57 protein-coding genes and 1 tRNA gene (2 of these 58 running past the window's edge) are annotated in these 54,847 nt (G+C 64.4%); 16 read left to right on the top strand and 42 right to left on the bottom strand.

Annotated elements, in window-relative coordinates:
* The 6 genes from MU558_RS14770 to trmB form a co-directional block, all read right to left on the bottom strand.
* A protein-coding gene (locus MU558_RS14770) for an ABC transporter ATP-binding protein (RefSeq protein WP_246967778.1) crosses the window boundary here: on the bottom strand, positions 1–294 show its 5' end (the start). The gene continues 888 nt to the left of window position 1, outside the view; only the first 294 of its 1,182 coding nucleotides appear in the window; its start codon is at positions 292–294; its stop codon lies beyond the left edge, outside the window.
* 4 nt (positions 295–298) lie between these two features.
* On the bottom strand, positions 299–1,357 hold the full coding sequence (locus MU558_RS14765; protein WP_246967746.1) for a carbohydrate ABC transporter permease: 1,059 nt from the start codon (positions 1,355–1,357) through the stop codon (positions 299–301).
* The gene (locus MU558_RS14760) at positions 1,357–2,433 is read right to left on the bottom strand and encodes a carbohydrate ABC transporter permease (RefSeq protein ID WP_246967743.1); all 1,077 of its coding nucleotides are present in this window, start codon (positions 2,431–2,433) and stop codon (positions 1,357–1,359) included. The genes MU558_RS14765 and MU558_RS14760 overlap by 1 nt, the downstream gene beginning before the upstream one ends.
* Positions 2,423–3,892, bottom strand: coding sequence for an extracellular solute-binding protein (locus MU558_RS14755; RefSeq protein WP_246967741.1), 1,470 nt, complete (start codon positions 3,890–3,892; stop codon positions 2,423–2,425). The genes MU558_RS14760 and MU558_RS14755 overlap by 11 nt, the downstream gene beginning before the upstream one ends.
* A 364-nt stretch (positions 3,893–4,256) precedes the next feature.
* The gene (locus MU558_RS14750; RefSeq protein ID WP_246967738.1) at positions 4,257–4,469 is read right to left on the bottom strand and encodes a hypothetical protein; all 213 of its coding nucleotides are present in this window, start codon (positions 4,467–4,469) and stop codon (positions 4,257–4,259) included.
* A 387-nt stretch (positions 4,470–4,856) separates the two neighbouring features.
* Positions 4,857–5,918, bottom strand: coding sequence for an HTH-type sugar sensing transcriptional regulator TrmB (gene trmB, locus MU558_RS14745; RefSeq protein ID WP_246967737.1), 1,062 nt, complete (start codon positions 5,916–5,918; stop codon positions 4,857–4,859).
* Between the two features lie 132 nt (positions 5,919–6,050).
* Between trmB and MU558_RS14740 the strand changes: the two genes are divergently transcribed.
* Positions 6,051–7,052 carry a mechanosensitive ion channel family protein gene (locus MU558_RS14740; protein ID WP_246967734.1) on the top strand — a complete coding sequence of 334 codons (1,002 nt, stop codon included), beginning with the start codon at positions 6,051–6,053 and terminating at the stop codon, positions 7,050–7,052.
* A 64-nt stretch (positions 7,053–7,116) separates the two neighbouring features.
* On the opposite strand, the gene MU558_RS14735 is transcribed toward MU558_RS14740, so the two are convergent.
* Positions 7,117–7,527, bottom strand: coding sequence for a universal stress protein (locus MU558_RS14735; protein WP_246967731.1), 411 nt, complete (start codon positions 7,525–7,527; stop codon positions 7,117–7,119).
* A gap of 186 nt (positions 7,528–7,713) precedes the next feature.
* On the opposite strand from MU558_RS14735, the gene MU558_RS14730 reads away from it, so the two are divergent.
* Both MU558_RS14730 and MU558_RS14725 read left to right on the top strand, forming a co-directional pair.
* Positions 7,714–7,953: a DUF5816 domain-containing protein gene (locus MU558_RS14730; protein WP_246967729.1), complete on the top strand. Its 240-nt coding sequence runs from the start codon at positions 7,714–7,716 to the stop codon at positions 7,951–7,953.
* A 171-nt stretch (positions 7,954–8,124) separates the two neighbouring features.
* Complete coding sequence (locus MU558_RS14725; protein ID WP_246975010.1) at positions 8,125–8,430, top strand: DUF7116 family protein; 306 nt, start codon at positions 8,125–8,127, stop codon at positions 8,428–8,430.
* On the opposite strand, the gene MU558_RS14720 is transcribed toward MU558_RS14725, so the two are convergent.
* Genes MU558_RS14720 through MU558_RS14705 form a run of 4 tightly spaced genes read right to left on the bottom strand, consistent with a single transcriptional unit; the run spans position 8,422 to position 13,148 of the window.
* Entirely contained in the window at positions 8,422–9,615 is a 1,194-nt protein-coding gene (locus MU558_RS14720; RefSeq protein WP_246967726.1) for a pyridoxal-phosphate-dependent aminotransferase family protein, read from the bottom strand. The two genes, MU558_RS14725 and MU558_RS14720, sit on opposite strands and share 9 nt — an antisense overlap.
* A gap of 20 nt (positions 9,616–9,635) precedes the next feature.
* Positions 9,636–10,970: an ABC transporter ATP-binding protein gene (locus MU558_RS14715; RefSeq protein ID WP_246967723.1), complete on the bottom strand. Its 1,335-nt coding sequence runs from the start codon at positions 10,968–10,970 to the stop codon at positions 9,636–9,638.
* Positions 10,960–11,973: an ABC transporter ATP-binding protein gene (locus MU558_RS14710; RefSeq protein ID WP_246967720.1), complete on the bottom strand. Its 1,014-nt coding sequence runs from the start codon at positions 11,971–11,973 to the stop codon at positions 10,960–10,962. The genes MU558_RS14715 and MU558_RS14710 overlap by 11 nt, the downstream gene beginning before the upstream one ends.
* The gene (locus MU558_RS14705) at positions 11,970–13,148 is read right to left on the bottom strand and encodes an ABC transporter permease (RefSeq protein WP_246967717.1); all 1,179 of its coding nucleotides are present in this window, start codon (positions 13,146–13,148) and stop codon (positions 11,970–11,972) included. Before MU558_RS14705 ends, MU558_RS14710 begins: the two co-directional genes overlap by 4 nt.
* A gap of 116 nt (positions 13,149–13,264) precedes the next feature.
* Between MU558_RS14705 and MU558_RS14700 the strand changes: the two genes are divergently transcribed.
* Positions 13,265–14,239 (top strand): ABC transporter permease, encoded by a 975-nt coding sequence (locus MU558_RS14700; protein ID WP_246967714.1) that lies wholly within the window; start codon positions 13,265–13,267, stop codon positions 14,237–14,239.
* Positions 14,240–14,304: 65 nt separating this feature from the next.
* On the opposite strand, the gene MU558_RS14695 is transcribed toward MU558_RS14700, so the two are convergent.
* Positions 14,305–15,555 (bottom strand): hypothetical protein, encoded by a 1,251-nt coding sequence (locus MU558_RS14695; RefSeq protein WP_246967711.1) that lies wholly within the window; start codon positions 15,553–15,555, stop codon positions 14,305–14,307.
* 114 nt (positions 15,556–15,669) lie between these two features.
* Here MU558_RS14695 and MU558_RS14690 point away from each other — a divergent pair, with 114 nt between their 5' ends.
* Positions 15,670–15,870, top strand: coding sequence for a dodecin (locus MU558_RS14690; protein WP_246967708.1), 201 nt, complete (start codon positions 15,670–15,672; stop codon positions 15,868–15,870).
* On the opposite strand, the gene MU558_RS14685 is transcribed toward MU558_RS14690, so the two are convergent.
* The 3 genes from MU558_RS14685 to MU558_RS14675 form a co-directional block, all read right to left on the bottom strand.
* Positions 15,871–16,239 carry a HesB/IscA family protein gene (locus tag MU558_RS14685; protein ID WP_246967705.1) on the bottom strand — a complete coding sequence of 123 codons (369 nt, stop codon included), beginning with the start codon at positions 16,237–16,239 and terminating at the stop codon, positions 15,871–15,873.
* Between the two features lie 59 nt (positions 16,240–16,298).
* Complete coding sequence (gene hisD / locus MU558_RS14680) at positions 16,299–17,582, bottom strand: histidinol dehydrogenase (RefSeq protein WP_246967702.1); 1,284 nt, start codon at positions 17,580–17,582, stop codon at positions 16,299–16,301.
* A 142-nt stretch (positions 17,583–17,724) separates the two neighbouring features.
* Positions 17,725–18,447: a bacteriorhodopsin gene (locus MU558_RS14675; RefSeq protein WP_265781355.1), complete on the bottom strand. Its 723-nt coding sequence runs from the start codon at positions 18,445–18,447 to the stop codon at positions 17,725–17,727.
* Positions 18,448–18,609: 162 nt separating this feature from the next.
* Between MU558_RS14675 and MU558_RS14670 the strand changes: the two genes are divergently transcribed.
* On the top strand, positions 18,610–19,218 hold the full coding sequence (locus MU558_RS14670; protein WP_246967696.1) for a hypothetical protein: 609 nt from the start codon (positions 18,610–18,612) through the stop codon (positions 19,216–19,218).
* Between the two features lie 59 nt (positions 19,219–19,277).
* Here the strand turns inward: MU558_RS14670 and MU558_RS14665 are convergent, their stop codons facing one another.
* The gene (locus MU558_RS14665) at positions 19,278–19,493 is read right to left on the bottom strand and encodes a hypothetical protein (RefSeq protein ID WP_246967693.1); all 216 of its coding nucleotides are present in this window, start codon (positions 19,491–19,493) and stop codon (positions 19,278–19,280) included.
* A gap of 74 nt (positions 19,494–19,567) precedes the next feature.
* The gene (locus MU558_RS14660) at positions 19,568–20,935 is read right to left on the bottom strand and encodes a nicotinate phosphoribosyltransferase (protein ID WP_246967674.1); all 1,368 of its coding nucleotides are present in this window, start codon (positions 20,933–20,935) and stop codon (positions 19,568–19,570) included.
* 347 nt (positions 20,936–21,282) lie between these two features.
* On the opposite strand from MU558_RS14660, the gene MU558_RS14655 reads away from it, so the two are divergent.
* The gene (locus MU558_RS14655; RefSeq protein ID WP_246967660.1) at positions 21,283–21,489 is read left to right on the top strand and encodes a hypothetical protein; all 207 of its coding nucleotides are present in this window, start codon (positions 21,283–21,285) and stop codon (positions 21,487–21,489) included.
* A 388-nt stretch (positions 21,490–21,877) separates the two neighbouring features.
* Here the strand turns inward: MU558_RS14655 and coxB are convergent, their stop codons facing one another.
* Positions 21,878–22,642: a cytochrome c oxidase subunit II gene (coxB, locus tag MU558_RS14650; protein WP_246967657.1), complete on the bottom strand. Its 765-nt coding sequence runs from the start codon at positions 22,640–22,642 to the stop codon at positions 21,878–21,880.
* A 167-nt stretch (positions 22,643–22,809) separates the two neighbouring features.
* On the opposite strand from coxB, the gene MU558_RS14645 reads away from it, so the two are divergent.
* Positions 22,810–25,095 (top strand): DUF6789 family protein, encoded by a 2,286-nt coding sequence (locus MU558_RS14645; RefSeq protein ID WP_246967654.1) that lies wholly within the window; start codon positions 22,810–22,812, stop codon positions 25,093–25,095.
* Complete coding sequence (locus MU558_RS14640; RefSeq protein WP_246967651.1) at positions 25,082–25,624, top strand: DUF7979 domain-containing protein; 543 nt, start codon at positions 25,082–25,084, stop codon at positions 25,622–25,624. The genes MU558_RS14645 and MU558_RS14640 overlap by 14 nt, the downstream gene beginning before the upstream one ends.
* Positions 25,625–25,660: 36 nt before the next feature.
* Here the strand turns inward: MU558_RS14640 and MU558_RS14635 are convergent, their stop codons facing one another.
* Together MU558_RS14635 and MU558_RS14630 are read right to left on the bottom strand one after the other, a co-directional pair.
* The gene (locus MU558_RS14635; protein WP_246967648.1) at positions 25,661–26,557 is read right to left on the bottom strand and encodes a cytochrome c oxidase subunit 3; all 897 of its coding nucleotides are present in this window, start codon (positions 26,555–26,557) and stop codon (positions 25,661–25,663) included.
* A 52-nt stretch (positions 26,558–26,609) separates the two neighbouring features.
* Positions 26,610–27,980: an NAD(P)/FAD-dependent oxidoreductase gene (locus MU558_RS14630; RefSeq protein ID WP_246967645.1), complete on the bottom strand. Its 1,371-nt coding sequence runs from the start codon at positions 27,978–27,980 to the stop codon at positions 26,610–26,612.
* 192 nt (positions 27,981–28,172) lie between these two features.
* On the opposite strand from MU558_RS14630, the gene MU558_RS14625 reads away from it, so the two are divergent.
* Positions 28,173–28,961, top strand: a complete 789-nt coding sequence (locus tag MU558_RS14625; protein ID WP_246967642.1) for an enoyl-CoA hydratase/isomerase family protein — start codon at positions 28,173–28,175, stop codon at positions 28,959–28,961.
* Positions 28,962–28,965: 4 nt separating this feature from the next.
* On the opposite strand, the gene MU558_RS14620 is transcribed toward MU558_RS14625, so the two are convergent.
* The 6 genes from MU558_RS14620 to MU558_RS14595 all read right to left on the bottom strand — a co-directional run bounded on the left by MU558_RS14620 (position 28,966) and on the right by MU558_RS14595 (position 34,504).
* The gene (locus MU558_RS14620) at positions 28,966–29,352 is read right to left on the bottom strand and encodes a DUF302 domain-containing protein (RefSeq protein ID WP_246967638.1); all 387 of its coding nucleotides are present in this window, start codon (positions 29,350–29,352) and stop codon (positions 28,966–28,968) included.
* Between the two features lie 724 nt (positions 29,353–30,076).
* Positions 30,077–30,292: a DUF8073 family membrane protein gene (locus MU558_RS14615; RefSeq protein ID WP_246967635.1), complete on the bottom strand. Its 216-nt coding sequence runs from the start codon at positions 30,290–30,292 to the stop codon at positions 30,077–30,079.
* 150 nt (positions 30,293–30,442) lie between these two features.
* Entirely contained in the window at positions 30,443–31,453 is a 1,011-nt protein-coding gene (locus MU558_RS14610) for a site-specific integrase (RefSeq protein WP_246967632.1), read from the bottom strand.
* Positions 31,454–31,909: 456 nt separating this feature from the next.
* A tRNA-Glu gene (locus tag MU558_RS14605) sits at positions 31,910–31,984 on the bottom strand.
* A 92-nt stretch (positions 31,985–32,076) separates the two neighbouring features.
* Positions 32,077–33,288, bottom strand: coding sequence for a helix-turn-helix transcriptional regulator (locus MU558_RS14600; protein WP_246967629.1), 1,212 nt, complete (start codon positions 33,286–33,288; stop codon positions 32,077–32,079).
* Positions 33,289–33,343: 55 nt separating this feature from the next.
* A complete protein-coding gene (locus tag MU558_RS14595) occupies positions 33,344–34,504 on the bottom strand; it encodes a metal-dependent hydrolase family protein (protein WP_246967612.1) in 1,161 nt (386 codons plus the stop codon).
* Between the two features lie 141 nt (positions 34,505–34,645).
* Between MU558_RS14595 and MU558_RS14590 the strand changes: the two genes are divergently transcribed.
* On the top strand, positions 34,646–35,224 hold the full coding sequence (locus tag MU558_RS14590) for an MBL fold metallo-hydrolase (RefSeq protein ID WP_246967597.1): 579 nt from the start codon (positions 34,646–34,648) through the stop codon (positions 35,222–35,224).
* Here the strand turns inward: MU558_RS14590 and MU558_RS14585 are convergent, their stop codons facing one another.
* The 10 genes from MU558_RS14585 to MU558_RS14540 all read right to left on the bottom strand — a co-directional run bounded on the left by MU558_RS14585 (position 35,225) and on the right by MU558_RS14540 (position 43,478).
* Complete coding sequence (locus tag MU558_RS14585; protein ID WP_246967594.1) at positions 35,225–36,055, bottom strand: ATPase; 831 nt, start codon at positions 36,053–36,055, stop codon at positions 35,225–35,227.
* Positions 36,052–36,318 (bottom strand): DUF5827 family protein, encoded by a 267-nt coding sequence (locus tag MU558_RS14580; RefSeq protein WP_246967591.1) that lies wholly within the window; start codon positions 36,316–36,318, stop codon positions 36,052–36,054. The genes MU558_RS14585 and MU558_RS14580 overlap by 4 nt, the downstream gene beginning before the upstream one ends.
* A gap of 82 nt (positions 36,319–36,400) precedes the next feature.
* Positions 36,401–39,376 carry an FAD-binding and (Fe-S)-binding domain-containing protein gene (locus tag MU558_RS14575; protein WP_246967588.1) on the bottom strand — a complete coding sequence of 992 codons (2,976 nt, stop codon included), beginning with the start codon at positions 39,374–39,376 and terminating at the stop codon, positions 36,401–36,403.
* A gap of 160 nt (positions 39,377–39,536) precedes the next feature.
* Complete coding sequence (sod, locus tag MU558_RS14570; protein ID WP_246967578.1) at positions 39,537–40,139, bottom strand: superoxide dismutase; 603 nt, start codon at positions 40,137–40,139, stop codon at positions 39,537–39,539.
* A gap of 147 nt (positions 40,140–40,286) precedes the next feature.
* Positions 40,287–40,649 carry a DUF7344 domain-containing protein gene (locus tag MU558_RS14565; protein ID WP_246967576.1) on the bottom strand — a complete coding sequence of 121 codons (363 nt, stop codon included), beginning with the start codon at positions 40,647–40,649 and terminating at the stop codon, positions 40,287–40,289.
* Positions 40,650–40,917: 268 nt separating this feature from the next.
* A complete protein-coding gene (ndk, locus tag MU558_RS14560) occupies positions 40,918–41,382 on the bottom strand; it encodes a nucleoside-diphosphate kinase (RefSeq protein WP_246967573.1) in 465 nt (154 codons plus the stop codon).
* A complete protein-coding gene (locus MU558_RS14555; protein ID WP_246967570.1) occupies positions 41,379–41,768 on the bottom strand; it encodes a 50S ribosomal protein L24e in 390 nt (129 codons plus the stop codon). The genes ndk and MU558_RS14555 overlap by 4 nt, the downstream gene beginning before the upstream one ends.
* A 1-nt stretch (position 41,769) precedes the next feature.
* Positions 41,770–41,994 (bottom strand): 30S ribosomal protein S28e, encoded by a 225-nt coding sequence (locus MU558_RS14550; RefSeq protein ID WP_246967567.1) that lies wholly within the window; start codon positions 41,992–41,994, stop codon positions 41,770–41,772.
* Positions 41,995–42,005: 11 nt separating this feature from the next.
* The gene (gene rpl7ae / locus MU558_RS14545) at positions 42,006–42,368 is read right to left on the bottom strand and encodes a 50S ribosomal protein L7Ae (protein ID WP_246967564.1); all 363 of its coding nucleotides are present in this window, start codon (positions 42,366–42,368) and stop codon (positions 42,006–42,008) included.
* 246 nt (positions 42,369–42,614) lie between these two features.
* Complete coding sequence (locus MU558_RS14540; RefSeq protein ID WP_246967561.1) at positions 42,615–43,478, bottom strand: DUF6159 family protein; 864 nt, start codon at positions 43,476–43,478, stop codon at positions 42,615–42,617.
* 99 nt (positions 43,479–43,577) lie between these two features.
* Between MU558_RS14540 and tmcA the strand changes: the two genes are divergently transcribed.
* Both tmcA and MU558_RS14530 read left to right on the top strand, forming a co-directional pair.
* A complete protein-coding gene (gene tmcA, locus MU558_RS14535; RefSeq protein WP_246967558.1) occupies positions 43,578–45,812 on the top strand; it encodes a tRNA(Met) cytidine acetyltransferase TmcA in 2,235 nt (744 codons plus the stop codon).
* 67 nt (positions 45,813–45,879) lie between these two features.
* Positions 45,880–46,266 carry a DUF7522 family protein gene (locus tag MU558_RS14530; protein WP_246967555.1) on the top strand — a complete coding sequence of 129 codons (387 nt, stop codon included), beginning with the start codon at positions 45,880–45,882 and terminating at the stop codon, positions 46,264–46,266.
* Here MU558_RS14530 and MU558_RS14525 read toward each other — a convergent pair whose 3' ends face one another.
* Together MU558_RS14525 and MU558_RS14520 are read right to left on the bottom strand one after the other, a co-directional pair.
* Positions 46,267–46,986 carry an SDR family NAD(P)-dependent oxidoreductase gene (locus MU558_RS14525; protein WP_246967552.1) on the bottom strand — a complete coding sequence of 240 codons (720 nt, stop codon included), beginning with the start codon at positions 46,984–46,986 and terminating at the stop codon, positions 46,267–46,269. It lies immediately after the preceding gene.
* 63 nt (positions 46,987–47,049) lie between these two features.
* A complete protein-coding gene (locus MU558_RS14520; RefSeq protein WP_246967549.1) occupies positions 47,050–47,469 on the bottom strand; it encodes a universal stress protein in 420 nt (139 codons plus the stop codon).
* 205 nt (positions 47,470–47,674) lie between these two features.
* On the opposite strand from MU558_RS14520, the gene MU558_RS14515 reads away from it, so the two are divergent.
* Complete coding sequence (locus MU558_RS14515) at positions 47,675–48,160, top strand: DUF456 domain-containing protein (protein ID WP_246967546.1); 486 nt, start codon at positions 47,675–47,677, stop codon at positions 48,158–48,160.
* A gap of 69 nt (positions 48,161–48,229) precedes the next feature.
* Positions 48,230–48,394, top strand: coding sequence for a DUF8014 family protein (locus MU558_RS14510; protein WP_246967544.1), 165 nt, complete (start codon positions 48,230–48,232; stop codon positions 48,392–48,394).
* A gap of 63 nt (positions 48,395–48,457) precedes the next feature.
* On the opposite strand, the gene MU558_RS14505 is transcribed toward MU558_RS14510, so the two are convergent.
* From MU558_RS14505 to MU558_RS14490, 4 genes are all read right to left on the bottom strand, one after another.
* Complete coding sequence (locus MU558_RS14505) at positions 48,458–48,709, bottom strand: hypothetical protein (protein ID WP_246967541.1); 252 nt, start codon at positions 48,707–48,709, stop codon at positions 48,458–48,460.
* A gap of 195 nt (positions 48,710–48,904) precedes the next feature.
* On the bottom strand, positions 48,905–50,623 hold the full coding sequence (locus MU558_RS14500) for a glutamate--tRNA ligase (protein ID WP_246967538.1): 1,719 nt from the start codon (positions 50,621–50,623) through the stop codon (positions 48,905–48,907).
* Between the two features lie 201 nt (positions 50,624–50,824).
* The gene (gene idsA3, locus MU558_RS14495) at positions 50,825–51,874 is read right to left on the bottom strand and encodes a geranylfarnesyl diphosphate synthase (protein ID WP_246967535.1); all 1,050 of its coding nucleotides are present in this window, start codon (positions 51,872–51,874) and stop codon (positions 50,825–50,827) included.
* 1 nt (position 51,875) lies between these two features.
* Positions 51,876–53,225, bottom strand: coding sequence for a ribonuclease J (locus MU558_RS14490; RefSeq protein WP_246967532.1), 1,350 nt, complete (start codon positions 53,223–53,225; stop codon positions 51,876–51,878).
* Between the two features lie 484 nt (positions 53,226–53,709).
* Here MU558_RS14490 and trkA point away from each other — a divergent pair, with 484 nt between their 5' ends.
* A protein-coding gene (gene trkA, locus MU558_RS14485) for a Trk system potassium transporter TrkA (protein ID WP_246967529.1) crosses the window boundary here: on the top strand, positions 53,710–54,847 show its 5' portion. The gene runs 197 nt beyond the window's last position; 1,138 of the gene's 1,335 nt are visible here — the first part of the coding sequence; it begins with the start codon at positions 53,710–53,712; its stop codon lies off the right edge, out of view.

Raw genomic sequence — 54,847 nt, 5'->3', positions numbered from 1 at the left:
GAAGGAGATGTTCTCGTAGACGTCCATGTGCGGGAACAGCGCGATGTTCTGGAAGACCATCGCCACGCCGCGATCTTTGGGTGCGAGGTCCGTGACGTCGTCGTCGCCGATGTACACCTTCCCCTCGGTCGGCCTGGTGAGTCCGGCGACTGCCTCCATCGTCGTCGACTTTCCACAGCCGGAAGGGCCGACGAAGGTGATGAACTCGCCGTCTTCGATCTCCATGCTCACGTCGTCGACTGCGGTGACGTCGTCGTAGCGTTTCGTGATGTGTTCGAGTCGTACTCGTGCCATTGTTTTACTCTTTGAGTGCTCCTGCGGTGAGTCCGCTGACGATCTTTTCCTGGGCGATCACCACGAGAATCGCGACGGGGATCACCCCGAGGATACTCGCGGCGGCCATGAGGTTGTACAACACCTGATACTGCCCCTGATAGGCGAGGATGCCGTCGAGGATCGGCGCCCAGTTTTCGGGTTGGCCGTCGGTCATCAGGAACGAGAAGAAGAACTCGTTGTAGACGGCGATGAACGTCAACACGCCAGCAGTCGCGACGCCGGGTGCCGACAGCGGAATAATGACCCGGAACAGCGCGCCCAGCCGGGTCGTTCCCTCGACGCGTGCGGCGTCCTCGAGGCCGTCCGGAATCTGCGAGTAGAACGTCGTGAGAATGAAGATCGCCAGTGGCATGAAGATCGCCGACAGCGGCGTCACCAGCGCGAAGGGCGTGTTGTAGAGGGTGCCGTCGCCGGTGACCGGCCTGAGGATCGCGAACGACGTGTTGAAGAGGTCGTTCAGCGGGATGAAGAACGCCGCCGGTGGGAAAAACGAGATGACCAACACCAGCAGCATCAGCGGCGTCCGGCCGGGGAACTCGAGGCGGCCGAACGCGTAGCCGGCGAGGCTGGCGATTATCAACACGAGGATCGTCGATCCCAGCGCGATCACGAAGCTGTTGAACATGTACACGTGGAACGGGATCACCTGGAAGACCTCGACGAACGCGCTGGGGTTGAAGCCGTTCGGCGTAAAGACGATGTCCTGAAGCTGACCTTCGGGCGTCAGTGCGACCATTAGCAGCCAGTAGAACGGGAATAGCGTCGTGAACAGGAAGAAAATCGCCGCGACGTAGAACATCGCCCGGTAGACCCGCTCCGGGTTGGAGATGGAGTTGGCGACCCACCGCTGGAACGGCCCGCGGTCGAGTTCGGCGTCGCGCTCGTCCGTGAGGACCGTGCCGCCGTCGGGTCGGCGAAGCGCCGGATCTCGTGATAGGTCATCCCTGCCACTGCCGGTACGGCTGGTGTCGCTCGACTCGGTGGAGTTCGTTGGGTCAGTGGAGTCGTTCGGATCAGTCATCAGTACATCCCTCCTTCGGTGTCGCGAAAGAGCAGTACGTACACGCCGATGATCAGGCCGATGACCAGCGCCGTCGCGAAGGCCACGGCGGCGGCCGTCGCGTAGATGCGCGTGCCGCCGAACATCGCCTCGACGACGAGACAGCTCAGCGACGGCACGGTCGTACAGCCTGCGGTCGACTCGATCAGGCCGTACACCCGCATCGCGTCCATGGTTCGGAACAACATTGCGACCAACAGGGCCGGCATTACGAGCGGGAGCGTGATCAGTTTGAATCGCTGCCACGGCGAGGCTCCGGCGACGCGAGCGACGTCGTACAGACTCCGGTCGACGCTCTGGAGCCCCGCAAGGATCAGCAGGGCCATAAACGCCGAGGACTTCCAGATGTCGGCCACGAGGATGATGATGAAGGCGTCCTGGCTGTTGGCCAGCGGCGTCCCACTGAAGATACCGAGACTCTGCATGAGGTCGGAGCCGAACCCGACCGTCGGCTGGAACAGCAGGAAGAAGATCATCCCCTGGATGACGATCGGCACCGCCCACGGGAGGATGATCGCCACGCGAACCCAGCGCCGCCCTCTGAAGTCCTGATCGAGCACGTAGGCCTGCCCGAACCCGATCACCGTCTCGAAGATGACGCTGATCACCGCGAACGCGAGCGTGACGAACAGCGCCTGCTGGAAGAACGGGGTGCCAAGTTCGATAAAGGGAAACGACGACGTCAGCCCGACGTCGAGGAACTGTCGGGCAAGTCGCGCATTCCCGGTGAGAATGTCGACGTAGTTCTCGACGCCGACGAAGCCACCCAGCTGCTCCAGTCCCCGCGTTTGATTTGCGCGCAGCGACATGACGAACGTCCGAACCATCGGATAGAACGCGATCAGCGTCAGCAACGCGAACGCTGGCAGCAACAGCAGATACGCGTATGCCGCTTCGCTCAGATTCTCCATCCAGTTGACGACGGCGTTGCCCGTCCGCTCTCGTTCGTGACTCGTTCCCCGTTCGCCGCCGGTCACCGTCCCGCCGTCGGCCACCGTTCTGTCGTCTGTCCCCGCTCTATCGGTGTCAGTTACCATTCGTTTGCACCTCCGATTCGCTCTGTTCGAGTTCGTTCGCGAGGTCGCTCATCGCCGACTCGGGCGTTTTCGTGCCGCGGTACGCCGCATTCACTTCCTGATATATCAGCGCCGACTGTTCGGGCCAGAGGTCCGTCGCCGGTCGCGCGATCGCGTTCTCGCTGGCCGACTGGACAACGTCGCCGTAGCGAGCGACGGGACCGACGTCGCTTGGATCGGCCTCCGCGACTAAATCGAGGTTCGGCGGGAGGAATCCCCCGAGTTCGAAGACCGTGAGCATCACGTTCCTGTTGGCGAACGCCTCGAGGACCTGTAGCGCCTCCTCCTGGCGGTCCGAATACGGGCTCACGGCCAGGTTCCAGCCGCCAAGCGCCGCGGTGGTACCACCGGTCCCCTGGTACTCGGCCTCCTCCTGGGAGACCGCGTACGGTCTCGTCATGACTCCGAGGTTCTCGCCGAAGGCGTCCTCCGTCCCCGTCTCCGCGATGGCGTACGACCAGTTGCGGTTCGAGACGGCTTCGCCGTTCGAGAACGGGCTGAGCGACTCTTGTTCCGTCCACTGGACGATCGGCGACGGACAGATCTGCGCGTACTTATCGAGTGTGTTGCCCTCCTGTCCTTCGATGAACGAGCGCATCATCCGAATCGCGTCGATAACCGGCTGCTCGTTGACGGTGATCGGTCGCTCTCCGGCGGTAAACAGGTTGTTCGCCCCGCCGTAGTACGCTCCGCCCCACGAGGTCATCACCTCGTTGAACGTACAGCAAGACAGTCCTTCGTAGGCAGCCGCCTGCGTCGTATACCCGTAGTTGAGGTCGGCTTGATCCCTCGCGTCGCGGACCGCAGTCGCGAACTCCTCCCAGGACGGTGGATCCGTTCCCCAGTTGCTGGTATCGTGTCCGGCGTCCTCGATCAGGTCTTTCCGGTACAGCGTGAACCCCAGGTCCGGGAACATGGGTAGCGCGTAGAGCTCTCCGGACTGGGGATGCCGTGCTGTCTCGAGGCTCGCCTCGAGGTAGTTGTCGTTGACGTACTGCAGCGTCTCGCCCGGGAGCCGCTCGCTCAGGTTGACCGTCTGGTTCCGAAGGATGAACGGAACCGTCCAGCCGCTGTCCATCATGTGGATGTCCGGTGGGGCGCGACCTGCCTCGAGCGCCGACTGGGCGGTCTGCATCCGCGATGCGGAATCGCTGACGACGGTCTGTATTTCGACGCGGATGTTCTCGTCGAGGCCGGCGTCCCACAGGGCCTGCTGAATCGAGGGGTCGTTGCCCTCGCTGTGCATGATCCCCGCGACGTCCGAGGCAGCGGTCATCACTACAGACCCCGGCTCACGGCCTCGACTGAGGCATCCGGCGACCGTTACCCCGGCGGCCGCTGCCGAGGTCGTCGCCGCTCCGAGGAACCGACGACGGGACAGTCCCTGCTGATCTTCACGACCTGTGCTATCTTGGCCCATCCTTCATAAGCAAAACTGCTTCTTGGCACATTAATTGTTAGCTTGCACGAATGTAATAAATGGTGACGGTCACGAGTATATACTGGTATAATCGTCGATTACGACGGCAGGAATCCGCCGACGAATCAATTCGACGACCCGTTGACGTCGCTCGTCGCGACGGGTCAAGTGATTGGCGCTATCGTGACAATTCAACTGGGTCACACGCTGCTCGCAGTGGCGCGGCCAGTACTGGCCGCCGAGTCGCAAGCAGGTGTGCAATGACGTTCAGCGGCTACTATCAGTAGTTGGTAATATAATTTATTATTTAGAATGCAGTCAAAAATTAGCTCGGAAACTTCGCTAAGTACAAGAGAAGGGCTACTCAGAGTTTGACTCCGTACTGAGCTTCGTAGACTCTCTTCAGTATGACGTAGGCAGCGAGACTTCCGAAGACCGCCATCATCAGTGCAGCCGTCTGCACGATTCCCTCAAGGAAGGACAGTCCAACGTAGGCCGTCACAACACCATATATCAGTGGCCCGCCGTACAGGATTGCCTGCAACTGGGTTCGGGGAACGTCTACCGTATCTTCCATAGAGACGAGAGATACTTGTCCGCTGGCACCTATATCATCTTGGGTTGAATATTTCAGTCACTAATATTCTATTGCCGACAACAACATAACGTATCCATTACTGACCGACGAGTTGACTCAGTAACGCCGCACCCCGACACACACAAACTGGAGTGCGATTAACTTACAGAGGGTGAACGGGTATTTCGGACTCTTTTCTGAATAATGAATCCGTATTACCGACTACTGCTATAGCTATCCGATCACCGGCTGCGCTCTGTCGTCTCGACGGTGCCGGGATTGCTCCGATCGTCACGGTACGGACAGCCAACAGCCCGTATCGGCAGAGACCGTCGTTCGGAGAACGCAACTGTTAGCTCGACGAGCAGAACGACAGACAGCAGACGGTTATTCCTCTATCGTCGGCGGTTCGTTCCGGCCGATGCGAATAATGTGCGCCTCGACGTCCTCGAGTGCAGCGACGCGGCCACCGACGGTGACTTCGCCCTCGGCGGTCTCGAGCGTGAGGGAGGCGACTTCCTCGGTCATCTCGAAAGAGATGTCGACGACCTGTCCTCGGACGACCCGTGGACTGCCGGTCTCGACGTCGCGTCCTTCGATCGTCGCGTAGAACTCCCCGCCTGCGTCGAGGAGGTCTTTTACGCATCGACGGATCGACGCGTACTGGCGCGGGTACGGTCGGCCGTCGCCGTCTTCAGCCAGCGTCTCGTCGGCGGTCGTCCAGAGGACGGTTCCAAAGAAGCCCGACACGAGGAATCCGAGCGCGGATCGGTTGAAGATGACGCCGTACCGGTCCTGATCGTCCCGGAGCGCGTCCTGGGTCGCGTAGATCGAGTACTCGCCGTCGGCGACGGCGACGACGGGCGTCGTGATACCACGGCGGGCGCGGGCGGTCGTCGCCACGTCGCGATAGTCGAAGTGGTCGGGATCCGGTGCCTCGGCCGCAGGCGTGACGATCAGGTCGACGCTCACCCCGTCGCCCGTGGCTCGAGAGAGTTCCGACTCGAACCGGGACAGCAGATCGGGCGTCAGCGAAAGCGCGAGTTCGTACTCCGCGGCGTCGATCACTTCCTCGAGGTACCGCAGGATCGTCGATCGCGACTTGACGAGCGAGACCGCCTCGGTGTCCCGCGCGGGCGCGGTGTAGCGCGCCTCGAGTTCGTCGATCATCGCCTCGAGGGAGGTCTGGACGTCGTCGAAGGCCTCGCCAGGATCGATCGCGACGATCTTCATCGGCCGCGACTCGCGGAGTTCGACGAGTCCGCGGTCGCTCAGGCTGCGAACGGTGTCGTAGACGCGGGGCTGTGGGATGTCGGTCCGATCGGCGATCTCGCTCGCTGTGAGCTGGCCGTGCTCTAAGACGGTGAGGTAGGCGTCGATCTCGTACTCGCCGAGGTTGAACCGATCCCCGACGCGCTCGACGGTCGAGCGGAGTTCGTCCTGGGACATACTCGTATCCACGCACTCTAGCGGTAAAACATTTATTATGTATTGAGTAGCACTGTATTTCGAAATCGGGTTGTCAGACAGCGATCGGGCGGCGTCAGAACCCTTAACCAACGCGGTCATGAGTGTGCGTTCATGCGCGGGGTCCTCTTACAGCAGGTCAACGAGACCACGGACGAGGCGGTCAACGAGACCACGGACGTGGTCGACAGGCACCTGCCGTTTTTCCCCGAGTGGGCCATTGAGCCGCTGCTCGCGCTGATCGTCTTCGTCGTCGGCTGGTACGCCTCGAAGTTCGTCGTCAGATTCGTGGGTCGGACCGTGGCCCGCCACGTCGAACGACCGAGCGTAACGCGGGCGATCTTGCGTGCCGTTCGTATGAGCGTCCTGCTGCTCGCCGCGGCGGCCGCGGCGAGCATCCTCGGCGTTGGCAGTTCCGAAATCTTGCTCTCGGTCGGGGTCATCTCCGCCGTGGTTGCGGTCGTCCTCGCGCCGCTGATCGGGAGCCTGATAAACGGTGTCTTCGTCCTCGCCGATCGCTCCTACGAGATCGGGGATATGATCGAGGTGGTCGACCAGGGCTACCGCGGGTTCGTCGAAGACATCACGATCCGGTACACGAAGATCTTCACGCTCGACAACACGTTCATCGTCATCCCGAACTCCGAGATCCACACGCGAGACGTCATCAACTACTCTGCAGAAGACGAGCGAACGCGCATCTCGGTCCAGTTCGAGGTCACCTACGAGAGTGACGTCGACGAGGCACGTCGTCTCGCCGAGCGCGCAGCGCGTGACGTCGACACCGTGATCTCCGGCGGGCCGGACATCCGGGTCGGCAGCGCACGCTACTCGGCCGCACCGACGTGTCTCATCGAGGAGTACGCAGACAGCGGCGTCTTGCTCACGCTTCGCCTGTGGGTGAAACACCCGTACAAGCTGCTCGTCGTCAAGTCGGCCGTCCAGGAGCGCATCCGAGACCGATTCGCCGACGCGAACGTCGAGTTCGCCTACCCCCACAGACACCACGTGTTCGACGGCACGAGCGGGCAGGCACGCGTCGCGGTCGGTTCGCCGCTCGAGGCCGACGGCGATCCCTCGCGCCGGTCGTTCGATTCCGACGAGCGAGACCGGTAGCGTCCCCCCGCCGTCGACCGAGGTCGGTCGGATACGATCCTCGGCTGTCGACTCGAGACGGACACTAGGCCGTCGTCCCCTCGACGGTGATAATCTCGCAATCGAGGTGGTTCCGGAGGTACGCCTCGATGTCCGGATTGTCCGTCAACCGCTGGAAGAGACGCCGCCACCGGCTCGCCTGCTTGTGGCCGACGACGACGACGTCGGCTTCCTCCGCTGCGACCTCCTCGAGGATGCTCTCCTCGACGAGAAATCCCGTCCGGACCACGTATCGCGCGTTCTCGAGTCGGCCGACCGCTCGTTCGACCTCCTCTTTCAGGTCCATCCGCGTCACTTTCCGGCCGTTCTGGTAGAGGTTCACGTGCAGGATCGTCAGCGCGGCGTCGCGCTCGCGGGCCACCTCGATCGCCTTCCGCAAGGTGCGTTTCGAGCGAGCCGACAGCGGATACCGGACCGGAACCACGACCAGCGTCATCACGAAAGCGAACGTGACCGGACCGGGTAAACCTTTCAGTTATCGCGTCTGATCTGCGAATCGACAGACGCTGTGCCGATCACTCTCGAACGTGGATAGCCACCGCTGGACACCGGGACGTCGGAGCCAAGACTCGCTTCTTTACGGAAAGACAGTCATTTATCGGGTGCAGACGTAGCCGCGTGCATGGAAGCGAGGTCGACCGACGACGGCGAAACGCTCTACGTCTCGCGGACGGAAGGTGATCGAGGATCCAAGGGGCCGTTTCTCGTCGCCTACCGATCACCCGAGGGGACGGAGCGATACGGCTGGTTCTGTACGAACTGCGCGAGCTTCGACGTTGCGATGGACGCGATGGGACGTGTCCAGTGTAATCAGTGTGGAAACTTTCGAAAACCGACCGAGTGGGACGCAGCCCACGAGTGATTCCCTCCCGAGTACCGTTTTTGCGGATCGTTCGACCGATCTCCCCGCAATAACTTCAACTGGTTCGTCGAACTCCCAGACTTTCGTCCAGGATTATCGGCATTATCTTGCCACGCAACAAGACTTATGTCGTCGCCCCGTGTATCATCCCACTGAATGGGTCCTGTTAACATGCGACTCGTCGAGCAGGCCAGGTCGATTTTCGCAGAACTCGGCTACACCGTCGAGGGCAACGGCCCCGAATTCAGAGCAGAACGCGCGTGGAAAGTCGTCTACGTGAATACGGTAAGCGATACGCGAGAGATTCCGTCTGGATCCGGTGAATTCCGCTGTTTCGTCGCACAACCGGAAGACGCAGACGGCCTCGAGCGGCGACTTCGCGAGACCGATCCCGACTACGAGTGGGCCGTCATCGTCGTCGACGGAGAAGAGTATCAGGTCGAACGCGCTCCACCAGGACCGAGAGTATCAGCGTAGGTGGCGTCGCGCCGCTGCGACGCCCGCCTCGGCGTCGACGTCCGCGCCCATCGACTCGAGGACGTCACCCAGCGCGGTCACGACGAACAGCACGTTCTCCGGCCGTGCGGAGTGGCCCATACAGCCGATTCTGAAGATCTCGCCAGAGAGGTCGCCGAGTCCGCCGGCGATCTCCAGGTCGTAGCGCTCGAGCAGCTCGGCACAGACCTCGCCGTCGTCGACGCCCTCGGGGACGCGGACGGCGTTCAGGCTCGGCAGCCAGTACTCGTCGGGGGCGTTCATCTCGAGCCCCATTGCCTCGACGCCCGCCTTCAGCGCACCGGCCATGCGTTCGTGGCGGTCCCAGCGCTCCTCGATTCCCTCCTCGGCGACCAGCCGCAGCGCCTCGCGGATCGCGTAGACGTTCGTGATCGGGGCGGTGTGGTGGTAGGCCCGCTCGTCACCCCAGTAGCCCTCGAGCAGGGAGAGGTCGAGGTACCACGACCGGGGATCCTCCTCACGGGAGAGCACCTTCTCCATCGCCTCGTCCGAGAGCGTCAGCGGGCTCGCACCCGGCGGACAGGAGAGACACTTCTGTGGGCCCGAGTAGGCCACGTCGATGTCCCACTCGTCGACGCGGAGTTCGACGCCGCCCAGCGAGGTGACGGTGTCGGCGATCACGAGCGCGCCGTGGTCGTGGGCCGCTTCGGTGAGCGCCGGCACGTCGGGCTGGCGGACGCCCGTGCTCGTCTCCGCGTGGACGAAGCCGAAGACGTCGGGTTCGTGTTCGGCGAGTGCGGCCTCGACGTCGGCGGGATCGAGCGGTTCGCCCCAGGGTGCGTCGACTTCGACGACCTCGCCGCCGGCGCGGCGGGCCATCGAGGCCATGCGACCGCCGAAGTAGCCGTTCGTCGGGACGAGCATCGTATCGCCCGGTTCGACCAGATTCCCGATGGCCGTCTCCATCGACGCAGAGCCGGTGCCGGAGACGGGAATCGTCCACTCGTTGTCCGTCCGGAAGGTGTACCGCAGGAGTTCCTGGACCTCGTCCATGATCTCGACGAACGAGGGATCGAGGTGTCCCACCAGCGGCGTGCTCATCGCGCGCAGCACGCGCGGATTGACGTCGCTCGGGCCAGGACCCATCAGCGTTCGTTCCGGTGGTGTCAGCTCTCCTACTCGTGGCGCGTCGTCGCTGTCTGCCATGCGGTCACGTGGTACCGGCATCACCAAAAGCCTTCACGACTCGGCGACCGTTTCGGGGACGACACTCTTCGCACGGGACGACAGCCGCTCGAGCGCGAACGACGCTGACTCGAGGTTGCACGTTCCGATCGAGGGGAGTCAGTCGACGTGCTGATGGCAGGTAATCGGTCGGCCGTCGACGTCTCCCTCCGGGGGTTTTTCTCCTTGCAAATCGTCGTGAACTCCTCGGAAAGCTGGCGAGCACCGCGCTCGACCGTGCCGTCTGCGACGTCAGCGAGCGCTCGCTCGAGGACCGCCTCGGCGTCGGGATCGGACAGGGGCGCGGGAACGCCGTGGTCCTCCCGGAGCGATCGATCGCCCGTCCGAAGGTCTTCGTCCGCGTCGGCTGCGTCGGCGACCGCAAACCGGAGGTCGAGCAGCGCGCGCCACTCCTCCCGTGGGAGGTCGTACTCGGGCGACGGTATCACCGCCGGACAGCGCGGGTGGAACCGACAGCCGGTCGGCGGATCGGCCGGATCGCCGACCTCTCCGGTCAGCGTCACCAGCTCTCCCCGGTCCCCGGGATCGAGTGCCGGCACCGAACCCAGCAGCGCCCGAGTGTACGGGTGGGCCGGCTCCTCGAATACCGTCTCGACGGGGCCGCGCTCGACCAGTTCGCCGAGGTACATGACGGCGACGCGGTCGCAGAACGACCGGACGACGTCGACGTCGTGGCTGATGAACAGGATCGAGAGGTCGAACCGTTCCTGGAGGTCCGCCATCAGGTCGAGGACGTCGTCCTGCACGCGTTTGTCGAGTGCGCTGACCGGTTCGTCCGCGACGACGACCTCGGGATCGAGGACGAGGGCACGGGCGAGCGCGAGCCGCTGTTTTTGTCCGCCGGAGAACTCGTGTGGGTATCGATCGTAGTGCGCCTCGGACAGCCCGACGAGCTCGAGCAGTTCGGTGACGATGGCGCGCTCTCGCTGCTCGTCGCGCATGCCGTGGATTCGAAGCGGCTCGCCGACCGCCTCGCCGACCGGCATTCGTGGGTTGAAACTCGAGTCCGGGTCCTGAAACACCATCCCGACGCGCCGACGGAAGTCGGTCGCTGCCCGGCCGTCGGCGGTCGTCACGTCGGTTCCGTCGAACCGGACCGTCCCCCCGGTTGGGTCCTCGAGTCCGACGAGGGTTCGAGCGGCCGTCGACTTTCCGCAGCCGGATTCGCCCACGAGCGCGAGCGTCTCGCCCCGTTCGAGGTCGAACGAGATGCCGTCGACCGCGCGAACGCGACCGACCTCGCGCCGGAACAGTCCCCGGGTTACCGAGTAGTGTCGTTCGAGGTCGTGAACCGAGAAGATCGCCTCACCGGTCATCGCTCGTCACCTCCCGCTCGAGTCGGCGACCGCGTACGACCGATGAATCGTGGCGCTCGTCGTAGTAGACGCAGGCGGCCCGTTGCCCGGTTCCCGTCGGACGTAACGGCGGCTGATCGCCGCGGCGGCAGTCGGGAATCGCGTGCGGGCACTCGCGGTGGAACCGACAGCCGACCGTCGGCGCTGTATCGTCGGCGTCGTCGACCCGTCGATCGGCCACGTCCTCACCACCGAACAGCGCCTGCGTGTACGGGTGTGCCGGCCCGTCGAACACGTCCCCGACGGAGCCACGCTCCATCACCTTGCCGTCGTACATCACGACGACGCGGTCGGCGAGCTCGGCGACCACGCGGAAGTCGTGCGTGACGAGGATCACCGCGAGTTCGAGTGTCTCCTGGAGGTCGGTGAGGAGTTCGAGCAGCTGGGCCTGGACGGTCACGTCGAGCGCCGTCGTCGGTTCGTCGGCGACGAGCAGGTCCGGTTCGGCCGCGAGCGCGATCGCGATGGCGACCCGCTGGCGCATGCCGCCGGAGAACTGGTGTGGATACTCGTCGACGCGAACCGACGGCCGCGGAATGCCGACGCGGTCGAGCAGGCCGACCGCTCGCTCGCGCGCCGCCGTCCCGGACGCGACGTCGTGGATCGCCATCGCCTCGACGAGTTGCTCGCCGACGGTGTACACCGGCGACAGCGACCGCTGTGGGTTCTGGAAGACGTGTGCGATGCGGTTTCCGCGAATCTCTCGGAGTGTGGCCTCCGGGAGCGTCGTCAGGTCGACCCCGTCGAACACCACCTCGCCGTCGACGAGTTCGGCCGGCGGCTCCTCAAGCAGACGGGTAATCGACTCGCAGGCGACGGTCTTTCCCGACCCGCTCTCGCCGACGATCGCCAGCGTCTCGCCGCGGAAGACGTCGAAGTCGACGCCGTCGACCGCTCGCACCGTCTCCCGGTCGGTTCGGAACTGCGTCCGCAGGTTCGACACCGACAGCAACGGTTCGGTCATCGGTCACCCCGCGGGTCGAGCGCGTCCCGCAGCCCATCGCCGGCGAGTTTGAACGCCGCGACGGTCGTCGTCAGGAAGACGGCGGGGACAAGCGACACCCACCACTGGTCCAGCGGATCGGCCCACGTCGCGTCGAGGCCGTGGGCGACCGTCATCCCCCACGAGTTGAGCTCCGTCTCGCCGAATCCGAGGAAGGCGATTCCGGCCTCCGTGAGGACGAGCACCGGAATCAGGTGTGCAACGGCGGGAACGACCGTACTCGAGACGTTCGGCAGGAGGTGCTTCCGGACGACGTACAGCCTGCTCGCCCCGGCGCTGCGGGCCGCGAGCACGTACCCCTCTTCGCGCCGCTGGAGCGTCTCGCTGCGGACCAGTCTGGCGATCCCACCCCAGCTTAGCAGGCCGAACGCGACGACGAGCAGGAACAGCGACCGGCCGAAGTACACCTTGAACAGCAAGTAGAGAAGGATCGCCGGCACGAACTGCTGGACGTCGACGTACGCCATCGCCAGGTCGTCGACCCAGCCGCCGACGTATCCCGCGACCACGCCGACGCCGAGCGCGATCGGGACGACGATCGTCGCCGTGATCATCGAGACGTAGAGGGCGACGCGGGCCCCGAGGACTGAGAGCGCGAGCACGTCGTACCCGCGGACGTCCGTCCCGAGTGGGTACTGCAGGGACCAGCCACAGCGTCCGTCGGCGGCGGTCCCGAGACAGTCGTGGACCAGAGACGCGTCCGACGTGAATCCGATCGGCGGCTGGAACTGGTGTTCGAACCGGATCCGAACGTCGCCCGTGACTAGCAGCCCGACGAGGCCGACGAGTACGAATACAGCGACGTACGCGCTGGCGATCAGCGCCGGACGATCCCGGCGGAGCCGTCGCCAGTAGCCGAGGACCCGCTTGCGGTTTCGCGCCGCAGGCACGAGGACGTACGAGACGAACACTGCCAGCGAGAGCAAGAACAGCCAGTCCAGAAGCGAGACCTTCCACTCGCCGACGAGGTAGACGTGAGCGTAGTTCCTGTCGTACAGGTAGAGCCCACCGAGGCCGACGAGTGAGCACAGGAAAAGAACCGTTCGAAGCCGCGGCCGGTGCCACCGATTCTCGAGGTCGTCCCAGTCGACGCGTTGAAACGCGGCGGTCTCTGGAGGGTCTTCTGGAGCGGGCATCGAGACTCTACGTTCACACTCTAGCGTTTCTCACAAATACTTATGTGATTTGTCAACAAGGGAGAGCCGATGCCCTCCCGACACCAGCTACGCGCCGGTTCCGGCGGTGAAACGCCGTGAGCCTGTACAGACGAATCGGTCGCCGAATAGCGCTCGGAGCCGTGGCCGGCTGGGCCGTGCTGACGATCGTCTTCCTCCTGCTCACCCAGACCCGGGACACCAACCTCGGTGGCCTGATCGGCGGGGCGATGATCGGCGCCGCCTTCGCAGGCAAGTCGCCGGAGGAGATGGCGACACAACGCGACGAGATCCGACGACAGTATCTCGCCGAACGTAACCTCGACGGCCCCTTCCTCGAGAACTACGTGCACTGGATGGTCGACATGGTCACCCTCCGGTGGGGACACTCCATCGAAACCGGCGACCTCGTGACGTCGCTCGTCTTCGAGTCGGTACTGCGGACCGCCGCGTACGTGCTGCCCGCGATGGTGCTTGCGGTCACGATCGGAATCACGCTCGGCGTCTACGCGGCGCTCCGACGCGGCTCCCGCGGGGAAACGGCGGGCCGCCTCACGACGTACCTGCTCTTCGGTCTCCCGAACTTCTGGATCGGCTCTCTCGTTCTCGTCCTGCTCGGGATCCCGGTCTCGGTCGGCGACGGCTCGGTGCTCAGCGAGCACCTCCTGCCCGTCGCGTTACTGACGACGACGCTCCTCGCCGGTCAGGTGAGCTACGCCCGCTCGGAGTCGATGGAGTACGTCTCCGCGGCGTTCGTCAAACTCCTCCGGGCGAAAGGGGCGAGCGACTGGCGGGTCGCCAGACACGTGCTCAGAACCGCCGCGATACCGCTGATCTCGCTGTTTTTCACCGAGATGCTCGCGGTACTCGTCCTCAGCGTCTTCGTCCTCGAGTACCTGTTCGGCATCGACGGCTTCGGGATGGTGCTGTACGACGCGGTGAACGCTCGCGACCTCCCGGTCGTCCTCGGCTGTACGCTCGTCGTCATCGTCGTCGGCGTCCTCGGCAACGTCGTCCAGGACGTCGGCTACAGCGTCCTCGATCCGCGCGTCGACACCGGTTCGCGACGCTGACTCGAGCAGCAGAGTCCTCGCGAAGTGCCGTTCTCTCTCTCCTGACCGATCGCTCTGGTCGAGACCTACGGAACGACCTCGAGCGGTTCCCGTAACCGCCAGCTGTCGGTCGTTGGGTCGAGCCGGTGTGGTTCCGCGCCGCGGTCGGCGAGGATGCCGGCGTGAAACAACATCGCCTTCAGCTGGAAGACGGTCGGCGCGTGGAAGACGTTCCCGTCGGCGAGTTCGTCCACCTCGAGGGTGCCCGTCTCGTCTAACACTCGAGAACGAACGTCGTCCGTTCCGCGGAGGAACAGTTCGACCGTGAACGTCGGATGGTGGACGTGAAGCCACTCGACGAGATCGACCAGCGACGGATCACGAATGCCGTCGTCGTGCATCGTCTGCAGTTCTTCGACGAGCAGTTGCGTCGCGGGATACGTCCAGACGACGCGTCTCGTGAGCAGCCCCCAGTTCGGCGCGAGGTCGCAGAATCGCTTCGGCGATCCCTGCCAGTCTTCGAAGACCGCCAGTGCGTCGTCGATCGACTCGTACTGGCTCAGCGCGAAGCGAACCACCTCCTCGCCGAGCGGTGTGAGGCCGATCCTGTCGGGGTGCTCCTCGATAAGCCCGAGGAACGCAGCCCCTCTCCGAGCGTCGTCCGTGGCGCGGACGACGCGCTCGGCGAGGACTGTCTCGGTCTCGTCCGGATGGGACAGCGCGAGCGGAACCGCGAGGTAGTTCTTCGGGTGGTTCAGACCGAACGACTTGTCGGCGACCCCCTGTGCGGTCGCCTGGAAGCGAATCGCCGTCGCCTCGTCGGAGGTTCGATTCCCGACGACGCGTGGAACCTCGAGCGGTTCGACGGTTCCACTGTGAGTGACGCCGAGGACGCCGACGTTCAGTTCGCGCGCGATCGTTCTTGTCGACTCCGAGATGGCCGCAACAGGGGCAGCGACGTAGGCAGCGTTCGCCTCGTGGAGGCGGTCGTACGCCTGTACGACGCCACGCTCGACGTCGACACCGGCGTCCGTATAGCCCTTCGCTTCGACGGCGATCAGCGGCGGCTGGTCCCCGAAGCGCTCGACTGCCAGCAGGTCGGACTCGAGGGTTCGCACACCGACGAGGTCGGGGTAGCCCGATCCCAGACGAACGTGGTTGAACGGCGCGAGCTGCTCGCGGACGGTCGGCGAGATGGGGCGGCCGGGAAGCCACTCGTCCATGGCGAACTGCGTGTCACAGACTGCATAGGCATTTGGCTCGTCGGCGGCGGGGAACAGCCGTCGCTTGGCGTGTGCGAGGACCTGCGGTTCGGAGAGCGATGCCGCGCTGGCCATGCATCGAAGTCCCACAGCGCCCATATGAAGATTCGGGATGCAGCCGTCACTCGAGCGACGACCCGTCGTCTGCGGTATACGTTTAAGTAATTGTGTGGTGTAGTGACATTTGCCATGGTCTTCAAGAAGATCACGCTGATCGGGACGAGTACCGAGAGTTTCGAGGCGGCCACCGACGACGCGATCGATCGCGCCGAGCAGACGCTACAGAACGTCCACTGGATCGAGGTCGACGAACTCGGCGTCGAGATCGCGAGCGTCGACGACCGGGAGTATCAGGCAGAAGTTACCGTCGCGTTCAAACTCGAGGACTAGCTACGTCCGGAAGGACTCGCCACAGCCACACTCGCTGACGACGTTCGGGTTCTCGACGTGGAACCCTTCCGCCTGGAGGCCGCTCTCGTAGTCGAGGACGCTGCCCTCGATGTACTTCAGGCTGGCCGGGTCGACGAACACCCTGAGGTCGTGGTGTTCGTAGATCGCGTCGTCCTCTTCTGGCTCCGTGTCGAACCGCATTCCGTAGGAGAGACCGGCACAGCCACCCTGCTGGACGAACAGGCGAAGCCCCGCCTCGCCGACGTCCAGTCCCTCGTCCTCGAGGAGGTCGAGCGCTTGCGCAGCGGCGTCTTCGGTGACCTCGATCCGGGGGCGCGTCTCCCCGCCCTCCATGCTGTCCGTACTCATATCACGTACTTCTGTCGCGAGCGTGTTAACCTTGACGCTCGAGAAAGATCCGATCGGTTTCAGTCCTCGTCGACGCGCTTGCGGACGCTCTCGGCGTGGGCCTCGAGTCCCTCGGCGTCGGCCAGCGTCGTGATCGTGTCGGCGAGGTCCGCGAGTCCGTCCGCCGAGAGCCGCTGGACCGTCGTCGACCGGACGAACGTCTCGACGGAGAGGCCGCCGACGACGCGTGCGCCGCCGTTGGTCGGGAGGACGTGGTTGGTCCCGCTGGCGTAGTCGCCCGCGGCGACCGGCGTGTGTGGGCCGAGGAAGACGCTGCCTGCGCTGTCGATCCGTTCCAGGATCGCCTCGTCGTCGTCGGCCACGATCGAGAGGTGTTCGGGCGCGTACTCCTCGGTGAAGAGGATCGCCTCGCTCATCGATCGGGCGAGGAGGACGCCGCTCCCGTCGCCTGCAAGCGCTTCGCGGACGATCTCGGCGCGTTCCCGGTCGTCGGTCTGTCGGTCGACCGCGTCGGCGACGGCCTCGGCGAGGTCTGCGTCGTCGGTAACGGCGACGGCGGCGGCGTTCGGGTCGTGTTCGGCCTGCGCGACGAGTTCCGCGGCGACCAGTTCGGGATCTGCCGTCTCGTCTGCCACGACGACGACCTCGCTCGGCCCGGCGAGGAAGTCGATCTCGACGTCGCCTCGCACCTCGGCTTTCGCCGCGGTCACCCACCGGTTTCCGGGACCGACGATCTTCTGGACGCGCGTGATCGTCTCGGTCCCGTAGGCGAGCGCGGCGATCGCCTGTGCGCCGCCGACGCTGTAGACGACGTCGGCACCCGCTGCGTGAATCGCCGCCAGCGTCACCGGGTTGATCTCGTCGGCCGGCGGCGTCACGACGGAGACGTGGTCGACGCCCGCGACGACCGCCGGCACGACTCCCATGATCGCACTCGAGGGGTACGCCGCGGTGCCGCCGGGGACGTAGACGCCGGCGCGGTCGATCGGCCGGAACCGCCGCCCGAGTTCGCGCCCCTCGTCGAACTCGCGTCGCCAGTCATCGGGAACCTGCTGTTCGTGGAACTCGCGGACGTTCTCGACTGCCGTCTCGATCGCCTCGCGGACGGCCGCGTCGATCTCGTCGTAGGCCCGCTCACACCGGTCGGTGATCTCGAGGTTGCCGACTTCGACGCCGTCGAACTTTCGAGTGAAGTCGCGGACGGCCACGTCGCCCTCCTCGCGAACGCGGTCGACGATCTCGCGGACGTCGCCGCGGACCTCGTCGATGCCGGCGTCGCGTTCGAAGAACGCGGTCCGCTCGTCGGGGCCGAGGTCGGCGATCTCCCGCACGTCGATGGTCATGGTGAAGGGTTCGGGTGGCCGTCGAAAAACGGTTTCTCTTCCCGGTCGTTGCCGTCGCCACCGTTCGAGACGAACGCGGCCTCTGTCGATCGATCCGTCGAAAAAAGGTCGTTCTCGGTCGGACGGAATTCCGTCGCGGTGCTCAGGCCGGGACTCCGGCGGGACTCGTCGCCCGCTCGAGCACGGACCGGCTCCGCAGCAGGAGGAACCCGAAGCCCACCTTCGCGGAGAGATCGAGCACCATGAACGCGGCGGTCTCCCAGTACAGCGGGATGAGCTCGAGGGTGCCCTCGGTGCCGACGATCCAGACGATCGGATACAGCAACCAGAGGGCGATCACCAGGTTCCGGAGCGTGGTGAACAGCTGGCGAACCTCTGCCGGCTTGTCGGCGGCCGAGCGCGAGAGCGTGCCGACGAGGATGTACAGCAGGGCGAGCAGTGCGCCAGTGCTGATGCCCCACCAGAGGATCCGATAGGCGCCGACGGTCTCGAGCGCCGCGATGGTTCCGGTCCCGATCATGAACACGTCGAGGCCGATCAGCGTCGCGATCGTGTTCCGGTTCGCGCCGGCGAGCAGCGCGAGGTCGAGCAACAAAAGCGGCGTCGTGAAGATCCAGTCGGCGTACCGCGCCCAGTAGATCGTCAGGGGCTCACCGTCGACGGTAACCGTCGTGACGCCGGTTCCCGTCGCCATCAGGAGGTACATCGCCGCAGCGATCGTCGTGATGAAGATCGTGATGACGTAGAACTCCTGCATCTTTCGATCGGTGACGTTCCGCCCTCTGCCGATAAAGTACAGCGTACCGATCGTCATTCCGATCGTACCGATCCAAAGCCATATCGATTCGGGGCCTACTGTGGCCATACTCCCCGTAAGTCTCGAGAAATCATACTCGCACTCCCTAACCAGTTGAACGTCTGTTAGGGCTTCAGTACATTCGTTATTTGCTGTATTTTATACGCCGATTGAGAAATCTTTATGTGGCCCATACGTCATCAACGGATCAACCGGTTCCCCTGACTACGCATGACCGACACTGACAGCGAGTCGCCCTCCGAAGACTGGATCGCCGACGCGTTGCTCGACGGGTCGACGTACGATCGACTCCGCGTGAGGCGATTTAGCTACTTCAAACAGCCGATTTCACAGAAACTAACGTGGATGTCCGGGTTGCTCGCCCTCGTCGCGCTCGTCGCGCCGATCGCCCTGACTCTCCCCTCGTCTGCGAGCGAGACGTTCCCAGGGCGCGATCCGCTCACCGCATCCCCGAAAGTCGTGCTCCTCGGGCTGTTCGCCGTCGTCGTCGTCTTCACCGCCGCTGGCAGTCTCACGGCCGTGGAACTGTACCGTCGCCGACTCGAGCCAGTCTCCGAAACTCAGGCGAAACGGCTTTTGAACCTCGAGGAACTCGCCTCGCTGATCGGGCTCGTTACGGGATCGGCGATGATTCTGCTGACGCTCGGCCTGTTCGCCGTCGGCTACGGTGGCGAGAGTGCGCTGGCGTCGTTCGCCGGCTCCGGCGGTGGACACCCCTTCGAACCGTCGGGAACGGGACTGTCCGTGGCGAGACTTGCGGTACTCTCGCTTACGGCGTCGGGAACCGTGTTCTCGCTTCGAACCCAGTTCGTCAGCTAGTCGCCGGCACTCGCGCTCATACGGTCTGCTGTACCGGAAACGACTTCCAGTAGTCCGTCTCACTCGGTGTCGATAGGGGAGACGCCGATCGACGAGAGCGTCGCCCGAACGAACAGGTAGGTTCCGAGCAGGAACCCAGCGATCCCGATCGGCGCCGCGAGCGTCTGCGCTACCCGGTAGGGCAGGACGAGCCGGCTAAAGCCGAGGACGACGAAGCTCAGGACGACGAGGCCGAACGCGACGACCGCGAGCCGAACGAATCCCTGCTGGTCCATACGCGAGGTGGGACGTCGGGGTGTTAATGACTGTCGACCGAACGTGAACGACGGTTCGATCGCCGGCCCGCCGTTCAATCGGGGAGCCGACCCTCGAGCGTCCGCTGGAGGTCCTCGGTCTGTTCGTCGAGACCGTCGCTAATGCGAACCTCGTAGGGGTCGGGATCCTCGAGTTGTCGATGTTCCTCGGGGAGTCGGCCGACGTTCTCGACGGCGGTGGCCCGGACGGTCTCGAGGTCCGGGAAGTCGTAGACGCGGTCGCCATCTTCGACGACGGTGACGAGCAGTTCGTCGCCGGGGAGGTCCTCGTCTCGAAGGCCGACGACGTCGCCCGTGAACCGATCGCCGTCCGTCGTCCGTCGCACGCTCTTTGCACCCGGGTAGGTCACCTTGCCCGTCGAGAGTTTCATCGTCGGCTGCATCTCGCCGTCGCGTTCGACGGCGACGAGTTTGTAGACGCCCTCGACTTTCGGCGCGTCCGTGCTCGTCACGAGTGCGGTCCCCGGGCCGAACCCCGATCCGACGCCGTCGCTGGCGAGGAACTCACGGATCGCGTACTCGTCGATCCCCGAGGAGATGAACTGGTCGACCTCCGGGATCACCTCGTCGACTTCCTTCGAAAGCGCGGCGAGGTCGCCCGAATCCAGCCGAACGCCGCGGACGTCGACGCCCCGCTCCTCGACTATCTCCTTCGTGATCTTCGCGCCGTTGACCGTGTCGTAGGTGTCGATCAGCAGGATGCTGTCCGCGCCGTACTCGTCGACGAACGTCTCGAACGACTCGAGTTCGTCCTCGAAACTCTGGACCCACGAGTGAGCCATCGTCCCGTACACCGGGACGTCGAACAGTTCCCCGGCGGCGACGTTCGACGTGCCGTCGAAGCCGCCGACGTACGCGGCCCGGGCAGCTTTGACCCCCGCGTCGGTGCCGTGTGCTCGTCGCGACCCGAAGTCGACCAGTTGCTGGCCGTCTCCCTCGCGCTCGATCACGTCGCGCATCCGCATCGCTTTCGTCGCGATGAGCGTCTGGTAGCCGATCTGGTTGATGACGGCCGTCTCGAGCAGTTGCGCCTGGAGGATCGGTGCCGTGACCTCGAGCAGCGGTTCGTTCGCGAACACGGGCGTCCCCTCCGGGAGTGCGCGAACCTCGCCGGTGAACTCGAAGTCCTCGAGGTGGGCGAGGAACTCGTCGTCGAACCCCTGTTCGGCCAGGTATTCGATCGCGCGATCGCCGAACGTAACGTTCTCGACGTAGTGGACGGCCTGCTCGAGGCCAGCGGCGAGCATGTAGCCGCGGTCGGGCGGCAGGTCACGGAAGAACAGGCTGAACGTCGCTGTCGGATTGTGCCCCTGTTCGTGGTAGGCCTGCATCATTCGCAACTCGTACAGGTCGGTAAACAGCGCCAGATTGTCGGGGGTGACGTGGCCGAACTCCGTCGACATGGATCGTCGATTCGCGTTCCAGTTTCATCAATCGTCTGTCGATCCTTTCAGCGTGAGAGCCTCGACGGAAGACGCGTTTGTTCGCCTTTGGCGTAGCGTTCGATACGCGGCTTTCGAACGTGTAGACACCGTGCAGGTGCAAAATACTTTATTTAACCTCCGGTAAAAATGTGATTCACGAATTAATGGCAATTCTTAGACAAGAAGGTTTATAGTCTACTGCCAGAGTTGACCGACGTATGGGACGCAAGGATCCGGTACGAAACCGGGACAATGAGCCCCGAAATAACGAAATGCTACCGAATACGCTTACAGTCGTTGGACAGGGTACACCTGCGAGTTTCGAAGTGACGTTCGACGGAGAGTTCGAACCGGAAGAGCCGGGTGCGTCGGACGCGATGACGATCGTCTCTGGCACGACTGCAGAGGGAACCATCGAGAGTGGGACACAGCGGTTCCGGTTCTCTGGAGACGTAGCCGACGTCACGATCGTCAACCGCGGCGGCCTCGCTCCCTCGTCGGTCGTCGATCCTGAGATCTACGTCGAAGACTAGTTCGTTCTGGCCGATCTCGAGTTCTGTCGCGATTTCTCACTGTCGGTGACAGTTTTCCGGACCGACGCTGTACAGAGCCAGTAGCGAGTATAGAACGCGCTCGTCGACGCCGTCGTCTACGTACCGGAGACGTATCTACGGTCGTTCGAAATGTCGCCCGGAACACTAACGTCCAGCCTCATCCCGTGGCGGCGTGCCGCGTCGGCTGGCTAACCCTCGTGCCGGGCGGGAGACTCCGTCAGGAGTCCCCGAGTCAGTGGTGTCGCGCGCCCGGGTTCGCCGTTCTGTCATCGCACCCGAACGGGTAGGCTCGGACGGGGACTTGAGGCACGCACCAGAAGTAGGTGACGTGGCGTGAAAACGCTTTCTCGTCCGGTCGTCGAAGCGATCACCCGGAGACCGACGGCGCGGTCGCGTTCGCCGAGTCGGCGTTCTCCTCGAGCCACTGCTCGTACTCCTCGGGTTCGAGCGCGACGACAGTGGCGCGCATCCTCGAGTGGCCCGCGCCACAGAACTCCGTACACGTGGCGTCGTACTCGCCGGGTTCGTAGACGTGGGTCCTGATCCGTGTGTACTCGTTAGGGAAAGCGTCCTGTTTGATACCCAGATCCGAGACGAAAAGCGAGTGGATGACGTCGTCGGACGTCAGCCAGATCGTCACGTCCTCGTCGACCGGGACGACGATCTCGTCGCGAGTCGTCACGTTCGCGTCGGGGTAGGTCGCTTCCCAGCCCCACCGATACGCGAGGACGCGGACCTCCTCGTCGTCGGTGTCGGGCAACGACTCGAGCCCCCGTTCCGCCTCGTCGCCAGCGAAGTCGGTCGGCTGTGCCGGCGAGACGTACGGGCTCACGAGCACGGAGTAGCCGGAGACGCCGACGAAAAGCAGGATGATCGCGGTCGCGGCCGTCCAGGTGATCTCGAGTGCCGGATCTTCGGTCGTCGGTCTCGGGTCGTCGTTGTCGTGGAACGTGACGGCGGCGTAGACGAGGATTATCAGGACGAAAAGCGAGAGCGGGAGCGCGACGTACAGGAGCTGAAAGTTGAGCCCGTCGATGAGATCGCGGTTCGTGGCCTGGGCGGCGACGGGAGAACTGAGCCAGAGCGTACAGAGCAGGGCCGTCGCGACCACGAGTAGCGAACGACGTCGCATCGTCGTGGCTTTCGTCGCGAATCTTGAAATACGGCTTTCGTTACGACGGTGAGTGTCGTCGGCTCACGACATTTCAGAACGCGTCGATTGAGGTTTATTGACGTCGGCGGTGAGGGCGTTTCTATGTATCGTCGAGTTCGTCGCGACGGGCGTCTCCGGGTGGGACGATGACCCGGGGGCTCGTCGAGATGACGCTGCTGTTGACCATCCTCTCGAGCTGTCTCTTGCTCGTGATCTACGCTCGTCGCCGGCAGGTGTCGGCCCAGCCGGACGGTGGGTATCCGGTCATCGGCGAGCGCGGGGTGTCCGTCTCGACGGCGCGTGCGGAGGCCGTGCGCTGGCTGATGACGACGAACCACCGGGAGATCGGCCTGCTCTACATCGCCTTTGGCACCGTCGCGGCGCTGTGGGGCGGGGTCGACGCGATGATGATGCGGACCCACCTGCTGACGCCCGCGGCCGACATCTGGACCGAGCAAACGTACAACGAACTGTTCACCATGCACGGGCTGACGATGCTCATCTTCTTCGTCGCGCCCGTCTTCTTCGGCATCGGGAACTACTTCCTCCCGCTTTTGATCGGCGCCGACGATATGGCCTTTCCCCGACTGAACGCGGTCGGGTTCTGGATGCTCCCGCCTGCGCTCGTGCTCGCCCGGCTGGGGATCCTCGCCGAGGTGACCGGCAAGGTGCTCTCGCTGGTCGTTCCGTCGGAGTGGATCTCGTTCCTGCTGGCCCTTCGCGAACCGGCGATCGGCTGGACGCTGTATCCGCCGCTCTCGTCTGCGACGCCGGACCCACAGATCAACTTCCTCCTGCTCGGACTGCACCTGAGTGGCATCGCGACGACGATCGCGGCGATCAACTTCATCGTCACGATCGCCTACGAGCGCGCCGACGACGTCGGCTGGGGCGACCTCGACATCTTCTCGTGGAACATGCTCGTGACCAGCGGTATCGCACTCTTTGCGTTCCCGCTGCTCGGCAGCGCCCTGCTGATGTTACTCTTCGATCGCAACTTCGGGACGACGTTCTTCGCGACCGAAGGCGGCAGTCCGATCCTCTGGCAACACCTGTTCTGGTTCTGGGGCCACCCCGAGGTGTACATAATCTTCCTTCCTGCGACAGGGCTGATGAGTCTCATCTTGCCGAAGTTCGTCGGCCGTCACCTCTTTGGCTTCAAGTTCATCGTCTACTCCACGTTCGCGATCGGGGTCCTCTCGTTCGGCGTGTGGGCACACCACATGTTCACGACGGGAATCGATCCCCGCGTCCGTGCGAGTTTCATGGCGACGTCGGTCGCCATCGCCGTCCCGAGCGCGATCAAGGTGTTCAACTGGATCACGACCATGTGGAACGGCAACGTCAAGCTCGCGGCGCCGACCATCCTCTGTGTCGGCGGTATCGGCATGTTCATCTACGGCGGCATCACCGGCGTCTTCCTCGCCGTGATCCCCGTCGACATCATCTACCACGACACGTACTACGTCGTCGGTCACTTCCACCTCATCCTCATGGGCATCATCCCGCTGATGATGTTCGCGGCGAGTTACTACTGGTATCCGATACTCGCCAGGCGAATGTACGACCGTCGACTTGCGATCTTTCAAGCTACCCTCCTCGTTGCTGGTTCCGCACTCACCTTCGCGACGCTCGTCGTCATCGGCTTCCTCGAGTTGCCGCGCCGTTATGCCACCTATCCGCCGGAGTTCGTTCCGCTGCAGGTCGTCGCGACGGTCGGCTCCTACCTCATCGGACTCAGCGTCCTGTTGTGGTTGTACAACATGCTCTGGTCGTATTTTCAGGGTGATCCGCTCGAGAACGCCGATCCCTGGGATCTCAAGTCGACGGGCCAGTTCACCCGCGAGTGGCAGTGGCTCGAGGACAAACTCGAGCGCGAGCGTGGGATCGAGCCGGTCGAACCCGAGGAGGTCCGTCCCTCGTACGTCCCGCCGACGGAAGTCGAGAAGACGTTCTCACAGCAGCTACTCGAAGTTGGACGGCGCGTCGGAAGCAACGCGATCGTGGGGGCTGCCGGCGGTCTCGTCGGAACGCTCCTCATGTCGGGCGTGCTGTTCGTCGCCGTCATCATCGGCGTTTTCGATCTCGTCTCGTTCGCCGATCTCGCCGGACTCGTCGGCCTGTCAGCAAACGTCGGACTCGGCTACCTGGTCTTCCTCGTCGGCGGGATGACGGTCTGGCCGCTGCTCTTTCTCACTCTCGGCGAGTACCTGCCGGGCGAACTCAACCTCGTCACCGGGCTCGGATACGCGACCGTCATCTCCACCGGGTTCGCCATCGCGTTCTACGCCGGTCAGACGGACCTCGAGTTAGTCGGCTACCTCGTGTTCACTCTCGTTGCCCACTGGACGTACGGCCTCGGGCTCGCCGGCACGCTCGAGTACCTCGGCGTGTACAGATCACCCCGTCGGAGGAGTCATGAGCAGGACTGACGCCGACGCCACGAGCGACGAGGAGTCACGGATCGTCGTCTACGCCGTCCCGTTCGTGGGCGTCCTCCTGATTGCTGCCGGCATCCCCAGCGCGATTCTTGGCGGTTACGTCGTCGTCCAGGACTCGCTCGGCCTCTGTAGCGATCCGGACGTTACCGTCACGCCGCTCGAGGACGAGGAGGCCGACACGCCCCGCGAAACCGTCGAACGGCTTCCCTACGACCGACTCTCACCGGCGGAGCAGGCGGCCGTTCGGGAGGCGATCGACGGTCCGACCGACGACGCGACCGTCGAGGGCGGTCTCGAGAATCGGGACACCTTGCGCGAGGGCGTGATCGTCGACGTCGACGGGCGGTCTTACTACGTGACGATCGCCTCGCTGAACTCGTGTCTCGAGGCCGAGCCCCTGTTGTTCCCGATCGGTGTCGTCGCGATCTTGCTCGGGATCGTCGGGGTACTCACGCCACCGATCTACCGGCGGATGGCGGGCTTCGAAGAGCGGATGAAGCGGCGCCCGCCGCGGGAGTGATCGATCGTCGCGGTGGTGGCGCGGCGCAGACGGTCGTCAGACGGCCGCGCCGCCGTAGAGCACGAGCACGAGAAAGAGCCAGACGGCGTCGACGAAGTGCCAGTAGAGCGAGACCGTCGCAACGGACGTGTCGCGCTCGGTGCCGTAATCGCCGCGAAGCGCTCGCCAGCAGAGGATCGCGATGGCGGCGACGCCCAGCGTGACGTGGAACCCGTGGAGTCCGGTCAGGCCGAAGAACGCGCTCCCGAAGATTCCAGACGAGAGCGTAAACCCCTCCCGGACGACGAACTCGTAGTACTCGTAGACCTGTCCGGCCAGGAAGACCACGCCGAGGACGAGCGTCGTCCCGAGGAGGCCGAGAAACCGCCGCCGACGGTCGTGGTCGAGCGCCTCGTGAGCGTAGTGAAGCGTCACGCTGCTCGAGACCAGGACCACGGTGTTGACGAGGACGAGCGAACTGAGAAGTGGCGGCAGCTCCTGGGGTGGCCACGTGCCAACGCGAATGAAGAAGTAGTAGACGAACACCGCTCCGAACGTCGAGACGTCGGTGACGAGAAAGAGGGCCGTCGTGCTGACGTATGACTCGCGGGACTTGCGGCTCGTCCCCGCTCGCGCCGGCACGAGAAACGCCTGCTCGAGCCAGCCGGCCAGGCCGACGAGCAAGACGACTGCGCCGACGCCGGCCAGGCCGATCCCCACGGCGGGCGGTACGGCGGCGACGATGCTCCCGAGGAGGTAGATTCCGAGCCCGGCGTAGAGTCCACCCGCGCCCGCGGCAGCGACCAGCGGCCACCGGCTCCGGTGGTCGTGCTCGTCGTGATCTGCGTGGTCGCCAAGGCCGGGTCGGGATTCGCCGTCCGCATCCTGCCGGCCGACCACGTCGGACCTCGACGTCTCGGTCGCGTCGCCAGGGGGGTCGACGCCGTTTCCCATACCGACGGTACGACGGCGAGTGGCAAAAAAGCGACACCGCTCGCGGTCGCGACTAGAGCGCGTACTCGTCTTCCCGGAGCTGGACGTAGTTTCCGTTTCGGTACGTGAACTTTCGGCGCTTGTAGGCGGCGACGAGTTTCGTCGCACCGACGCCGGCGGAGTACTTCTTGCGCAACAACGACCCCTCGAAGTCGCCGGCGGTCATCCCGTTGACGATCTCGAAGGCGCGGTCCCAGTCGTCCGGTTCGTACTCCGCGACGATGTCCGCAAAGGAGACGTTCCGGAGAATCTCGTCCCCGATCGCGCGCTTCCAGACGTCGTTGTAGTGCTCGAGGGAGTCGGTCGCGGCGAGGCGGCCGGCAATTTTCCCCGACCGAACGGCGACGTGGTAGCCGCCCTCGTGGAACGCCGAGGTAGTGCCCATCGCACCACCGGCGACCGCGATGTTCGCCTGCACGGGCGAGTCGATCGGCCGCGTCGAGGAGATCGGATACGTCTCGGTCCCCTTCGATTTCCCTCGGTCTTCGACGATCGGGAAGTCCTCCTCGACGTCGTACTCGTCACCGTACTCGAGTTCGAGCAACCGCTGTACGTACTCGGACCCGCTCGGCAGCTGCTCGTCGGTCGGCTCCAGGAGCTTGTACGATTCGGGGTGGGCGACGTCCTCGAGACGCATCCCGATCGGCATCGTCAGGCCGACGCGGGCGACGGTGCCGTCGTTGGGGAACACCCACGGGTAGGCCGTCTCACCGGGCATGTATCCCCACCAGAACTTCAGCCGGTTCTCCTCGAAGACCTCCTCGGGGAACTCGCGGTACTCCTGGTAGGCGATGTGGTTCGCCTCGGGCGGCGAGAGGTACTCCGAGACGCTCGTCCCCGGCGGGGTGAACTGGTCGAGCGCCTCGAGCGTGATCCGGCGCTGTGGGCCGTCCGCGAGGACGACGTACTCGGCCTCGATCAGTTCGCCAGACGAGAGGGTGAGCGTGTGGGTCGGCCCCGAGAGGTCGGTCTCGAGGTCTTTGACGCTGGTGCCGACGCGCAGGTCTACCCCGGACTCGGTGGCGCGCTCGTGGAGCCAGTCGTCCATGCGGGCACGGTTGAACGTGTACCCAAACCGGTCGTACGAGGACTCGATTCCGGTCGAGGTCAGTTCGACGCTCGCCGTCGGCCCGACGAAATCGACCGCGTCGAGTTCCTGCAAGACGACGTCGTCCGGCAGCTCCCGGTAGTCGACGTCCATGATGTCGACCCAGTAGTCGAGCATTCCGGCGGCGTCGGTCGAGTCCGGACCGAGGCCGTCCCGGTCTTCCCGCGGTACGCCCTGCTCGAAGAGGACCGTCTCGGCACCGTGGGCTGCGGCCCGCTCTGCCGCAGACGTCCCCGCCGGGCCACCGCCGACGATCGCGACGTCAACGCGCTCCATACACCGTAGAGACTCAGCGATACCTATTAAACTGCCTGAAAACGGTTCAGTCTGTTTGAGCTGTCGTTCACGCTTGCCGAGAAATCGATCGCAGACGCGCCGGCGTGCCGGTCGGGATCGGATGCACGCTCGCCGACGCTCTCCGCCGCGTGACCGCTCGGTTTTTTCTCGCCGTCAGACACACTGTCGACCATGACGTCGACCGAACACCTGTCCGTAGAGACCGCCGAGGGCGTCGGACGGATCGTGATGGACCGACCGGAGCGACACAACGCGATGGACGAAGCGATGGCAGCGAACCTCGCGACCACCATCGACTCGCTTTCTGCCGACGACGACGTTCGATGTCTCGTTCTGACCGGCACCGACGGAGTGTTCAACACCGGTGCAGACCTCTCGACGTTCGACGGCGACGAGACGGACGCCGACCGACTGGACGCGATCGCGACGCCGCTCCACGCGGCCGTTCAGGCGCTCGTCGACGCGCCGAAACCGGTCGTGACCGGCGTCAACGGCGTCGTCGCCGGCGGCGGACTCGGCCTCGCGCTCGCCGGCGACGTCGTCCTCGTCGCGGACGACGCCCGATTCGAGTACGCCTACCCGACCATCGGTCTCTCGGGCGACGGTGGCGCGACGTGGTTTCTGCCACGACTCCTCGGCCTGCGACGGGCGCAGGCGTTCGCCTTACTCGAGGAACCGATCGACGCCACGGCGGCCGTCGAACATGGTCTGGCGACCGACGCCGTCCCCGCCGACGAGTTCGACGACCGCCTCGAGGCGACGGCCTCGAAACTCGCGTCGGGGCCGACGCTCGCCTATGCGGAGATCAAGACGCTGTTGCACGAGAGCGGCCAGAACGACCTCGAGACCCACCTCGACGCGGAGAAAGACCGAATCACGGATCTCGCCGACACCGACGACTACGCGGCCGGTCTCCACGGTTTCCTCGAGAAGGAGTCGCCCGAGTTCGAGGGCGAGTGAGCCGCTACAGCGCGTCGAGCACCCGCTCGAATCGCTCTGCTACCTCCTCGGCGATCGGCTCGAGGTCGGGATTCTCGGCGATGCCGACGAGCCGCTCGGGGTCGACCGCGCTCACGACGACGTCCCCGTCGTCCGTCTCGTAGACCGCGACGTTACACGGCAAGAGCACACCGAGGTCGATCTCGTCCTCGAGTCCCTGGTGGGCCAGCGGCGGGTTGCATGCCCCGAGGATGCAGTACTGGCGGAACTGTTCGTCGAGTTTCTTCTCGAACGTGGCCTGCACGTCGATGTCACAGAGGATCCCGAACCCCTCCTCCGCGAGGGCGTCTGTCGTCTGCTCGACGACCTCGTCGAACTCTCCGTCGATTACGCGTTGTGTCGTATACCCCATACCCCACAATATCGATCCTCCTCGTAATCACTATTGTGGAGATCGTTGGTTCGGTGTGACTCAGGCGGCTGCGACCCGGTTGAAACAACATGCTGCAGGTCGAGGAAGGGGGCCAACTTCACTCAAATCGTCCCGGCTAGTCGGTTGCTTTCGATCGACTGGTATCAGTCAACTTCTGAAGGTTATCGAGCAGAACCAATCCCGGCTGCCATCCTCGACGAAGCGACCGGTGATGATGAGTATGTATCGCAGCCCGGCTGAGAGCCCCAGAGAGGGTCTGCACATCGTTCTGCGCACCCACGCTTCTAGTGATCTGTCCTATATAGCTCCCAGAGGTCTCTGAGAACCGTCCCGGATTCCTCACTGAGGGTTCCGAATACGTCCCAGATAACTCCTAGATTTCCGCGTCACTCTAGAACCGTACTGGAGTATTGGAATCAACCAGAATTGTTCGATCCCGGAACCGCTTCAGTCAGTGGCCTCCGGTAAAACTGCTCTCTGGTTTCGGCCCTTTCCAAGCTGTGGTACTTGCGTACTCGGCGGCTCGCTCTGTGTCTGTCTGTACTAGCATATTTTCACTCTTGTGTTCTTTCGAGAAGATGTATCTGCAGCTGTTCAAACCGCTGCGTTGAAATCCCTATCTAACTAACTAGATCTCTCAACCGCCTTCTCCACATGTGAACGTGAGCACCGGCGTACGTTCTCTCGAGTCGGCGGTCGTCGGTCACTTCGAATCAGAATTGAATTCACGACGCCACTGTCGGTAGAGCGCGGTGCTAAAGGCAAGAAGAATTACCGCGATGACAAGGTTGCGAAGTAACGGTCCAGCTTCTTCGCTGAGGTATAATTGCAGGACTCCGACGCCGACGAGGAGGATAACGACGAGTACTGCCAGGACCATCATTACCGTCGCTGTTCCGAAACGATCAGCGTCGGTCATGCAGTGGCCCTCTCCCGTCGTGTTTGTCGGCTTCTCATGATTCCACTGAACGAGTTACCCGGTAACGACATTATTGGTCCACTCGTAGTTGGGCTGGTGGGTCGCGACGACTCATACTGTTGGACAACATGGTTCATACATCGATCGCACTCAAAACGCTGTCGCCAACGGCTCCAGACGTCGAGACGTGATCGAGTATCGAATCGAGTACCATGACAAGGAACGATTCTTGGTCTCGATTCCTGCAGTATCAGCGACCCGATTGATAACTCCAATCAATGATGCGCTTTGGTACGGATTTCCTTCGCGATTGAGCCAGATGCGATCGGTGTCGTTGTATGCTTCAATCTGCTCTCGCTCTTCCAGCCACGCCTCGAGCACTTCTGCCGTATCATGTCGAAGGGCGACTTCCCAGTTGTCACGACTTTTCACGGCATCGTTCTTGGGGATTTGGAGGACTGCTTTCTGTGGCCGGAACCAAGAGGTGGATGCCTTTTCGACCTCGGCTGGTCGTAGTCCTGCATCGAGCGAAACCCAGACGAGAGACGGAATCTTCCATGAGTTCGCGTCTCCCCAGTCATCCGAGCTGATCTCGTGCTTCGGCTTGCCGAGCCGTTGTGCCAGAACTTGTTTCCAGTAATCGAGTTCCCCCGGTTCAATATCCTCGAGTTCTGGGACCTCTCCGTGCTTTAGCGATGCACTGCGAATCTTTCGTCGTTCCTCGCGATCGAGGTAGTCTTGTGGATTCGAGTTGGTGGTGGTGAAGGTCACATCCGGCTTCCAGAGATCTCCATCGTGCTCGTCGTGCCGCCACTTGAACAGCCGTTTGACACACATGACGTGCTTCTTTTTATCCGAGGTGCTGGAGTCCTTGTACTTCCGGAGATAATCCACGTATGCATCAGCATGGTCGTGGGTAATGTCAATTGTGAATCCATTAGTCTGATTTTGCCAGACCCAGCGATAGAACATGTCCAGCCTGTCTGCTGTCATCTTCACTGTTCGGCCGCTATATCCTTCGAATTTGTCCAGATCCTTCCCGCAGTTCGCAAGCCAGCGAATGAGTTTCTCTCGATGTTTGCGATAGAGTTTCTGTTCGCGGGCGTTCAACATTTTCTTCGTCGGGTTGGTCAAGATTGTTGGCTCGTTGTAGTCTTTCATAGCTTGCTCTCCAGTCAGACGACGAGTTTGGGTGCCCAACCGGCAAATTCGATTGTTGACTGGTTGCTTTTAAATGTTTGAAGTATTCTGGTAATTCAGTTTATCTTATGATTACTATTAGGACTGGTAAAGGGCAGTACGGACTACTGATAACGGAAACTGACGCAGCACTTTCGCAGCACTCTCACTCATTATCTAGCTGATGATTATTGATCGAACGATCTACAACAAAAACAGCGTGACCTGAGCAGCCACACTTGAGACGAGTTTGATTGCTCACCGGGGCAACTTAACCGGTTTTCGAAAAGTGAAACCTGCCGGTAGAAGGTCTGAGAGTGGAAGAATGCTCCGACGGGGATTTGAACCACGCCCAGACGTGCTCGCTTCGCTGTGCGCGACTGGTCTCATTCAAATCCAAAGGCGCATTTGCTGCTCACGGGTTTGTTCGCAGCAAAATGCTCCGACGGGGATTTGAACCCCGGTCATTGCCTCGAGAGGGCAATATGATTGGCCGGACTACACTATCGGAGCCCGTCTTGCCTGCACTCTTTCGTTGCTCGCTGTTGTGTTTAAGGGTTCCGTTTCGAGGCGGCAGTGTATCCCACTGACACGCACGGAGTCGGTCATTCCTCGAAGGGAGACTTGGTGGCTTCGGGTTCGAAGCCGTCGAGGCTGATGATGTTCTCGCGGCCGACGCGGAGTTTGCTGATCGTGCCTTCCTCTTCCATATCCGAGAGGAGCATGCTGACTTTCGACTTCGACCAGCCGGTCTCCTCGACGATGTTGACTTGCTTCATCCGGCCGCCGTTGTCGCGAATGAGTTTGACGACCCGGTCCTCGTCGGTCATCAGGCTCTCGTCGGGGAGTGTGGGGGGCTGGTCCGCCTCGGAATCGACAGCCCCGTCGGGTAACCGCTGTGAAGCGGCGTCCGGCGCGGGGCCGTCGTCTGGCGAGTCGTCGGTCGACGCACCGCTACCGAACCGATACCAGGCGAACCCGCCGAGTCCGAGGGCGACGACGACCAGTCCGGCGACGAGCCATGTCGACGAGAACAAGTCGGTCAGAGACGAGTTACCATCAACCTGGCTGTCGCTCCCGTCGCTTCCTTCCGGCACGAGGACGACGCGGGGTTGACCGTCGGGGAACTCCCGTTCACCGTTCCACGTCACCGAACTCGCGCTCTCGAGCGACGTCCCGAGGTACTGACCCTCGGGCTGGGCGCTCTCGAAGACCAGTCCGTCGCCGGGTCGAACGACGAACGACTGGTCGGGGCCGATGTAGAGGCCGCCGTCGAAGACGTCGCCGACGGTGACGGACCCGTCGTCGTCGACGGTTGCGAACCCGGTCCACGTAAACGACATCTCCACGTAGCCCATCGGATTCGGCCGGTAGTTGATACCCGCCGACCGATTGAAGTTCGTCGCCTCCATCTGGCGGTCGGTCTGGTTGGAGCCGGTGGCCGTAAGTGCCTGGGCCTGCTCGGTAAAGCGGACGTAGAGTTCGGTCTCTTCCTCTTCGAACTGTTCGGCGAACTCTCTGTACTCGTCCGTTTCGTTAGAGTCAGAAGACGTGTTTAGCTGCCGTTCGTGGCGGAACGTCCACGTCGAGTCCCCGTTCTCGGAGACGGTGACCTCGAACGTCGTGCTATCGAACTGCTGTGACTGGACTGCTGTGACGCGTCCGTTCGTCTCGAGAGACGAAGCTGAATCAGGCGTGAGCGTCGCAGACGAAATATCTGCGGTGGTGTGACTCGCTCCCGGGAGTGATCCACCTGCACTGACGACAGAGACGGCGAGAATCAGCGCGACGATTCCTGCCAGAACCGACCGATACATTCGTCCTACACTACGTGCCGTGGCTAAAAGAGCTTGTGAATTCAAACCAATACTGTCACGAGCGTTTAACTATCGTGCCGTTCGCGACGACGGTAGCGGGCCGCTGCCACGCCGTCACGTCCTCGAGTGGGTTCGCATCGAGAACGAGGAGGTCGGCACGGAACGCCGGTTCGACGAGTCCGACGTCGTCGAGATCGAGCAAGGAGGCGGCGTCGACCGTGGCGGCCTCGAGTGCGTCTTCGGGCGAGAGACCGTGATCGACCAGTCGCTCGAGTTCTTCGGGAACGGCAGCGAACTCGTTGAACGGCGTCCCGGCGTCCGTCCCCATGGCGATCGGCACGTCTGCCGCAAGTGCGTGGTCGAACGCGTCGTCGAAGGCCTCGAGAGAGCGGTCGGCTTTCGCGACGGCTTCGGGCGGGATGCCGGCATCAGATCCTGCCTCGACGATGCCGTAGAGCGCGTTCGCGGTCGGCACCCAGTAGGTCCCGTTGTCGGCCAGGCGCTCGGCGGCGTCGGCGTCCATGAACGTGCCGTGCTCGACGCTGTCGAATCCAGCCTCGGCGGCGTTGACGATCCCTTCGGCCCCGTGGGCGTGGGCGGCGATCGGGACGTCCGCCGCCCGAGCGACGTCAGCGGCGGCCTCGAGTTCCGCCCGCGTCAGTTCGGGCACGCCGGTTCGGCTGCCGGTCGTGAGGACGCCACCGGTGGCGATGCACTTGAGGACGGGCGCGCCGCCTTTGAGCTGTTCGCGGGCGGCTTTCCGAACGTCGGCCGGGCCGTCGGCTTCGCGGGCGAACCAGTGGCCGTGGCCGCCGGTCATGGTGACGGCCCGTCCCGCCGCAAGCACTCGCGGACCGGCGATCGTTCCCTCGTCGACGGCGCGGGCAGCGTCGATCGCCATCGTCCCCCAGCTGCCGAGGTCACGGACGGTCGTCACGCCAACCTCGAGTAGCGTCTCGAGGTTCGCCGCGACGCGGTAGGCTCCCGCGTAGTCGTTTTCGGTTCGATACGTCGAGACGTCGGGGCGGCCGTCGAAGGCGAGGTGGACGTGAGCGTCGATCAGGCCTGGCGTGACGAACTGTCCGGAGACGTCGATCTCGCGGTCGGCGTCGTCTGGAACGTCGCCGACAGCGGTGATGCGGCCGTCCTCGATGGCGACGTCGGCGGTCCGCGTCCCGGTGGCGTCGACCACCGATCCGCCGTGGAGTACGATCATGCAGAGTAGTTCCGCCCGACGGGCAAAAGCGTCGTGGCCGACGAGTCGAATCGAGCGACGGACGTGACTAACTGCCGTCAGGTCGATCGAACGCCAGCAGCCTTCGATACGCACAAAGCACGCGCCGCCGTACCGGTCGCCATGATCACGAATCTCGCGCAGGGAGTGACCGCGTTCACGAGTAACGCCTTTCTCGTCTCCGGCGAGCGGACGGTTCTCGTCGACGCCGGTGCGAACTTCGACGTCGTCACACCGCTTCGCGAGCGCGTCGACGACCTCGAGGCGGTCGTGGTGACCCACACCCACCCGGACCACGTGGGGAACCTCGCCGCGGTGAAAGACGCCTTCGACGTCGACGCGTGGGGGTACGATACGGCACAGGAGGGTATCGACCACGCGATCGAAGACGAGGAGGCGGTCGCGCTCGGCGATCACGAGTACGTCGCCTTGCACACGCCCGGCCACAAAGACGACCACCTCTGTTTCTACGCTCCCGACGCGGAGATCCTCTTTGCCGGCGACCTGATCTTCCAGAACGGCGGCTTCGGCCGAACCGACCTGGCCGAGGGCGACCGCGCGACGCTGATCGAGAGCGTCGACCGCGTCCGAGAGCGCGTCGATCCCGAACTGGCGGAACTGCACGCGGGCCACGGGCCGAGCGTCACGAACGAGGCCTACGGACACGTCGAACTCGCGGCACGGATGGCGCGTCAGGCCTGATCAGACGTCTCTCGCCGCGGCGAGCAACGCGTCGTAGGCGTCCCCGTAGGCCGACGCGATCTGGTCAGGATCACTCCGCTTGTCGCCCGTGAGCGGCGACAGCGGGACGCGCTCGAGTGGATCGAGGTACTCGATCACGTCCGGGACGCGCTTCTCGAGTGTGCCATCGTTCGGACTCGAGCGGGCGACCTCGCAGGCGCGACAGTAGCGGTCGCCGCGGTAGATCCGGGCGCGACCGGGTTCGACGACGGCGACAGCCGCGATGGCAGCCGGGTCGAGCGACTGCAGCGGGAGTGCGACGTCGCCGTACGACTCGACGACGGCGAGTGGGGTCGATTCGATTTCGGCGGCGAGCGCGTCGAACGCCGGCGCGTACCGCTGCTCGACGGCGGCGTTGAGTTCTTCGACGCTCTCGACACGGGCGGCGTCCGAGAGCGGGAGGGAGGCGGCGACAGCCTCTGGAATCTTGGCGGTCGCGTTGACGACGAACTCGTCGTCGCCGTCCGGGTTCGTAATCCGGTCGACGACAAACTCGCGGTCGCTCCGGCCGAGCAGTCCGTTGCCGCCACGCGGCGCGGGCCGCCAGAGCCGATGGACCGGGTTGAGGGCTTCGGGAGCGCGACCGTTGTTCTCGGCCTTCGATAGCCGATGTGCGTCCTTGCCGTAGAGCCGACTCGACTCGAGCGCCCGCAGACAGTCGTCGTGGTCGAACCAGTAGTCGTTTCCCGCGCGCGGTTTGTATCCTGCCCCGCCGGTCCGGGCGAGCAAGCCAGCGGAGAAGGTCGTCTTCCCGGCGTCGACTCGGTCCGCACCAGCGACCAGGAGGATCATTCTTTCAGACCGTAGTAGCCCGGTTCGTCCTCGCTGCGCGGTTCGCCGACGACGAGATCGTCGGCGTTGGTCATGATCCACGGGATCGCCCAGTCGAGGAGGATGTCCTCGGTCTCGGGATCGAGTTCGGCGTCTGGCTCGAGTTCCTGCAGGAGGCGGGCGATCTCGTAGACGGTGTACATCCGGTCGTCATCGAACAGTTCCTCGGCGGTGTAGAAGTCACACGGATACAGCTGGTCGAACTCCGACTTCGGGACTGGCATGCACGTCGGTACTGCCGTGACGGGCGTAAACGGTGTGGTTCGAGACGACGACCTGTCGTCACACGTCGCGACCGCCTGCGACTCACTCGAGCGCGTCGGCGAGCGCCTCGATCGGGTGGGGCGGCCGGTCGTACCCCTCGAAGTCGCCGACCTGGGTCCGACAGGACGCGCCGGGCGCGACGACGACGTCGTGGTCGCTCTCCTCGACCGTCTCGAGGAGAAGGTTGCCGATGGCCCGCGAGAGGTCGTAGTGGTCTGCCTCGTAGCCGAAACTGCCGGCCATCCCGCAACAGCCGGTCTCGAGCGGGTCGACCGCGTAACCGGCCCGCCGGAGGACGCCGACGGCGTGGTGATCCCGCCCGAGAGCCTTCTGGTGACAGTGGCCGTGGAAGGCGAGCCGGGAGTCAGGAGCGTCGAACGCAATCTCTTCGTCGAGGCGGTTCCGGTCGAGGTACTCGAAGACGCCGAAGGCGTTCGCCGCGAGCGTCTCGGTGCGGGCGTCCGACAGGAGCGACTCGTACTCGTCTGTGACCATCGAGGCGTCCGAGGGTTCGACGAAGACGATCGACCAGTCGCGCTCGAGGTAGGGCTCGAGATCCGCGAGCAGCGCCCGCCCCCGGTCGGCCGCCAGATCGAGCATTCCCTGGGAGTGGGCAGCCCTTCCCGTCGGTCCGAGGTCCGGAATCGCGATGTGGACGCCCGCGGCCTCGAGCACTGCGACGGCCGCCTTCCCCGGCCCGGGATCGGTGTAGTTGGTGTAGGTGTCCGGAAACAGCACGACGCGGTCGGTCGCAGCCGAGGGAGACACCCGCGGACCGCCCCGCTTTTCGAACCAGGTGGAAAGGGACTCGCGTCGGAACTCGGGGAGCGACCGATCGGGCGCGACGCCGACGACTCGTTCGAGGACGTCTCGAGCGGCGGGGAGTTGCGACGCGTAGTTCGACAGCGGGGCGAGTGCGCTGCCGAGCGCGGAGAGGCGATCGACGTTCGCGAACAGTCGCTCGCGGAGGCTCGTCCCCTCTCGGTCGTGGTACTGGTGTTTGACCTCGACTTTGAGCTTCGCCAGGTCGACGCCCGTCGGACAGTCGCTCTTGCAACCCTTACAGCCGATACAGAGGTCGAGCACCTCGCGCTGGAACCGCTCTGTATACAGTTCCTCGGGTGGGAGGTCGCCGCTGATCGTCGCCCGGAGCAGGTTGGCCCGCCCCCGGGTCGTTGCGATCTCCTCCTCGCTCGCGCGGTAGGTCGGACACATCACGTCGCTGCCCGTCTGCCGACAGGTTCCACAGCCGTTACAGAGTTCGACGAGGTGCGAGAAGCCGCCGTCGTCATCGAAGTCGAGAGTCGTCTGAGGCTCGAGCGAGTAGTAGTCTGGACCGTACCGGAGGTTCTCGCGGATGTCCGTCGGATCCTCGTCGCGATAGACGACCTTGCCGGGGTTCATCCGCCAGTCGGGATCGAACGCCGACTTCACCTCCTTGAACGCCGCCCAGAGGTCGGAACCGTAGAGTTTCGGGTTGAACTCCGTTCGGGCGAGGCCGTCGCCGTGTTCGCCCGAGAACGCGCCGCCGTGCTCGAGTGCGAGGTCGGTGACGTCGTCGGCGATCGAGCGCATGGTCTCGACGCCGTCTTCGTCTTTCAGATTCAGGACGGGACGAATGTGTAAGGTCCCGACGCCGGCGTGGGCGAAGTACGCGGCCGTCGTGTCGTGGTCGTCGAGGATCTCCTGGAACCGGTCGACGTACTCGGCCAGTTCTTCCGGCGGGACGGAGGCGTCCTCGACGAACGGGTACGGCTTCGGGTCGCCCTCCATGCTCATCAACAGCGGAATGGCGGCCTTCCGGAGCTTCCAGAGCCGTCCCTGTTTCTCGGGCGTGAACGCGGGAATCGCCTCGAACGCGCTCCCGTCGTCGACCAGTTCCGTGACCGCCCCATCGATCGCATCCGGCAGGTCGGAGACGACTTCCGAGTCGTACTCGAGCATCAACGCCGCTTTCGTCCCCTCCGGGATCGGTTCGGCGTACCGGGCGTACTCGGTCGACGCTGCAGCCAGCCGAAACACCTCGTCGTCCATCAACTCGACCGCGCTTGCCTCGAGCGCGAGCGCCTCGGGGACGGCCGCGAGTGCCTCGAGCAAGTCGTCGTAACAGCAGACGACGAGCGCCGTCTCCTCGGGGCGGGTGACGAGCGACAGTTTAGCCTCGACGACGACGCCGAGCGTGCCCTCCGCACCGACGATCAGCTTCGAGAGGTTGATGATCCGATCGCCCTCTCCATCTTCGCCGTCCTCTCGAATTACTTTCTGCAGGTTGTAGCCGCTGACGCAGCGTTTGAGCGTCGGATACCGGTCTTCGATCTCCTCGGCGTTGTCCTCGACGATCGACCGAACGGTCCGATAGATCGCTGCCTCCCGGTCGTCCTTCTCGACGATCCGCTCGTACTCCTCGCTGTCGAGGACGACGTCGCGGGTGTGGATCACCGACCCGTCGGCGAGGACGACCTGCAACTCGTCGACGTAGGCGTCCGTGATGCCGTATCGGACCGAGTGTGCGCCCGTCGAGTTGTTGCCGATGCCGCCGCCCACCGTCGCCCGGTTCGAGGAGGCGGGATCGGGCGCGAACTTCAGCCCCCACTGTGCGAGGTGGTCGTCCAGGTCGTCCTGGACGACGCCGGGTTCGACCCGCGCCGTCCGCTCGTCCGGATCGACCTCGCGGATCGAGTCCATGTGTCTCGAGCAGTCGAGAACGATACACCCCTCACCGACAGCCTGGCCCGCGAGCGACGAGCCGGCCCCGCGTGGCAGAACGGGGACGCCGTGGTCGCTCGCCGCTCGAACCGCCGCCTGCACGTCCGCGACGTTTCGCGGGAAGACGACGCCCGCCGGCTCGGCGCTGTAGATGCTTCCGTCGGTGGCGTAGCAGACCCGCGTGTACTGATCGAACCGGACGTCGCCTTCACAGGCTGCCTCGAGGTCGTTCGCCAGTGATTCGTACTCGTCGGGTACTCTCGACGACCCGATCTCGATCGACTCCGTCCCGTCGGGCTCCTCTACGGCCATGTGTAGACAACTCGTGGCACGGCGGATAAATCATGCCAAAAACATCACAATCGTTGATGCTTCTCCCGACGTGGGCCGCTCGCGTTCGTCGACGATACCGCCGGCTATCGCTCTCCGCGTCGACCGTGCCAAAAAAATCGAAGGTGTACTGGCTCGTCGCTTACTCGAAGTGGTCCAGACACTTCTGGTACTCTTCTGCGGCCTTGTCCCAGTTGACGACGTCGAAGAAGGCGTCGATGAAGCTGCCGCGGTCGGGACCGTAGTCGTAGTAGTACGAGTGTTCCCAGACGTCCAGCGCGAGGATGGGGTGTGAACCCCAGAGTGCGCCCTGGTCGTGCTTGTCGACCGCGACGTTGCGAAGCTGTTTCGCGACGGGGTCGTAGACGAGAAGTGCCCAGCCGCTAGCAGCGCCCGCTGCAGCCTCGAACTCGCCTTTCCAGCCCTCGTAGGAGCCGAAGTCCTCCTCAATGCGGTCGGCGAGGTCTCCTTCGGGTTCGTCGCCGCCGTCGGCGGACATGTTCTCCCAGAACAGCGTGTGGAGGTAGTGTCCACAGCCGTTGTGGGTTACATTCGAGAGCGCACCGGGGGTCGAGCTAAAGTCGCCCGACTCGCGGTTCTCCGCGAGCGTCTCCTCGGCGCTGTTGAGGCCGTTGACGTAGCCCTGATGGTGCGTGTCGTGGTGCCAGGTCAGTACCTGCTCAGAGATCGACGGTTCCAGTGCATCGTAGTCGTACGGAAGTGGTGGTAGTTCGTGGTCAGTCATGGTGACACCCTGTTTCTACGTCGACCGCTCACCTGTTAAATATTGAGGATGGGAATGATAACACACCACATAGGATGGGGTGACGTACTCGTCCCGGTTTGACTTGCGATCGAACGGTGAGAACGCGACGCTCGAGTGGTCCGAGAACTACGAGAGTTCCTTGTGCTGGGCGTGCTCGAGCCACTCCTCGAGCGACGGCTGGTTCCAGTAGCGAACCGTCTCGCTACGCGAGTCGTACTCGAGGACGCCCGCGTCTTCGAGTTTTGGCAAATGCATGTGCTGGAGCGACGTGACGACGTGCGACCGATGGTCGTCTACACTGTCTCCGTACTCTTCGAGCGAGACGACGTGATCTGCGATCTCGTCGACCGTCGCGACGCCGTCCGACGAGCCGTACAGATAGTAGAGTGCGTACCGCCGGCGTTGATCCGCGAGGATGTCGAACACGAGGTCGAGAGACGGAGTTCTCGCCGTCGCTAGGGCTGTCGCCTCTCGCTTCCTTTCACGCATCGACTGACCACCTACCGTAAGTTACCATTCGAAGCCACCGATTCCATCTACTACAGCAGGCGCATTAGATGTTACGTATATCTAGTACAGTATATGTAATAATCGTTCTATCGAATTCATCAATCCAAAAATCGGCCGCGAGACGGCCCAGAACGCCAGTCAGTCGGGTCAGACTGGAATCATCCCAGCCGTCGCTATCGATCGAAGCGCATCGAGAGAACGGCGTTCGTCGGAACGAGCCGTCGAGTCGAGAAACCGACGCGACGAGTTACTCGTACAGCCAGTTCGCGTCGTGCTGATCGTAGTCGATCAGTTCGTCTTCGTCGAAGTGAATCGCGATCTCGCGTTCGTTCGCACCCTCGTCCTCGTGGTCGGCCGCGTGGACGACGTTCCGACCGAGATCGAGTGCGTAGTCACCGCGGATCGTGCCGGGTTCGGCCTCGAGCGGGTCCGTCGCACCGATCATCTGGCGGACCTGCCGCGTGGCGTCCTGTCCCTCCCAGACCATCGGCACCACGGGTCCGGAGGTGATGAAGTCGACGAGACCGTCGTAGAACGGCTTGTCCTCGTGTTCGGCGTAGTGCTCTTCGGCGCGCTCGCGGGGCATGTTGACGACCTTGATGCCGACGAGCTTGAGTCCGCGCTCCTCGAGTCGCGAGATGACCTCGCCGACCAGGCCGCGCGCGAACGCGTCGGGTTTGACCATCACGAAGGTGCGCTCGTGATCGCTCATTCTTCGTCGTCCTCCGCGTCGTCCTCGTTGTCGGCGTCAGCCGTCTCGGCTTCCTCGGCCTCTTCGGCTTCCTCGGCCTCTTCGGCTTCCTCGGCCTCTTCGGCTTCCTCGGCCTCTTCGGCTTCCTCGGCCTCTTCGGCTTCCTCGGCCTCTTCGGCTTCCTCGGCCTCTTCGGTCTCTTCAGCAGGCTGTTCCTGCACTGGACCCTTGTTGCGACGGCCCTCCTCGGTCCACTCGAGGTCGCGCGGTTCGCGCCCGAGTTTGTAGTTTTTCTCCGCCTTCGAGTCGACGAAGTGGAGCACGGTACCGTCGGTACGGACGTACATGATGCCCGTTCCGGGCTCGATCTCTTCGCCCGTGTAGTCGCAGGTTCGCTTCTCGACCATCTTACTGTCCTCCGATTGAATCTGCCTCGCGGGCGGTCTCGCGCAGCTGGAGGACGTCCCCCTCGCGGACCGGCCCGAGGCAGTTACGGGTGATGATGCGACCTTTGTTCTCGCCCTCCTGGATCCGGCACTTGACCTGCATGGCTTCACCGTGCATGCCGGTCTTGCCGACGATCTCAATGACCTCGGCGGGCGTAGAGCCGCTTTCTCCCTCTTCAGCACTCATGTTCGGTCACCTCAGCGAAGGTCCTCGACCTTGCCTGCGATGTCCTCGACGTCGCCGGAGGCTTCGCCGGCGTCGACGATCGCGGCCGCGGCCGAGCCGACCTCGAGACCGGCGGCGTGACCGACGTCGTCCTGCGTCTCGACGAAGACGTACGGAATGCCTTTCTCGTCTGCGAGCTCGGGGAGGTGCATCACGATCTCCTCGGGCGTGACGTCTTCGGCGACGTAGACGAGGTCGGCGTTGCCGCGCTCGATCGCCTTGGTCGTCTCGTTGGTTCCTTTCTTTACGCTTCCGGTGTCTCGTGCGACCTCGAGCGCCTCGAGGGCGTCTTCCTGGAGGTCGGCTGGGACTTCGAAGTTTACGTATACTGACATTGGTTGTTCACCTCTCCTACGCGCAGGCTCGCGCTCCCCTGCCCGACCGGGGCTGCAGTGTGACCCCGGGCCGGAGTGGTCCGGCGGAGGTCCTGTAGGGCTAGGAGCATCATCAACCCCGCGTAGGGTGTACGACTCCGTAACGTTCGCCACCTTAAAAGCGTGTCCAAATGCTCGAGAGAGTGCCAACGGTCCGCATTCGGACCGAACTCGGCCACGTCGAGCACTGGCGACCGACGTCGGTGATCAGAGAGGGGCGCGAACTGCCTCCTCCGGGCTGTTTTCGACGATTTCGCGCTCGTCGTCGCGTTCGCTGGCAGTGACCCGGTGGTAGACGGTCGCCTTCGTGACGCCCTGGAGCGTCGCGTTCGACAGTGCCGCACCGAGAAAGAACGTGCCGCCGACCAGCGCGTACAGCGGCAGCCAGAACCCGGCAGCGACCATCGCGCCCGTGATCACCGAGCCGACGGTGGCGAGCGCCCAGCTCGTCAGTCGGAGTCCGAGCAACGCACCGACGACTGCACCCCACGAGTTGCCAAGGTGTCCGGCCGACGTCTGGAACATCGACCGCCAGGTCGCGTCGTCGAAGAGGACCGCGGGGACGATCAGAAACGTCGCCGCGGACCAGCCCAGTTCGACCGCTTCGCCGACGATGCGCCCGCCGACGCCACCCTGCTTGTCCGCGAGGTTGCCGAAGACGACCCCGATCGTCGACGTGACGAGCGACCAGAGAAACAGCGTCCGCCAGTTGTCGGCCGCGGCTGACAACCCGGTCCGAAGACTCGTCTCGACTCCCCGATGGTAGTCGTAGGTCTCGTGAACGAGCGCGGCGACGAACAGTACCAGCACGTACGCGATCGCGACGTAGGTGCCGAGGAGGACGACCGGCACGACGAGCCAGCTGATCGGCCACACGGCGTAGAGTGTCGCCAGGGCGGTACCGAAGAGCACCAGACTCACGACCCCGCCAGCCAGCGGATACGCGAGCAGCCACGGGTTCTCGCCGAGCACCGCGAGGCTCTCCCTGAGCAGGTCGAACCCATCGGAGAGGCGGTCGAGCTTTCCCTCGAGTCGCTCGAGCATCGAGACGTACCGCAACACGTTCGCCATGGCCCGTCTGGGCCCGGCATCGTATAAAAATCCGAGGCGTCGACGCGAGGTGGCCGTCGATTCGGGGGGATCTTACCGTCGGGGAGAGAACATCCATCCATGGACGTCGTCGAGGTGGCAACCGATCTCCGCCGGGAGGCGACGCGCGTCGACGAGCGACGGCTGCTCGTTCTCGCGGGCGACCGAGAACAGGGGTACGAGCACGTAGAGCGGATCCTCGACGCTCTCGAGGTCGGGATCACCGACACGACGCTCGTCGGCCCCGAGGATCGCCTTCGATGCGAACACGTCCCGGGACGGAACGCCGACCGACTCCTCGGGACGACCCGCGAGGTCGTGATCGTCGACGGACACGAGGCGTGTCGCCCGAACGCGCTCGGCCAGGTGACCGGCGTCGTCGACGGCGGTGGCCTCCTCGTGGTGCTCGCCCCGCCGCTCGAGGCGTGGCCCGACCGTCGCGACGCGTTCGACGAGACGCTCGCCGTCCCGCCGTTCGACCTCGCGGACGTAACCGGGAACTTCCGTCGGCGGCTGGTCGAGACGCTTCGCGCACACCGGGGAATCGCCATCGTCGACGTCGACGCCGGCCGCCTCGAACGAGACGGACTGACCGATCCCGCACCGCGACTCGCCGGGTCGCCGATCGAGCGTCCCGCCGATCGGCGGTTCCCGGCAGCAGCCTACGACGCCTGTTACACCGCCGATCAGGTCGACGCGCTCTCGGCGCTCGAGTCGCTCGCCGACGCCGACCGGGTGGTCGTTCTCGAGGCCGACCGCGGCCGCGGGAAGTCGAGCGCGATCGGGCTGGCCGCCGGCTGTTTCGCCGCCAGCGGCGAGGACGTCCTCGTGACGGCACCCGCGTTCCGGAACGCGGCTGAGGTGTTCGCCCGGGCGCGAGAACTCCTCGAGACGCTCGAGATGTCGACAGACGAGCCAGCCGATCACGTTCTCGAGTCCGACGATGGGTGCATTCGTTTCGTCGAACCGGCAGCGGCCGTCGAGAAAGCGGCGTCGGCCGACCTCGTCGTCGTCGACGAGGCCGCCGCGCTCCCCGTCCGACGCCTCGAGTCGCTGCTCGCGGCCGACCGGATCGCCTTTGCGACGACGATCCACGGCTACGAGGGTGCCGGTCGTGGGTTCTCGGTCCGGTTTCGCGACCGTCTCGCGGAGAGCGACCACGACGTGTGCGAGCAGACGCTCGCGGAGCCGATCCGGTACGCCGCGGGCGATCCCATCGAGGCGTGGGCCTTCCGCGCCCTGCTGCTCGACGCCCGGCCACCGGTCGACCCGCTCGTGACCGACGCACAGCCCGAGACGGTCGACTATCGGCGACTCGAGCCCGACGACCTCCTCGCCGACGAACGGCTCCTCCGCGAGACGTTCGGCCTGCTCGTGCTCGCACACTACCGCACCGAACCGAACGACCTCGCTCGGCTGCTCGACGCGCCGAACGTCGACGTCCGGGCGCTGGTCTTCGACGGCCACGTCGTTAGCGTCGCCCTGCTCGCTCGCGAGGGGAACCTCTCCCAGGAAACGCGGGCGACGATGTACGAGGGCGGCCGCGTCCGCGGGAATATGCTCCCGGACGTGCTCACGAGCCAGCTCCGCGACGAGAAAGCGGGCGACCCGACCGGGGTGCGCGTCATGCGGATCGCGACCCACCACGCCGTGCGCTCGCGCGGCCTTGGCTCGCGGCTGCTCGAGTGCGTCCGCGAGGAGTTTCTCGAGACGGTCGACTGGCTCGGCACCGGCTTCGGGGCGACGCCGGGGCTGCTCTCGTTCTGGCGCGAGAACGGCTACGGGACCGTGCACATCTCGACGACACGAAACGACACCAGCGGCGAGTACTCCGCACTCATGCTCGCGCCGACGAGCGATGCCGGCAGCCGGCTGCACGACCGCCACGCCGACTGGTTCGCCCGCCGGTTTGCGGCCGTCTCCTCGGACGCGCTGGACGACCTCGAGTCGGACGTCGCCCGCGAACTCCTGCGGAGCGTCGACGCCACCCCGCCGCTCGCGCTGACCGACCACGAGTGGCGCGTCGTCGCGGGTGCGGCGTACGGACCGGGGCTGTTCGACGTCGATCCCGGTCCCTTCCGCCGGCTCGTCGTCCGGTACCTCGTCGACGATCCCGACGAGATCGACCTCTCCGCTCGCGAGGAACGGCTCCTGGTGTTGCGGGCGCTCCAGGGGCGAGAGTGGCCGGCGGTGGCCGACCGCCTCGAGTATCACTCCGCCGGTCAATGCATGCGTGCGCTCGGAGACGCGCTCTGTCCGCTGGTCGATCGATACGGGACAGACGTCGCACACGAGGTTCGCGATCGGTTCCGCTAGGCATCGCGCTCCCAGCGTGTGAGAATAGGTGGCGTGTCTTTTACTGACGTTCAGCGTAGCTGTCGGTATGTCCTCGAGTTCCCTCTCGGCAGACGAACGGACCGAGTTGACGAGCGCGGCCCGGACGGTCGTCGGCGACGAACTGCGCAGCATTACGTACTTCAGCGAAGACGAGGTCGAGCAGCTGTACCTCCGTGGCGACCTCGAGGCGGACGCGGACCTCGTCGGGTTCGCCGATACCGAACGGCTCGGCTTCCGGTCGCAGATGGCCTACCGAAACACCGAACTCGGTTCTTATCAGTTCACGATCCGCGTCTTCGAAGCCGGCTATCTCACTCGCGTGATCGGCGGCGATCACGGGACGTTCGTCACCACGGACGCGATGGCCCGAGATCGCTTCGAGGAGCTCGCAGCGGCGTTACAGGGCGTCCTCGAGGAGGTCGACGGACCCTAATCAGACGAACAGCCGCTGGAGAGCACGTTCGGGCAGCGCCTTCAGGAGCCACGCGACGAGTCGCCACCGCCGGGTAACGTAGACGTGATCGCGCCCGCGATCGACCGCCCGCAGGATCTGTCTCGCCGCCGTCTCCGGCGAGCACATCCAGAACTCGCCCATCGCCAGGTCGGTGTCGACGAAGCCGGGTTCGACCGTCGTGATCGTCACGTCTCCCTTGCGGCCCGCCTGTCGGTGGCGCAGCCCCTCGAGGTACGTCGAGACGAACGCCTTCGATGCGTTGTAGGCGGGTGCACCGCCGTTGCCGAAGACGGCCGCGACCGACGAGATGCCGACGAGGTGTCCCGTCCCGCGGTCGTCGAAGTGAGTCATCGCCGCCGTCGCGATCGCCGCGAAGCCGCGGACGTTGACGTCGATCGTCTCGCGTTCGGGTTCCCACTCGAGGTCGTGATTCAGGTGGCCAACGGCGGCGCTGATCACGACGAGATCGACCGACTGCATCGCGTCGACGAGGTCGTCGAACGCCTCGCGTGCGCGGTCGGCGTCGGTGACGTCCATCGTCGCGACGTACGCTTTCGTCGGTAGCTCTGCGCCGATCTCTTTCAATCGTTCCGTTCGTCGAGCGGTGAGTCCGACTTCGTAGCCGTCGGCCGCCAGTTCTCGCGCCAGCGCCTCGCCGATGCCCGAGGAAGCGCCGACGACGATCGCACCGTCTGCCATGGCTAGACGTTTCGGTCACGCGACGTAATGGTATCGCGTCGACGGGCCGGGCTGACGAACCGACTACCGAACGACGGTCACCGGGACGGGCGACCGCTCGAAGACAGTCTTCGCGACGTTGCCCACGTAGAGTCGATCCATAGCGTCTCCGCCATGGCTCCCCAGTACGACCACGTCGAAGTCGTCGGCACGCTCGACGATCGCCCGCGCCGGCCGTCCCACGTCGACGTCAGTGTCGATCTCCCGCCCGCGTTCGGCGGCCAGTTCCTCGGCCCGATCGAGAACGGCCACCGCGCGCCGGGCGGCCGCCTCCTCGACGTCCTCCTCGAGTGCGATGCTCACCGCCTCACCCATGAACGGCGACGGGACGCCCACGACGTTCAACACCGTGACGTCGGCGTCGTCGTGGACCTCGAGTGCGTACTCGAGTGCTCGCTCGGCCATCTCGGAGTCGTCCATTGGAACGAGGACGCGGGAAACCATACGTCGACTACGGATAGGTGGTCGATAAAAACTGGGCTACCGGACGAGTCACGCCGACGGTCCAGCTATAGTCGCCACTGACAGTCATTGCACACCCTTCGCGACGAGTGCGATGTGTGTAAGTCGTTTCAGCCGTTGCTACAGCCGCGACGGGTGGCTCGAGGGTGGCGGTACTGCTTTGCCGTCGGCGCTCCTCCGCCCCGATATGGTCGACGCTGTCACGGTCGTCGCCGTCGCGCTGCTCGTCGGCGGCGTCGTCGGTACGATCGTCCCGCTCGTCCCCGGCGGCCTCCTGTCGCTGTCGGGTGTCTACCTCTACTGGTGGCACACCGACTTCGCAGAACCGGGACTCGTCGCGCTCGGCGTCTTCACCGTCCTCGGAGTGGCGACGATACTCGCCGAGTACCTCGCCGGTGCCGTCTCCGCTCGCGTCGGCGGTGCCTCCTGGCAGACGACCGTCGCCGCCGCCGTCGTCGGCATCGTCCTCATGCTCGTCACCGGTCCGCTGGGGCTACTCGTCGGCCTCTTCGGGACAGTGTTCCTCCTCGAGTTCGTCCAGGACGGCGACGTCGACCGCAGCACCCGGTCGGCGTTCTACGCCACCGTCGGAATGCTCGCGTCGACGGCGATCCAGGTGCTGCTGACGGCGACGATTCTCCTGGGGTTCGTCGTCTGGGCTCTCCTCCTGTGACCATTCCACTCCGTCGTCTCGCCGTCTCGTGCGAACAAACACTGACGTTCCGGACGCCGTAGATAGCGTATGGAGTGTTCCGAAGACGACTGCGACAGACCCGCCGCCGTCGAGTTGCACGTCCCGTGGACCGACAACCGACTCGTCTGTGCAGCCCATGCTCGCGTCCTCGGCCGACGAGACGGCGTCGTCGCCGATCCGCTCCCCGAGCGTGGCGAGGACTTGCTCGAGTAGGTGGCCTCGATCCAGGTTCGATCGGAGCACGCCAGTCACGGGTCGCGACGGGGCCAGCCGACGCTACTCGTACAGGAAATTGAGCAGGTACACGGCTATCGCCATCCCGACCAGGTACGGGATCGCCCCGAAGAGGAACGTGACCGACCGGTCGGCATCCGTCCAGGCACCGAGCGTGAAGAACACCCATCCCACCGTCGTGACGACGAGCATCGCCGCGAGCGTGAACTGGACGAGGAGAATCAGCCCGAGCACGGACTCCTCGTATCTTCCCGCGTCGAATCGCAGCGTCTGGCCACCCCGGTTCGTTGACATACCGACAGGGGGTTGTGTGACCGTATTAAGCATTGTTGCAGATGCCAGCAAGCCGTGCCGCCATCGCGTGCCACTCGCGCTGGATCGCCGTTTCGAGGACGACGCTTCTCGCTAGCGTTCTCGTCGTCCCCGACGGAGAACCGATCGCGACTCACTCACCTCGGTCATCGTCTCGACGTCGGAGACGTGACGACACTACGGATGCGCGTAGTAGACGACCGTCTCGTCTTCGTCGTGGCGGTCGATTCGAGCGAATCCGACGCGCTCGAACTGGACGAGGTCGTCCGACTCGAGGTCGGCGACGCCGGGTTCGGCCCGGCCCGAGACGTCGCCGTCCATGGTTCGCATCCGGACGGGAACGCTCTCGGCGGCGGGCACCCAGTGGACGACGTCGACGCCTTCCTCGCGGACGATCTCGATGTCCTCGCCGGTGTACTGGAGCGCGTCGCGGGTGTACTCGAATGGGCCGAGTCCCTTCAGCCAGACGCGGTCCCCGCGGTCGGGGAGGTCGTCGGGCTCGAGCAAGACGGCGTCGCCGACGGTAATCTCGCGGACGCCGCGCTCTTCGTGGTCGGGGTGTAGCAGCGGGTTGGCCTCCTCGGGCGGACTGCCGGCGAGCGGAATTTCGGTGCCGTCGCGCACCAGGAACCGTCGATCGGTCTCGTCGTCGACCAGTTCGCGGTTGTTCGCGTAGATCGAACTCATCGCGAGGTCGACGTTCGACGTCGAGGTCCCCAGATCGACCATCGCCTCCGTGATCGCCTTGCCGCGGATTCCACGGCGCTCGAGGCTCGCAAGCGTCGGCGCCCGGGGGTCGTCCCAGCCGTCGAGTTCGCCCGTCTCGATCAGTTCCTTGATCGTCGACGTGCTCATCTTCACGTCGTAGGCGTCGACCTGGACGTGCCCCCAGTGGACGACCTCGGGGTACTCCCAGTCGAAGTAGTCGTAGACGAACCGCTGTTTCTTCGCGGAGTCTTGCAGGTCGATCCCGCGGATGATGTGGGTGATGCCGATCAGGTGATCGTCGATCCCCGACTGGAAGTCGAGCATCGGCCAGCAGCGGTACTCACTGGCCTCTTCGCGTGGGTGCGGCGTGTCGATCATCCGGAACGCGACGAAGTCACGGAGGGCGGGGTTCTTGTGCTCGATATCGGTCTTGACTCGCAACACCATCTCCCCGCTGTCGTACTCGCCCTGGATCATCCGCTCGAACTCCTCGAGGACCGTCTCGGGGTCTTTGTCCCGGTGCGGACAGGGCTCGCCTGCGTTCTTCAGGTCGCTGAACTCCTCGGCCGGACACGAGCAGGTGTACGCGCCGCCCAGTTCGATCAGTTCGCGGGCGTGGTCGTAGTAGGTCTCGACGCGATCGCTGGCCCGGTAGACCGCGTCGGGTTCGAACCCGAGGTATTCGACGGCATCGAGGATCTGGTCGTAGGCCTCGAGGTCGGGTCGTTTCGTCTCGGGGTCGGTGTCGTCGAAGCGAACGCAGAACCAGCCGTCGTATCGCTCGCGGTAGGTTCCGATGACGGCGGGCATCCGCGCGTGGCCGACGTGCCACGGGCCGTTCGGGTTCGGCGCACACCGCATCCGGATCTCGTCGGAGTCGTCGGCGTTCGGGAGCGCGGGGAGGTCGTACTCGTCTTCCTCGTCTTCGGCCTCGAGTTCGGCCAGTTCGTCGGGAGCGAGGTCCTCGAGCCGCTCGCGCTTCTCGTCGTACTCGAGTTCGTTGACCTCGCTCACCACGCCGCCGACGACGCCCGGAACCGCGTCTGCGTGCTCGCGGAACTCGGGATTGTCGCCCATCAGCGGGCCCATGACCGCGCCGACGGCGGCGTCGCTCTCGTGTTTGACGGCGTTCAACAGCGCGTGTTTCTCGGCTTCGCGCTCGACGCGCTCTCGTAACTCGTCGTCCATTGGTGAGTAGTTCCGGCCCCCCGGTCAAAACCTCCGCGGTGTCGCCTCGAGTCGGACTCCCGAAAGAAGGCAGCGACCCATCGCCGGTTGTGCCGGGAACCGGTTTCAGCCGACGGTATCATAACGATGGCTGTGAGTCTGTACCGCTGCAACCGCGAACCGTCGTGCGGTTGCGTCGGCAACCAGTCACAGCCACCATTATCAATACCCGCGCTCGATCAGGTAGTCCGCGAGTTCGAGCAGCAGGTCGTGGGCCTCGTTGTCCGGCAGCACCTCGAGGCGTTCTTTCCCGCGATCGACCAGACTGCGGGCCTTGTCGTTTGCGTACTCGATCGAGCCGGCAGCCTCGAGTTCGGCGACCGCCTCGTCGATCTCGGCTTCGGTGACCGCGTCGACGTCGTTCGTATCGACCAGCCCGTCGACGTCGACGCCCTGCTCGCGGGCGTGGACGGTTATCAGCGTCTGTTTGTTCTCGACGAGGTCGCTTCCGCGCTGCTTGCCGAGTTTCTCGCTCGGGACGGTCAAATCGAGCACGTCGTCCTGGATCTGGAACGCGCGACCGACGTCGAGTCCGTAGCCGTAGAGGGCGTCGACGGTCTCCTCGTCCGCTCCCAGGAGAATCGCCGGGAGGCTGGCCGAGGCGGCGTACAGCACCGCCGTCTTCTGCTCGACCATCTCGAGGTACTCCTCCGGCGTTACCTCCTCGCGCTCCTCGAAGCAGACGTCGAGCGACTGCCCCTCGCAGATCCGCGTACACGTCTTCGCCAGGACGTCGAGGGCTTCGACGGCCCGTTCGGACTTCGCACCGGTCTCGAGCATGATCTCGAACGCCTTCGAGTAGAGCGTGTCGCCGGCGAGGATCGCCGTCTCGAGGTCGTACTCCCGGTGGACGGCGGGAACGCCGCGACGGAGGTCGTCGTCGTCCATGATGTCGTCGTGGATCAGTGTGAACGACTGAATGACCTCGACGCTGACCGCCGCGGCCATCACGTCGATCGGCTCGTCACCGAGCGTCGGGAACTCGCGGTAGTCGACCGCGAGCGGCTCGACGTCTGCGAGCGCTTCCGCTACGGTCAGCAGGACCGTCGGCCGGAGGCGCTTGCCGCCGGCGTCGAGCAGGTATCGCGACGCCTCGTAGAGACGCTCCGGCCGCGTCACCGGAAGTTCGTCGGGAATCGCCGCGTTCACTCGTTCGCGGCGCTTTCGAACCTCCTCGAGTACCGCCTGTTCGCGTGCCTCGGGCGAGGTCATGTCAGTCGACGAGCTGGATCAGGTTGCCGTTTCGCGTGACGTGGACGTCCCGACCCACCTGGTAGCCTTCGTTCTCACACAGGTTCACGTACCCGGAGAACCCTTTCAGGTCCTGGTGTGCGGGAACGATGTGCTGGGGCTGGAGCGCGTCGAGCATCTCGTAGTGACCCTCCTGGTTGAGGTGGCCGGAGACGTGGATGTCGCTGTAGATACGCGCGCCCTGCATCCCCAGCAGCTTCTCGGCCTGGTAGCGCTGGCCCTCGTTGGTCGGTTCGGGAATGACGCGAGCCGAGAAGACGACCTTGTCGCCGGCATCGAGTTCGTACGGCGTCTCGCCACGGGCCATGCGCGTGAGCATCGCGCGGGGTTCGCCCTGGTGGCCCGTGACGACGGGCAGGAAGTTCTCCTTGCCCTCGTTCATGATGCGCTTGAACGTGCGGTCGACGGATTTGCGGTGGCCGAACATTCCCAGATCGGTGGGGAAGTCGATGAAGTCCAGGCGCTCTGCGGTGCCGGAGTACTTCTCCATCGACCGGCCGAGCAAGACGGGCTGGCGGCCGATGTCGTCGGCGAACTCGACCAGCGACTTCACGCGGGCGATGTGACTCGAGAACGTCGTCGCGACGATGCCGCCGTCGTAGTCCTCGATGCTGTAGAGGACGTCACGGAGGTGTTCGCGAGCGACGCGCTCGGAGGGCGTCCGGCCCTTCTTGTTCGCGTTGGTACAGTCCTCGATGTAACAGAGCACGCCTTCTCCTTCGCGACCGATCTCACGGAAGCGCTTCATGTCGATCGGGTCGCCGATGACCGGCGTGTGGTCCATGCGCTTGTCCAGCCCGTAGACGATCGCCCCCTCGGGCGTGTGGAGGACGGGGTTGATCGCGTCGATGATCGAGTGGGTGACGTTGACGAACTCGAGTTCGACCCCGTGGTCGCCGATCGTCATCGTCTCGCCCGCCTCCATCTTGATCAGGTCGTTCTCGACGCCGAACTTCTGTTCGCCCTCGATCTGCTGTTTGACCAGTTCGATGGTAAAGGGCGTGGCGACGACCGGCGCGTCGTACCGGTGGGCAAGTTTGGAGATCGCGCCGATGTGGTCCAGGTGGCCGTGAGTCGGCACGATCGCCTGCACGTCGCCCTCGAGGTCGGACATGACCCGGTCGTCCGGGATCGCGCCCATGTCGATCAGGTCGAGACTGTGCATCCGTTCGGTTTCGACGTTGTCGTGGATCAGAACCTGCGAAAGGTTCAGTCCCATGTCGAAGATGACGACGTCGTCACCGGCGCGAACGGCAGTCATCTGCCGTCCGACTTCCTCGTAACCGCCAATGGTTGCAATTTCGATTTCCATGGTTTGTAGCACTGAAAGCCGTGGAGACTCTCATCGAAACGGTCCGCGGACTCCAGGTTGTGCGGCCCCGGCGTCGTTGCGCGTCGGCCATCCCGCTATGCGATCGCACGGCGACACCCCGTCACCGGACCGACTCTCGGCGACACAGCGAGTCACGATCGCACTTGCCCGCGGGTTTCGCTAGGCTCTCCTACTCCCTCCGGTGTTAAAAAGTCCGTGGGTTAGTCGCGACCCCGTTCACCTCGACGCTCGAGGGGCGCTCTCGGTCGTCTCCGCCGTCTGTGACCGTTGCAACTAGGACGACGGTCAGTGATCGCGTCTCGACGGCTGTCGGCAGCGACGACAGCGTCTCGAGTGCGACCGATGTCTGAACCGTGTTGTCCGGCAGTATACCTCCGCGACGAGTGACCGTCCGATCCGCTTCGAAACGTATTTTCCGCCATCTGCGAAATGCCGGTGTAACAATGCTACGGGAGGGGTCGTCGTGCACGTAATCGTCGTCGGTGCTGGTGAGGTCGGCCGAGCGATCGCCGCGAATCTCGCAGACACGCACGACGTCGTCGTGGTCGACCGCGACGGCGACGTCGCCGAGGAACTGACCTACTCGCTCGACGTGCTCGCGATCCAGGGCGACGGGACCGAACTCGAGACGCTTCGCGAGGCGGACGTCCAGCGGGCAGGAATGGTGATCGCCTGCACCGACAGCGACGAGGCGAACGCGATCGTCTGTGGCACAGCAAAGACCGAAAGCGACGCGTTCACGATCGCCCGTGTCAGACGGCGGACGCTCCTGGAGACCTGGCAGGGCTCTCAGAACGCCTTTGGCGTGGACTTTATGGTCTGTACGGACCTGCTGACCGCCCAGACGATCTTTCGCATCTCGGGACTGCCGGGCGCACACGACGTCGAGATGTTCGCCGGCGGACTCGTCCGGATGGCCGAGTTCGAGGTCGACGCGGACAGCCCGGTCGCCGACCAGTCCGTCAGCGAGGCCGACCGGTACGACTCGCTGACGTTCGCCGCGATCTTCCGGGACGACGAGATGATCGTCACGCGCGGGGACACCGTCTTCCGTCCCGGCGACCGGGTCGTCGTCATCGGGAGCCCCGACTCCGTGAAGGGGTTCGCAAGCGACGTCGCCACGCCGGGCGACGACGGCACCGAGGAGGTCGTGATCGTCGGTGGCGGCGAGGTCGGCTTCCACGCCGCGAGAGAGTTCGAAGAACACGGCTACCGGCCCCGACTGATCGAACAGGACTCCGACAGGGCTCGCGAGCTCGCGGAAGCACTCCCCGAGACGATCGTCATGCAAAGCGACGCCACGGACACGGAGTTTCTCCTCCGCGAACACGTCGGCGAGGCCGACGTCGTGGTCGCCGCCCTCGACAGCGACGAGAAGAACCTGCTCGTCTCGCTGCTCGCCGACCGGATCGGTGCCGACCGGACAGTCGCCGTCATCGAGAACGTCGAGTATGTCGACCTCTTCGAGACCGTCGGCGTCGACGTCGCCGTCAACCCGCGCGAGGAGACCGCAGAGGAGATCGTCCGGTTTACCCGCGCCGACCACACCGAGAAGGTCGCGATGCTCGAGCACGATCGCGCGGAGGTGATCGAACTCGAGA

Source organism: Natribaculum luteum (genome assembly GCF_023008545.1).
Lineage (GTDB): Archaea > Halobacteriota > Halobacteria > Halobacteriales > Natrialbaceae > Natribaculum > Natribaculum luteum.
This window is presented reverse-complemented; position numbering and strand designations above follow the sequence as displayed.

Excerpts from the sequence above, each read along its gene's own strand:
- MU558_RS14765 (WP_246967746.1), bottom strand. The coding sequence starts at position 1,357 with ATGACTGATCCGAACGACTCCACTGACCCAACGAACTCCACCGAGTCG.
- MU558_RS14760 (WP_246967743.1), bottom strand. The coding sequence starts at position 2,433 with ATGGTAACTGACACCGATAGAGCGGGGACAGACGACAGAACGGTGGCC.
- MU558_RS14755 (WP_246967741.1), bottom strand. The coding sequence starts at position 3,892 with ATGGGCCAAGATAGCACAGGTCGTGAAGATCAGCAGGGACTGTCCCGT.
- MU558_RS14750 (WP_246967738.1), bottom strand. The coding sequence starts at position 4,469 with ATGGAAGATACGGTAGACGTTCCCCGAACCCAGTTGCAGGCAATCCTG.
- trmB (WP_246967737.1), bottom strand. The coding sequence starts at position 5,918 with ATGTCCCAGGACGAACTCCGCTCGACCGTCGAGCGCGTCGGGGATCGG.
- MU558_RS14740 (WP_246967734.1), top strand. The coding sequence starts at position 6,051 with ATGCGCGGGGTCCTCTTACAGCAGGTCAACGAGACCACGGACGAGGCG.
- MU558_RS14735 (WP_246967731.1), bottom strand. The coding sequence starts at position 7,527 with ATGACGCTGGTCGTGGTTCCGGTCCGGTATCCGCTGTCGGCTCGCTCG.
- MU558_RS14730 (WP_246967729.1), top strand. The coding sequence starts at position 7,714 with ATGGAAGCGAGGTCGACCGACGACGGCGAAACGCTCTACGTCTCGCGG.
- MU558_RS14725 (WP_246975010.1), top strand. The coding sequence starts at position 8,125 with ATGCGACTCGTCGAGCAGGCCAGGTCGATTTTCGCAGAACTCGGCTAC.
- MU558_RS14720 (WP_246967726.1), bottom strand. The coding sequence starts at position 9,615 with ATGGCAGACAGCGACGACGCGCCACGAGTAGGAGAGCTGACACCACCG.
- MU558_RS14715 (WP_246967723.1), bottom strand. The coding sequence starts at position 10,970 with ATGACCGGTGAGGCGATCTTCTCGGTTCACGACCTCGAACGACACTAC.
- MU558_RS14710 (WP_246967720.1), bottom strand. The coding sequence starts at position 11,973 with ATGACCGAACCGTTGCTGTCGGTGTCGAACCTGCGGACGCAGTTCCGA.
- MU558_RS14705 (WP_246967717.1), bottom strand. The coding sequence starts at position 13,148 with ATGCCCGCTCCAGAAGACCCTCCAGAGACCGCCGCGTTTCAACGCGTC.
- MU558_RS14695 (WP_246967711.1), bottom strand. The coding sequence starts at position 15,555 with ATGGCCAGCGCGGCATCGCTCTCCGAACCGCAGGTCCTCGCACACGCC.
- MU558_RS14690 (WP_246967708.1), top strand. The coding sequence starts at position 15,670 with ATGGTCTTCAAGAAGATCACGCTGATCGGGACGAGTACCGAGAGTTTC.
- MU558_RS14685 (WP_246967705.1), bottom strand. The coding sequence starts at position 16,239 with ATGAGTACGGACAGCATGGAGGGCGGGGAGACGCGCCCCCGGATCGAG.
- hisD (WP_246967702.1), bottom strand. The coding sequence starts at position 17,582 with ATGACCATCGACGTGCGGGAGATCGCCGACCTCGGCCCCGACGAGCGG.
- MU558_RS14675 (WP_265781355.1), bottom strand. The coding sequence starts at position 18,447 with ATGGCCACAGTAGGCCCCGAATCGATATGGCTTTGGATCGGTACGATC.
- MU558_RS14670 (WP_246967696.1), top strand. The coding sequence starts at position 18,610 with ATGACCGACACTGACAGCGAGTCGCCCTCCGAAGACTGGATCGCCGAC.
- MU558_RS14665 (WP_246967693.1), bottom strand. The coding sequence starts at position 19,493 with ATGGACCAGCAGGGATTCGTTCGGCTCGCGGTCGTCGCGTTCGGCCTC.
- MU558_RS14660 (WP_246967674.1), bottom strand. The coding sequence starts at position 20,935 with ATGTCGACGGAGTTCGGCCACGTCACCCCCGACAATCTGGCGCTGTTT.
- coxB (WP_246967657.1), bottom strand. The coding sequence starts at position 22,642 with ATGCGACGTCGTTCGCTACTCGTGGTCGCGACGGCCCTGCTCTGTACG.
- MU558_RS14645 (WP_246967654.1), top strand. The coding sequence starts at position 22,810 with ATGACCCGGGGGCTCGTCGAGATGACGCTGCTGTTGACCATCCTCTCG.
- MU558_RS14640 (WP_246967651.1), top strand. The coding sequence starts at position 25,082 with ATGAGCAGGACTGACGCCGACGCCACGAGCGACGAGGAGTCACGGATC.
- MU558_RS14635 (WP_246967648.1), bottom strand. The coding sequence starts at position 26,557 with ATGGGAAACGGCGTCGACCCCCCTGGCGACGCGACCGAGACGTCGAGG.
- MU558_RS14630 (WP_246967645.1), bottom strand. The coding sequence starts at position 27,980 with ATGGAGCGCGTTGACGTCGCGATCGTCGGCGGTGGCCCGGCGGGGACG.
- MU558_RS14625 (WP_246967642.1), top strand. The coding sequence starts at position 28,173 with ATGACGTCGACCGAACACCTGTCCGTAGAGACCGCCGAGGGCGTCGGA.
- MU558_RS14620 (WP_246967638.1), bottom strand. The coding sequence starts at position 29,352 with ATGGGGTATACGACACAACGCGTAATCGACGGAGAGTTCGACGAGGTC.
- MU558_RS14615 (WP_246967635.1), bottom strand. The coding sequence starts at position 30,292 with ATGACCGACGCTGATCGTTTCGGAACAGCGACGGTAATGATGGTCCTG.
- MU558_RS14610 (WP_246967632.1), bottom strand. The coding sequence starts at position 31,453 with ATGAAAGACTACAACGAGCCAACAATCTTGACCAACCCGACGAAGAAA.
- MU558_RS14600 (WP_246967629.1), bottom strand. The coding sequence starts at position 33,288 with ATGTATCGGTCGGTTCTGGCAGGAATCGTCGCGCTGATTCTCGCCGTC.
- MU558_RS14595 (WP_246967612.1), bottom strand. The coding sequence starts at position 34,504 with ATGATCGTACTCCACGGCGGATCGGTGGTCGACGCCACCGGGACGCGG.
- MU558_RS14590 (WP_246967597.1), top strand. The coding sequence starts at position 34,646 with ATGATCACGAATCTCGCGCAGGGAGTGACCGCGTTCACGAGTAACGCC.
- MU558_RS14585 (WP_246967594.1), bottom strand. The coding sequence starts at position 36,055 with ATGATCCTCCTGGTCGCTGGTGCGGACCGAGTCGACGCCGGGAAGACG.
- MU558_RS14580 (WP_246967591.1), bottom strand. The coding sequence starts at position 36,318 with ATGCCAGTCCCGAAGTCGGAGTTCGACCAGCTGTATCCGTGTGACTTC.
- MU558_RS14575 (WP_246967588.1), bottom strand. The coding sequence starts at position 39,376 with ATGGCCGTAGAGGAGCCCGACGGGACGGAGTCGATCGAGATCGGGTCG.
- sod (WP_246967578.1), bottom strand. The coding sequence starts at position 40,139 with ATGACTGACCACGAACTACCACCACTTCCGTACGACTACGATGCACTG.
- MU558_RS14565 (WP_246967576.1), bottom strand. The coding sequence starts at position 40,649 with ATGCGTGAAAGGAAGCGAGAGGCGACAGCCCTAGCGACGGCGAGAACT.
- ndk (WP_246967573.1), bottom strand. The coding sequence starts at position 41,382 with ATGAGCGATCACGAGCGCACCTTCGTGATGGTCAAACCCGACGCGTTC.
- MU558_RS14555 (WP_246967570.1), bottom strand. The coding sequence starts at position 41,768 with ATGGTCGAGAAGCGAACCTGCGACTACACGGGCGAAGAGATCGAGCCC.
- MU558_RS14550 (WP_246967567.1), bottom strand. The coding sequence starts at position 41,994 with ATGAGTGCTGAAGAGGGAGAAAGCGGCTCTACGCCCGCCGAGGTCATT.
- rpl7ae (WP_246967564.1), bottom strand. The coding sequence starts at position 42,368 with ATGTCAGTATACGTAAACTTCGAAGTCCCAGCCGACCTCCAGGAAGAC.
- MU558_RS14540 (WP_246967561.1), bottom strand. The coding sequence starts at position 43,478 with ATGGCGAACGTGTTGCGGTACGTCTCGATGCTCGAGCGACTCGAGGGA.
- tmcA (WP_246967558.1), top strand. The coding sequence starts at position 43,578 with ATGGACGTCGTCGAGGTGGCAACCGATCTCCGCCGGGAGGCGACGCGC.
- MU558_RS14530 (WP_246967555.1), top strand. The coding sequence starts at position 45,880 with ATGTCCTCGAGTTCCCTCTCGGCAGACGAACGGACCGAGTTGACGAGC.
- MU558_RS14525 (WP_246967552.1), bottom strand. The coding sequence starts at position 46,986 with ATGGCAGACGGTGCGATCGTCGTCGGCGCTTCCTCGGGCATCGGCGAG.
- MU558_RS14520 (WP_246967549.1), bottom strand. The coding sequence starts at position 47,469 with ATGGTTTCCCGCGTCCTCGTTCCAATGGACGACTCCGAGATGGCCGAG.
- MU558_RS14515 (WP_246967546.1), top strand. The coding sequence starts at position 47,675 with ATGGTCGACGCTGTCACGGTCGTCGCCGTCGCGCTGCTCGTCGGCGGC.
- MU558_RS14510 (WP_246967544.1), top strand. The coding sequence starts at position 48,230 with ATGGAGTGTTCCGAAGACGACTGCGACAGACCCGCCGCCGTCGAGTTG.
- MU558_RS14505 (WP_246967541.1), bottom strand. The coding sequence starts at position 48,709 with ATGTCAACGAACCGGGGTGGCCAGACGCTGCGATTCGACGCGGGAAGA.
- MU558_RS14500 (WP_246967538.1), bottom strand. The coding sequence starts at position 50,623 with ATGGACGACGAGTTACGAGAGCGCGTCGAGCGCGAAGCCGAGAAACAC.
- idsA3 (WP_246967535.1), bottom strand. The coding sequence starts at position 51,874 with ATGACCTCGCCCGAGGCACGCGAACAGGCGGTACTCGAGGAGGTTCGA.
- MU558_RS14490 (WP_246967532.1), bottom strand. The coding sequence starts at position 53,225 with ATGGAAATCGAAATTGCAACCATTGGCGGTTACGAGGAAGTCGGACGG.